The following is a 57671-nucleotide window of genomic DNA, read 5'->3' on the forward strand; positions in this document are numbered from 1 at the left end:
AATCACGTCGCCAGGCCGCAGATCGGCTTCGGCAGCGGGCTTGTCAGGGTTCACATCCACAATGAGCAGGCCTTCGTTCTTTTCTATCTTGAGGTCACGACGTTCCTCGTCCGTAAGCGGGCGAACAGAAATGCCAAGCAGGCCTTCGTTTTTCTGTTTTTGATCCTTGTCGTTCTGCTCGGCAGACTGCGTGGTTTTACGCTCGCCAAGGGTCACTGTGAGCTCGGTGGTCTTGCCGTCGCGCAACACCGTTATGGCAGCCTTGCTGCCGGGGGCTTTGTCGGCAATCACCCGCAGCAGGGCCGCTGCGTCTTCGATTTCCTTGTTGTCCACGGCAACAATGATGTCGCCGTCCTTCATCCCCGCCTTGGAGGCGGGTTCGCCTTCCATCACGCTGCCCACAAGCGCGCCCTTGGCGTCCTTGAGGCCCAGCGCCTTGGCGGTGTTTTCTTCAACATCCTGAATGCCCACGCCAATCCAGCCTCGGCTGATCTTTTTGCCCGACTTGATCTGGTCGACAATCTTGGCAGCCATGTTGCTGGGGATGGCAAAGCCAAGGCCCTGCCCGCTGGCAAGAATGGCCGTGTTGATGCCTATGACCTGCCCGGCCATGTTCAGCAGCGGGCCACCGCTGTTGCCGGGGTTGATCGAGGCATCGGTCTGCAGGAAGTTGTCAAAGGGCCCGGCGTGTATATTGCGGTTTTTGGCCGAAAGAATACCCGCCGTCACCGTATGATCAAGGCCAAAGGGGTTGCCAATGGCCAGCAGCCACTCGCCCACCTTGAGTTCGTCTGAATTGCCGAACGCAAGGAAAGGCAGTGCTTTTTTTGTTTCAATCTTCAGCAGGGCAAGGTCGGTCTCTTCATCAGCGCCAACCAGCTTGGCCGTTACCGGCTCGCTTTTACCGTTGCTTTGATCAAGGGTTACGCGGATGACATCCGCATCGGCAACAACATGATTGTTGGTAACAATATAGCCGTCAGCGGAGACAATAAAGCCCGACCCCAGAGACTTTTGCTTCTGCAGGGGGCGCTTGCCGCCGCGCTTGCCGCCGAATTGATCAAAAAACTTGTCGAACCCTGGCGGCATATTGCGGAACATTTCCCCCATGAGATCGTCCTGGCTGTTGCCGCTGGCTTTTCGCTCCGTGCCGATGTTTACAACCGCTGGGCCGCATTTGGCCGCAAGGTCTGTGAACTCGGGCAGGTTGGCTGCCTGGGCAAGCTGCGATGCCGCAAAAAAAGTTACGGCAAGCATGGCTGCAAGACATTTTTTTATCATCATGGAAAAGCTCCTGGTTACTTATTTTTCAGAGCCTTTTGCAAAGCCTGTGCCATGATGTTCATTCCAGCGCCAGAGGAAGAGCTGCCCGAGGTCGCATGCTGTTTCCAGGCCTTGTCTTCCGCCGGGGCGTAGGCCTGCTCGCCTTCAGGCGCAAGGCTGATGCGCCGGGCGGTGGTGTCCAAATTTTGTACAGTCAGGGTTACGGCGTCGCCCTTGTCCAGTTTGCTGTACAGCTTGCCCTGCTTGGAGTTTTTGATCACTCCGGCGGGCAGCAGGCCCGTGATGCCGGGGGCCAGCGTAATAAACAGGCCATAGGGGGTGCGGCTTTCCACCGTGCCGTTTACCGTAGAGCCCACGGCAAACTGCTGGGCGGCTTCCTTCCAGGGGTCGCCTTCGGCATCACGCAGGCTCAGCGAAATACGGTGGCTTTCAAGGTTGATTTCCTTGATTTTTACCGAAACCATCTCGCCGGGGGCAAGCACGTCTTCGGCCTTGGCCACGCGCTTGGTCCACGACATTTCAGAGATATGTACCAGGCCTTCGATGCCGGGCAAAAGCTCCACAAAAGCGCCAAAGGGCGCGAGGCGCACAACCTTGCCGGTGACAACCGTACCGGCTTCAAGCCGCTCGGTAACGTCCTGCCATGGGTCGCCCTCGACCTGCTTGCGCGAAAGCGAAATGCGCACGTGGCCCTTGCTGTCCTTGCTGATGGAGATAACCTTGGCGCGTACTACATCGCCGAGCGAGACCGCTTCGTCGGGGGCACCGACGCGCGACCACGAAAGCTCGGAAAGGTGGATCATGCCTTCAACAGAGGGTGCAAGTTCCATAAATGCGCCAAAGGTCGCAAAGCGCGAAATTTTGCCTTCGACGGTGTCGCCGGGCTTGAGGCTTTCAAGCAACGCGTCAAGTTGTTCGGCGCGTTCGCGCTCAACAATGGCCCGGTGCGAAACCACGACGTTTCTGCCACGGTTTTCAACCCGGATAACCAAAAACTGCATGCTGCGGCCCACAAGCGCTGCGGCATCCTCAGACGCGGCAACGCCGATCTGGCTGCCGGGGCAGAATGCGGACTTGCCAAGCACGTCAACCGTGTAGCCGCCCTTGCACACCGCCGTTACGCGGCCATCGACCGGAACCGCCGCATCGCGGGCTTCTTCAAGTGCGGCAATACCGTTGCCGCCCATGGAGCGGGAAAGGCGGATCTCTTGCGAAGAAACGCCGGTAACCCAGGCTTCGAGGCTATCGCCGGGCTTGACGCTTTCATTGCCCTCAGCGTCAAGAATGTCCTTGCGGTCAATGATGCCGTCAACCTTGATGCCTACGTCCACAAAAACGCTGTCGCCTGTGATGGCAATTACAGTTCCGGTCACTTTTTGGCCGGGCTGCAGGCGGCTAGATGCGGTTTCGTGGGCCGCCAGCATGGCGGCAAAATCCTCAGCGCCTTCCTCCGACATGGAGGTTGCGATCTTGTCCTCGGTCATAGTTTTCCTGCTCCTTACAAGCTGGGCTTATTGCTCAAGTCGGCTATATTACGCCATCCGCACGAGGAAAACAATTGTCTTTTTTCCTCCGGTTTTTTCAATCCGGGCGCAAACTGGCAGCTGAATCAATTTTATACAGGTGGATATTTTTTGAGCATGTTTTACCTGCCCCGGCATGCCAGGCTGGGTGCAACCTGCCCTCGCTGCCAACATTTGTTATACGTGCAAACTATCTGTTATATGACCAGTAGTTAACAAATTTTAGCTATTATATTGTGCGATCAAACAGCATTGATTGCATGCAACTAGTTAAAAAAATATTTTGATTGCATCATTATCCCATGCAGTGGTATGTCTAAGTCAGTGGACTCTTTTATGGAGCATGCAGTTATTGATAGAATGAACAAACAGTTTTTATAAAGCAACATTTGCAAAATGTTGCTTTTTGCAAGATTATCTGCATGAAATTTATGATTGACGCTTTTATACTTAGTGCGGTGCGGAAAATCAATGATGTTCACTGCGTTGTTATTGATGAGCAAAGAAAACCAGTTTCTTTGTCGATGGATACTCCCACCATGAAGTGTCCGGCAGTAGTCATGGTAATGTTTTGATGATGCAGCAGAAGTTGTAAGACCAGACTTCTAGTAGGCCAACAGCCAGGATAGCAGCTATGAAGTATTTGAAAATTTTGTATGTTCAGGTTCTCATTGCCATATTCATAGGCATTCTTTTGGGGCATTTTTATCCTGATCTGGCCGTCAAGATGCAGCCCTTGGGCAAGGGCTTTATCAACCTTATTAAAATGATTATCGCGCCGCTGATCTTCTCGACGGTGGTGACCGGCATTGCCGGCATGAAAGACCTCAAGGCTGTCGGCAAAACGGGCGGCATTGCTCTAGTCTATTTTACGGTTATTACCCTTACAGCTCTTGCCATCGGTCTTGTGGTGGTAAATCTGGCACAGCCCGGCGTGGGCATGAATGTTGACGTCAGCACCTTTAACGCCGCCGACAAAAACATTGCCGCCCAGTACGCTGGCAAGGCCAAAGACAACAATATTGTCAGCTTTTTCCTTAATATTATCCCCAATACCTTTGTTTCAGCCTTTACCAGCGGCGAGATACTTCAGGTGTTGCTGGTGGCCATGCTGTTTGCCTTTGCCCTGAACTACAGCGGCGAAAAGGGCAAGCTTTGCTTTGACCTGATCAAGAGCCTCTCCGAAGTGCTGTTCAAGGTCATCGGCATTATCATGCATGTGGCCCCCATCGGCGCTTTTGGCGCAATGGCCTTTACCATCGGCAAGGAGGGTATCGGCTCTGTGCTTGTGCTGGGCGAGCTTATCGTCTGCTTCTACATTACAAGCATTCTCTTTGTGGTGTTTGTGCTTGGGGTAATCGCTTTCAGCTGCGGCTTCAACATCTTCAAGTTTGTTCGCTACATTCGTGAAGAACTGTTTATCGTGCTCGGCACATCTTCTTCTGAATCGGTGCTGCCAAACATGCTGCGCAAGATGGAAAAGGCTGGCTGCAACAAAAGCGTGGTGGATCTGGTTATACCGGCCGGGTATTCATTCAATCTTGACGGCACGGCCATTTACCTGACCATGGCGGCCATATTTCTGGCCCAGGCAACCAACACGCCCATGCCGCTCGGTGATCAGCTTGTACTGCTGGGTATTTTGCTTATTTCATCCAAGGGCGCGGCAGCAGTGACGGGCGGCGGGTTTATCGTTCTCGCCGGCACGTTAAGCTCGGTGGGCAACATACCCCCCGAGAGCATAGCGGTTATCTTTGGCATTGACCGCTTTATGTCAGAGGCCCGCGCGCTCACCAACCTTGTGGGCAACGGCGTTGCCACCATTTTTGTCTCCAAGGTGACCGGCAACCTGGATGTGGACCAGCTGCACGATGTGCTGGACCGCAAAAAATCCGTAGGCCAGCCCGTGCCCATCATATAGGCCCTCAGTCCGCGCCCGGCTGCCGTGTTGGCTGGCGGCGGGCGCAGGAATATCTGGGCATCCTGCATCAGGCAATGCATCAAATCGTCTGCCGGAGTTGAACGGCAGGCGATTTTTCTTTATTCTCACGCCGACACCCTGTACGCTTTGCATGCGCCGCGCTTGTCCGGCCATGCATGCACTGCATACAACCCCCTACCCGGCGGAACTATGAATATCAGCGATTTTGAAGCCTGTTGGGCAGAGAGACAGCCAGATCGGACCGATATGGCAGATTTTTGGACCCGCCGCGCAGAGTCGTTCAATGCGCATGCGGGCGAGGCAGACTCCAGCGTGTATCGGCAGCGCCTGGTGGAAAAACTGGCTGCCAGAGCTCATATTGGCAAGGCGGATGCGGTGCTTGACGTTGGCTGCGGCCCCGGCAGGCATGCCCTTTCCTTTGCCAGGCTGGCTGGAACGGTTGAAGGCTGCGACATTGCGCCCGGCATGATAACGTGTGCACAGCAAAATGCCCTTGACGAAAACCTGCCCAACGCGAGCTTCAGGGTACTTGACTGGGCCGGAGCAGATATGGAGCGGCTGGGCTGGAAAAAACGGTTCAGGCTTGTTTTTGCCTCGCGCACGCCTGCGGTATACAACCGCTCTACCCTTGAAAAAATGACCGAGGCCTCATCCGGTTACTGCTGCCTGCTGACGCAGGTTACCAGCGACAACTCAGTACGGCGCGAGCTGGCGCCGCTTGTGGATGATGCATCGCATGAGGAATTTACCCGCCGGGGGCTGTACTGCGCCTTTAATCTTTTGTGGCTGGAGGGGTATTACCCCGAGGTGGAATATCAGGAACGCTCGTGGGATTCGGAATGTCCGCTGGAAGAAGCCATTTTGATGTACACCCGGCACTTTAACAGCCGTGGCCAGCTCTCCGGGGAGCAACAGGCTGCGTTGGCCCGCAGGTTGAGCGAACTCAGCACCAATGGAATGGTTAAGGAGAAAGGCAGCTCGCGGGTTGCCCTGTTGTTCTGGAATGCCCGCCCCTGAAAAAAACGCCTTGATGGTTGCTAGTCGCTGACAGCCGGTGCGGCAGAGCCATCGAGCGGCGCGGGGCCTCAGGCTTTTTCAACCAGCCAGGTGCGGATAGGAAGGGCCTTTTCTGTCCAATGCGTCTTGTAGTCCATCTTTGGGCCGTCCAGAGGCCCCATGTCGTAGCGTTGCACGCCCTCCTCGCACAGCCAGCGTATCTTTTCTACCTGCATGAGATTGCCCAGTGAAAGCGCCTGCCAGTCCTGGGTGTAGCTGAACTGCTGCCCACGATAGATCTGGCCTGCCAGTCCGCCAAAGATAAAGCCGACATCCTTGTCGTCGCGCCGGGCAAATATCACCCGCGCCCCTTTTTCCGGGGCCAGCCGTTCAAGCAGATTGGCGTAAAAATCGCATATCACAGGTTCGGCCATGCCGCAGTGATCCAATCCCTTCCAGCTGGTGCGCTCGATGGCGATCATGCGGGCATAGGTTTGTCTGGCATGGTCTGCGGTGGTGGGCAGCACCCGTTCAAAACTGATGCCCTGCTCCGCCGCTTTTTTGGCCGCGCGCTTGAGGTTGCGCCGCAGGTTGGCGGATCTGCGCGAAAGAAAACCGTCCAGTCCGCCCTCAAGTGAGGCCGCGCCCTGTATACCGGCCTTTACCAGGTGCGCCTGAAGCGGCATGCCGGTTTTGTTCAGCAGGTTCTGCACATACTCAAGCCCGGGCCCAAGACCGCCGATCAAAACCTTGGGAAAGCGCGGCGCATACGTTTGCGCAAAAAAATGCATGACTTCGGCAAAGAGCCTGGGCGCGGCATCGCCCAGCAGCGGGCAGCCAAAAAACCACGAGGGTTCAAGGGGCGTGATGAAGATTTCTTCTTCTGAAACAAGGCCTTCGGCAAAGGCAATAACGCTGCCCTCCGCTTCGGCTACCAGCAGTCGCCGTTTGGGGCCAAACGCGTCGTGAAAGGCCAGCTGCCACGAGGGCATGCAGCAAAAGGGGTCTGTCTGGTCGCAACGCAGCGCCGCTGTTTGCCATGCGGCGTACTGGTCTGGCTGGGCATTATGGGGCAAGGAAATAAACTGCATGCGAACAATCCAATATGATAGACGCGTATGCTGGCTCTACCTCAAAGACGGGGGCATACGCGGAGGCAAGGCCGTTGCAACGCCATGATAACCCCATCCGCAATAAGGCCCGCCAGCACCCAGCGCAAATTACGCGGACTTTGCAAGGGCTGCAAGGCGTTTGCGCACCGCATGCACGGTAAGGTCAGCGTGCTGCAGTGTCAACGGGCCGTTGAGCATGCCCCTCCGTATTGCTCAGGCTGTTGCGTGGTTGCGCTATGGCTGGAAGGATAAAAAAACAAGTCGCTCATGCTTCCGTATGTATCTATGGAGGCATGAGCGACTCATATTTGCAGCACATTGAAGTTAATCATGTGCATAATATCTGGTAGCAAGGGAGGGATTTGAACCCCCGACACTGCGGGTATGAACCGCATGCTCTGACCAACTGAGCTACCTTGCCATGTTGCGCCTCGTTAGCGCGACGATCTATTTATAAAATTTGTAGCCCCTTGGCAAGTATTTTTTTAGTTCACCATAAAATAGTAGATGAACGGGGCAATCAGCAGCCGGTAGATGGCAAAGGGCACCAGCGTAAGACGCCCCATCAGGGCTATGAACACCTTGACCGCCAGCAGCGCCGCCAGAAAAGAGCCAATCATGCCCACTGCAAAAAAGGGAATATCGGCGGCGCTGAACAGATGCCAGCTCTTCAGCATGTCGTAGCCTGTGGCGGCAATCATGATGGGCACGGCGGCGATAAACGAATATTCCGCCGCCAGCGAGCGCTTGGATCCCAAAAGCATGGCGCCCATGATTGTCGAGGCGGAACGCGAAAAACCGGGCCACAGCGCAAGGCACTGAAAGCAGCCGATACCCAGGGCCAGCCTGGGGGTCATATCGTCAAGCGTAATGTACGAAGGCTTGAATTTGCGGCGCTCCACAAAAATCATCACCACCGCGCCCACCACCAGAGCGCCCAGCACCGTTACCGGGCGGAACAGGTAGGTCTTGATGGTCGAATGCAGCAACAGCCCCAGCACGCTGGCGGGCAGCGACGTGAGGATGAGCAGCATTATGCCCCGCGCGCCCGCAAAACGCACGTAGGGCTCGGGCCGCACCAGACCCCAAAAGCGCTTCCAGTACAGTACTACAACAGCCAGGATGGCGCCGAGCTGAATGACCACTTCAAACGTGGCGGCTCTTTCACCGGAAAAATTGAGCAGATCGCCGACCAGAATCAGGTGGCCGGAGGAGGAAACGGGCAGAAATTCCGTTAATCCTTCAACGATGCTGAGAATCAGCGCTGTAAACAAGTTGTCCATAAAACCCTCTGGCGCGCTATGCTGTCGCCGACTGAGGAATGTGTAGCCCTTCGTCGGGCATGGCATTGCCAAAAGACGGCACAACGGCTATGGGTGAACAAAAAGGATAACTCCATGACAACCATCATGCCCCAAGGCGAACTTGTGCGTAAGGCTGCCGCCTACCTGGCCGAACAGCGGGCTTTGAACCCCTGCAAGAGCCTGGCTACTCTTCTGGACGAAGCTGGTATGCGTTTTAACCTTACCCCGCTTGATGCGGCCGCTCTTGAGCGTTTGTTCCGCGCGGAGCAGGCGCAGGCCAACTGATCTGCCAATTCTGTCTGTTTTCAGGTTCTACTTGAGGTACGGGCAGGCGTCGCACCCCGCCCAAAAACGAGATGCGACGCCACCCAGAGCTATTATGCTATTTCGCTGCCGTCAGGCACATCGCGGTCTACTGCCAGCAGGCCAAGTGCGTTGTCCGTACCCGCTGTAAGCACCATGCCGTGCGAGACCAGACCGCGAATTTTGCGCGGCGCAAGGTTGAGCACAGCGCATACCTTTTTGCCCACAATATCTTCAGGCGCGTAATGCTCCGCCAGGCCGGAAAGTATCTGGCGAGGCTCGCCTTCGCCAAAATCAATTTCCAGCCGCAGGATGCGGTCTGCATTGGGGTGCTTTTCCGCCGTCTTTACCGTGCCAACCCGCAGATCAAGGGCTTTGAACTGCTCAAATTCCACATTGGGTTTGACAATGGATGCCGCCTGTCCATCTGCGGCAACGACGCTAGCGGTTTCGCTGGGCGCTGATTTTTCCTGCGCCTTGCACTGAGCGCTGTCCTGGGCTTTGTCCTGATTTTTCTTTTGCGCCTTTTGTTCCTTGGTCTGGCCCTTGACCTCCTGCGCGCCTTCTTTTTTTACTTCAATGCGCGGAAACAGGTTGGAGCCTTCGGCCACCTGCGTGCCGGGTTCAAGACCTTCAAAGTGGGCTATTTCATCTTCAATATTCGGCACGGGCGGCATGGTTTCGTGCACCTGCTGGCCAAGCTGGGTCAGCATCTTGCCCGAGGCAACAGGCATCACGGGCCAGAGGCACAGCGCGGTTTTGCGCATGGCGGCAAGCATGACGTACATGACGGTTGCGAGGCGCTCCATGTTGCCCTGCTTGTACAGCGTCCAGGGTGCCTGGGTGTCGACGTACTTGTTCAGGGCGCGTACCAGCTCCCACAGTGATTCCAGCCCCTGGGCAAACTGTACGTTGCCAAAAAGCTGCACAAAATTGCGCATGGAGTTGGCGCACAGCTCGGCAATGGCCTTGTCGTCGTCCTGCAGCGGCTTGGGCATGGGCACGCGGCTGCCAAAATACTTTGCTGTCATGGAAAGCACGCGGCTAAACAGGTTGCCAAGGTCATTGGCAAGGTCGGCATTGATGCGACCCACAAGGGCCTCTTCGCTAAAGCTCGCGTCAGAGCCAAAGTGCATCTCGCGCAGCAAAAAATAGCGGAAGGCGTCCGGCCCAAAGCGCTGGGCCATGTCACTGGGCTCAACAACATTGCCCAATGATTTTGACATCTTGGTGTCGCGCACAAGCCAGTAGCCATGCACGTTCAGGTGCTCGTACAGGGGAAGCCCCGCTGATTTGAGCATGGTGGACCAAAAAACGGCGTGGGGTTTGAGGATGTCCTTGGCCACGAGGTGCTCGCCCGGCCAGAATTTTTTAAAGTCGCCTCCGTCAGGCCAGTTCAGCGCGCTTATATAGTTGAGCAGCGCGTCAAACCACACATAGCACACGTAATCCTTGTCAAAGGGCAGTTCGATGCCCCAGGTCAGACGCGACTTGGGCCGCGAGATGCACAGATCCTCCAGCGCGCCCGATTCGAGCATGGCCAGCACTTCGCTGCGGTAGCGCTCGGGCCGGATAAACGACGGGTTGGCCTCGATATGCTCCTTGAGCCAGGGCAGGTACTTGGACATGCGAAAAAAGTAGTTTTTTTCGCTGATAAATTCCGGCTTGGTCAGGTGCTGGGGGCAAAGGCCGTTTTCCAGCTCTTTTTCGGTGTAAAAGCGCTCGCAGCCGTAGCAGTAATGCCCGCCAAACTCGCCAAAGTAGATGTCGCCAGCGTCATAGACCTTTTGCAAAAAGCTTTGCACGGCCTTGATGTGCTGCGGGTCGGTGGTGCGCACAAAGCGGTCGTTGTCCACATCAAGCTGGGGCCACAGGGCGCGGAACCGGGCGCTGATGGCGTCCACAAATTCCTTGGGGGTCTTGCCTTCTTTTTCCGCAGCCTGAACGATCTTGTCGCCGTGTTCGTCCGTGCCGGTGAGAAACATGGTTTCTTCACCTATCAGCTTGTGATAGCGGGCCATGGTGTCGGCAACCACTGTGGTGTAGGCATGCCCCAGATGGGGCTTGGCATTAACGTAGTAAATGGGCGTTGTGATAAAGAAGCTGTTCACTCAAGGCTCCGTAAGCTTTTTGACTATTCGTTGTCAGGGCGCTGCGACGGCTTGCGGCGGCGTTTACGACGGCTTTTGCCCGGCTCGGCCTGCGCCTCCCCCCTCTCGCCCGCATCGGCCGACGCGGGGGCCTCTGCCTGGGCCTCGTGCTCGTCCTGACGGAATTCATCCATAAAATCAAGAGAATCAAGGGTGTCCGGCGTAGCGGAAACCACCAGCAGGCTGTCGTTGACCGGCCCTTTGGGCGGCTGTTTTTGCTGCACGCTCTGAGGCGCTTCAGGCCGGTGCGGCGAGAGCGCCTGCCATTCGTCGAGGCTCAGTTCGAGTTCCTCGTTGTTTTCGGTCAGCACAGAAAGGGAATTGCGAAACATGTTGGCCCGCAAAACCTTTATGGGGCCCTTGTCCGTCTGGTATTTTTTGCCCAGACGCGGGCACATGCGGTGAAAATGGTCGTAGTTGTCCTGCTCGTACGAGAGGCAGCAAAGCAGACGGCCGCAGATGCCCGATATCTTGGCGGGGTTCAAAAAGAGGTTCTGCTCTTTGGCCATGCGGATGGTAACGGGCGCAAACTTGCGCAGGTACCGCCTGCAGCAGCAGACCATGCCGCAGTTGCCCACAGCGCCCACCATCTGCGTTTCGTGGCGCACGCCGATCTGGCGCAGTTCGATGCGCGCGCGGTATTCGCGCACGAGGTCTTTGACCAGATCGCGAAAATCAATGCGCGAGGGGGCGGTAAAATAAAAGATGAGCTTGCTGCGGTCAAAAAAGACTTCCACGTCCACAAGCTTCATATCAAGGTCGCGGTCGCGGATGCACTGGCGGCAAAACTCCTGCGCATCGCGCGCCAGCTGTTCGTTGGCTTCACCCCGGTGGATGTCCTCGGAGCTTGCGTGGCGCAGAATGGCGGGCAGATCCTGCCCCATCTGTCCGGGCAGTTCTTCTGCCGGGCCAGAAACTATCTCGGCCAGGGTCTGGCCCGGTTCGGCCTCAATAAGAACATGATCTCCCCGTTTGAAACCGGGAAGGCCGGAATAATAGCTTGTCTGTCCAAGCGTTCTGAAACGAAGGCCATATATGGGCATAAGTTGTCGCTTCGCCAAAGGTCGTAGAAAATGAGTTCTGAAAAGGTTCTTTTCCGTCATTACAGCCGTGCTGTCAACTGGGCTGCGGGCCCGGCCACGGCTGAGCATCGGAGTTCGTTCGTCCGCAGCTTGCCAAGCAGGGTTGCCTGATTTACATTTTCCAGCATACGGGAGTAATTGCCATGATACAACGTCAAACGGCCATTAATCTGTTGGCCGAGCATAATACGCCGCCTTCGCTGATGCAGCATGCCCTGGCCTCCGAGGCCATATTGAGCGCCCTTGCCAACCGCTTTGGCGAGAATGTGGAAGTGTGGGGCCTCACAGGCCTGCTGCACGACCTCGACTACCCCGCTACGGCGGAAACCCCTTCCCGGCACGGCCTCGATACGGCCGAGATGCTGGCTGGCCAGCTGCCGGACGAGGCCCTTGCAGCCATACGCGCCCATAATGCGGAAATGAACGGCGCAAATGGCCCGGCCACCCGCTTTGATTACGCCCTGCGCTGCGGCGAAACTGTCACCGGGCTTATCTCTGCCGCCGCGCTCATGCGCCCCACCGGCATGGAAGGCATGGAAGTAAAAAGCATAAAGAAAAAGATGAAGGACAAGGCCTTTGCCGCCAGCGTATGCCGCGACAATATTCGCCAGTGCGCCGAGGCCGGGCTTGAACTTGACGACTTTTTGGCCCTGGCTATCGAGGCCATGCGCAGCCATTCCGCCGAACTCGGTTTAAACAAATAACCAGAGGTTCGCCATGCAAGATTGTTCGCTGCAAACGGAAATCCGCACGCTTGGCCCCTGCAAGCTTGATTCTGTACTGCCCTACCGTACCTGGGCGGACAACAAGACCGTGCAGATTGTAGTTGATGAAGAACTGTCCGACGAAGTTGGCGCACCCGTCAGTGTATGCCTTGAGGCGGCGGGCCCGCGCAAAAAGCTTTATTTCGACACCACGCGCGCCAAGTGCGCCATCGTGACCTGCGGCGGCCTGTGCCCCGGCATCAACGACGTCATACGCGCCATAGTGATGGAGGCCTTTCATGCCTACAATGTGCCTTCCATTCTGGGCATCCCCTACGGGCTTGAGGGGTTTATTCCCAAATACGGGCATGTCCCCTTTGAACTGACGCCCTCAAGCGTGGCCGATATTCACCGTTTTGGCGGCACCATGCTTGGCTCGTCGCGCGGGCCTCAGTCTGCCGAAGAAATTGTCGACACCCTTGAGCGCAGCAACGTCAACGCGCTTTTTGTCATTGGCGGCGACGGCACCATGAAGGCGGCCCTGACCATCAGCGGCGAGGTGCAGGCGCGCGGGCTCAAGATTGCCATTATCGGCATACCCAAAACCATTGATAACGACATCAACTTTATCCCCCAGTCTTTTGGTTTTGAAACAGCCGCATTCAAGGCTACGGAAGCCATAGAATGCGCCCATACAGAGGCCTGCGGCGTGCCCAACGGCATCGGTCTGGTCAAGCTGATGGGGCGCGAGTCGGGCTTTATTGCCGCGCGGGCCGCGCTGGCCCTTAAAGAAGTAAACTTTGTGCTTATCCCGGAGGCCCCCTTTGCCCTGGAGGGCGAGGGCGGCCTGCTGCCAGCGCTGGAGGACAGGCTGCGCTCGCGCGGTCATGCCGTCATTGTCGCCGCCGAGGGCGCAGGCCAGCACCTTATGGAAAGCCATGCGGACAAAGACGCGTCCGGCAACCCGGTGCTCGGCGACGTATCCGACCTGCTGCGCAAAAACATCAGCTCGTACCTTGGCAAGCGGGGTATTGATCACTCCATAAAGTACATTGACCCGAGTTACATCATCCGCTCCATCCCGGCCAACGCCAACGACAAGGTCTACTGCGGATTTTTGGGCCAGTACGCCGTGCACGCCGCCATGGCCGGCCGCACCGACATGGTTGTGGGCAAAATTCAGGATCGCTACGTACACCTGCCGCTGGAGCTTGTGACCCGCAAGCGCCGCAAGCTCAACATCTATTCCGACCTGTGGCGGGCCGTGCTTGAGTCTACCGGTCAGGGGATGCTGCAGGGCATGCTGCCCCCGGAATAACCGGCACATGAAGCACCTCAGACAGGTAAAGGCCTCTGCCGGGTCAGGCAAGACCTACGAACTGACGCGCTGTTTTTTGCAAAGGCTCGTGCAGAGCGGCCCGCCCCTCAGCGCGGCGGCATCCTCGGCCTGCGTGCTTTCGCCGGGGGGCGGCTGCGGCTGGGGCGATATACTGGCCATCACGTTTACCAATGCGGCAGCGGCAGAAATGCGCGACCGCGTTATACGCCAGCTCAAAAGCACGGCTCTGGGACATCCCATGGGCGGGCTGCCGCTTTCGCCAGATCAGGCCGCCCGCTGGGTGGATGTGATCATGCGCGACATGGGCGCTCTGAACATCCGCACCATCGACAGCCTGCTGCACCTCATTGTGCGGGCCGCAGCCCTTGAGCTTGATCTGCACCCCGACTTTCAGCCGGTCTTTGCCACCGACGAAGTACTGACCCCCTACCTTGACGTGCTGCTTGAACGCGCATGGCAGGGCGACGAAACCATGCGTTCGCTGCTGCGCGCGGTGTACCGGGCCATGGCCTGGCGCGAGAACAGCACGGGCTTTCTTGCGGGCGAAAAGCTGCTCAACCAGCTGCGCGGCCTGCTGGACGACGTGCTGCTTGGACGCTTTGACGATGTTTCACCCCCCGACGCCCTGCGCAAAAGGCTTGATGAGGTGGAGGGCCGGGCCGTCAGCCATGCCAAGGCCTTCTACGCCCTTGCGGTCGCCAGCGGATTGAATTTTAACAAAAATGGCCTTGCCGCCGTGGAGGCCATTGCCGCCGGTTTGTGCAAGGAATCCAAACTCCTGAGCAAGGACAGCGCGTCCGACCTGTTTTTAAAAAAGCCCGTGGTCAGCGACGAGGTGCAAAAAGCCTACGAGGCTTTTTCGCACGCGGCCTGCTCGCTGGTTGAGACCGCACCGCTGCTGCGTCAGGCGCTGGGGCTTGGCCCGTTACTGCTGCTGGCCCAGACGCTGGTTCAGGCCTTTGTGCACAACCAGCAGCAGGAGGGCAGCCTGCCGGGCCTGTTGATTCCGCATATGGCGCGGCAGGTGCTTGAGAGCGAGCACGGCGTGCCGGAAGCCCTGTGCCGCATGGGGTCGCGGCTGACGCATTTTCTGGTGGATGAGTTTCAGGACACCAGCCGCGAGCAGTGGCAGGCCCTGCGCCCACTGGTGCAAGAAGCCCTCTCGCGCGGCGGCTCGCTCACCTGGGTGGGCGACGTCAAGCAGTCCATCTACGGCTGGCGTGGCGGCGAGCCGGAGCTTTTTGACGGCGTTTTTGACGACGGCGGGCTTACGGCCCTTGCGCCCGACGGCCAGCGCGACAATCTGCCCTACAACTGGCGCAGCCGCCGCGAAATTGTGCTCCACAACAACAGTATTTTTGGCCCGCTGGCCCGGCCCGACACCGCCGCCAGAGTCATGGCCGCCCTTTTGCCCGGCTCTACCCCGCCAGATATCTGCGCGCAGGCAGCGCAAGGCCTGGTGCGGGCCTTTGCGGGCACGGAACAGCAGTGCCCCGACAACGCCCACGAGGGCGGGCTTGTGCATGTGGAGACCATCCTTTCCGTTGACGCCGACGCCCTGGGCGAGGACGTGCTTGACCGCCTGTGCGCCCTGCTGCACGACGATATAGAGCCGTGCCATCCATGGGCCGATGTGCTCGTACTTGTGCGCAGCAACGACAAGGCCACGCTTGTGGCCGACCGGCTCATACGCGAAAATATCCCCGTGATTACAGAAAACAGCCTGCGGCTGGCCGCTCACCCTCTGGTGTTGCAGACCGTGGCCCTGCTGTCTTTTCTTGATAACCCTGAAGACGACATCGCCTTTATGAGCCTTGTGTGCGGCAGCATCTTTTGCCAGCATCCGGAGGCGGCCGCGCTGGACGAGGAAGACATTGCGGGCTGGTGCGCAACGTCGGGGCGCGGCCCGCTGTTTCAGCGGTTCAAAAAGCGCTGGCCCGAAATATGGCAGCGGTTGCTTGCGCCCTTCCACGGCCAGTCCGGCCTGATGACGCCCTACGACATGACGCTTGAGTGGTATGCCAGGCTCGATGTTGAAAGCCGCTTCCCCGAGGCGGAGACTTTTTTGCGGCGCTTTATGGAAGTGCTGTACAGCGCGGAGGAAAAAGGCCTCGCCACCCTGCCCACGTTTCTTGAGCACTGGCGGGCCAAAAGCGGCGAAGAAAAAGTGCCCATGCCGGAAACCATGGACGCAGTGCGCGTTATGACCATCCACAAATCCAAGGGGCTTGAGGCCCCCGTGGTCGTTGTGCCCTGGACGGACCTGCGCGCCCGCATGGGGCAGTCCACCGTAATGGTTGAGCGCGAGGGCCTGCGCATGGCTGTGGGCAACAAAAAACACCTTGGCGCGCCCTATCATGAAGAAATGGCCCGTCAGTGCCGCGAAAACGTCCACCTGCTCTATGTGGCCTTTACCCGTGCACGGGATGCGCTCTATGTGCTGCGCACAAGCACCATCGGCGGGCGTGGCTCCACCAGCGACGCCCTTGAGCTGCTGATGGCCGAGGCCGGGTACACGGCTCCCTACACTGTGGGCGATGCCCCGGCGCCGCATGACGCGTCCCCGGCGACTCCCGACCCCGCACTGCGGGCTTTTGCCGCAGCCGCTCAGCCCGTGTCGCAGGGGCAGACTGGCACGGCGCAAGAGGCAGTTACTGCGGCTGCTGCCATTGCCGACGAAGCTGCGGGCTTTTTTGACCCGGCCTGGCGGCCCATGCAGTGGCTGCCGCGCCTCAAGATTTTTCGTAATCCTCTGGCTGGGTTCAGCTTCAGGGCTGACGACCGGGGCAGCTTTTTGCACCTGTGTCTTGAGCACCTGCACATTACGGGCGACCCGCAGGCTGACGCCCTTGCGGCGCTTAATTTCGGTCTGGGGCATTTTTCGCTGCCTGTGCCGGATGACGCCGCCCTGCGCGACAATGCTGCTGCGGCCCTGCAATGGTTTGCCTCGCAGCCGCAGGCCGCGCGCTGGCTGCATACCGGCTGGCCCGAGCATTCGCTTATGGATGCCGAGGGGCAGCTGCTGCGGGTGGATTTGCTGGTGCACGAACCGTGGGGTCCGCTGGTGCTCGATTACAAAAGCGGCCAGCCCGAGGCCGGGCATGTGGAACAGCTGCAAAACTACCTTTCCTGCCTTGAGGCGGGAGGCTGCTGCACGCAGGGCAGCGCGCGCGGTCTGCTGGTATACCTTGATTTACGGCGGTTTCAGCTGGTGGACGCGCAGAAAGTCTCGGCCCTGGCCGAGCGCTGCAGCGACCTTTTGCCCGCCATGGAGACTCTGGCATGAGCGCATCGCCCTTTCTTGTTTTTCCATGGCAGCGCCCCTTTCTGCCTGATCTCAAGGACTTTCTGTCCAGCGCGAGCAACGGGCAGCCCGGCACGGTCCTGCTCATTGTGCCGCACAACCGCCCCTGGCGGTATCTTGCCCGGCTGTATGCCGAAGAAGGTTTTAAGGGGCTGCTGCCAAGGGTGATGACCCTTGCGGATGTTGTTTCGGCCTGGCGCTCGCAAACCAGCGCAACACCCCTGCACACGGCCAATGTGCTCGACAGGGTCGCCCTGCTGCACGAGTGCGTGGTTGAGCTTGCGCAGCAGGATCAAGGCCTTGCCGCACGCTTTGCCAGCATGAAGATGGAGCATTTTTTACCCTGGGGCCTGCGACTTGCCAACCTGCTGGAAGAAATGCTGGGCCAACGAGTGGCGGCTGTGGACCTTACCCATGTGGAGCAGGAGGTGTCCGGCCCTGCCGCCGCCCTGCTGGGTGCGTTGGGGCGCATTGGCCGGGCTTACGTGGCTGCCCTGCAGGCCCGTCAGTGGACAACGCCGGGGTTTGACGCCTTTACCGTGACGGAAGACGGCGTGGAACTTCCCCGGTTTTTTGCGCCGGAGCAGAACCGCCCGGTGATCATGGCGGGTTTTTCGCTGCTCACCAGCAGTGAGGAGGCCTTGCTGCACAGGCTCTGGCAGGCGGGTGGGCAGGTGTGCCTGCACGCAGACCCGGCGCTGGCGCTGGGCACAGCTCCGCACTGGTCGTGCGAAGCGCAGGCCGCATGGCTGCGCCGCTGGAAGGCCACGGCGCGGCTGGCCGTGGAACACTCTGCGGATGAAGCCGCGCGCAAACCCCGGATATCCTTTTTTGCGGGCTATGACTGCCATTCTCAACTTAAAGCTTTGCATGAAGAATTGACGATCAATGGCGGAACAACCGCTCAGGATTACAGACAAAAAAACTTGTCTACAGCGGTAGTTCTGACAGACAGCGCCCTGCTGATGCCCGTGCTGCACCACCTGCCCGACAAGGACGTCAACGTGTCCATGGGCTATCCACTGGAGCGCTCGCCCCTCAACCGGCTGCTTGAAGCGCTGTTGCAGCTGCAGGAAAGCAGAACGGAAGACGGGCGATACTACTGGCGCAACCTGCTGCAGTGCCTGCGCCACCCCTACCTGAACCTGCTGCGGGCCGACGACGGCAGCGGGACGCCCATGTATCTGCGGGAACTCCTGCGCCGTATGGAAAACACGATCCGTAGCGGCTCGCGTTTTGTGGATATGGACGACCTTGCCCAGCAGTGCGCCCCCGGCACGCATCCAGCGCTCGGGCAGCTGTTTGCGGCCGTGGTCGACGTGCTCATCCACCAGCCGGGCGAGGCCGAAACTACCGAGTCCATGGCCCGATGCCTGCAGAATATCTGCGACTTTTTGCTGCGCAACGGCGGCGACATGTGGCGGCATTTTCCGCTTGATGCCGAGGCCATGTACCGGCTCGCCCGGCACGCGGCCCCGGTGCTGCGGCAAAACTGTCTGGCGCAGACGCCCTTTCCGCCCAGCGTGCTGCACGGCATTGTGCGCGAGGTGTTGCAGCAGGAGCGCGTGCCCTTTGAGGCCGAACCGCTCACAGGCCTGCAGGTGCTCGGCATGCTTGAGACGCGGCTGCTGCATTTTGACCGGGTGCTCATTGTCGACGCCACGGACGACAAACTGCCCGGCAATCCCGCCCAGGATCCCCTGCTGCCCGATTCGCTGCGGCAGGTGCTGGGTCTGCCCGATGCCCGCAGCCGCGAGCGGGCCACAGCCCACACGCTTTACCGGCTTTGCGCCGGTGCGCGCGAGGTGCGCTTTTTCTGGCAGGAGGGCATCAGCCGCTCCGCCCTGTTTGACGGCAAAAAAAGCCGCAGCCGTTTTGTGGAGCAACTGCTGTGGGAGGAAGAACAGCGCCGGGGGCATCTGCTTGCGCCGGGGCAGGAGCCGTTGGGCATTGCCCGCTGCGTCGTGCGCAGCACTCCCGCCGCGCCCAAAAGCCTGCCCCGCACGGCGGCCTTGCACAACGCCATGCTCGAGCTGCTGCAAAAGCCTCTCTCGGCAACGCGTCTGGACGTTTACCAGCAGTGCCCCCTACGCTTTGCCTGGCAGTACCTGTGCAGGCTGCAACCGCCGCAGGAGGTCAACGAGGGCGACGACCCTGCGGCTGTGGGCACATGCATTCATGAAACGCTGCGGGCGCTTTACGAGCCATACCTCAATAAGGAGGTGCGCCGGGGCGACATAAGCCGCGAGACGCTGCTGGCGCGTTTTCACGAGTCGCTCGAAAAGGCCGACCTGCGCCGCATTTTGCCGCCGGATAGCTGCCTCATGCTTGAAGAAGCCGCGCCGGTACGCCTGCAGCGCTTTCTTGAAAACCAGCCGGACAGCACCTTTGTGGCGGCTTTGGAAGAAGAACTCAACGTCACGCTGGCGCTGGCTGGCGGCGAGTATTCCTTTACAGGCATCATGGACCGCATTGACCGGCGCGACGGTTTTGCGCACATCCTCGACTACAAGACGGGCAGCCTCAAAAAGCATGATGGCAGTTTGTGGGGCGACATACTGTTTTTCCGGCGGGTGGAGGGCCTGTTTGCGGCCCTGCGCACGGGGCAAGCGCCTGACAGCCAGACGCTTGAAGACATGGAGACCCTGTTTGACGAGCTGCGCCCCCGGCTGCCAAGCCTCCAGCTGCCCTGCTATGTCTGCATGGCCGCCGACGGCAGGTTTGGCCCCGTAGGCGACGCCGCCCTGGTGGAACTGCGCGACGCGGGCCGCGAATACCCGCTGTTTGGCGGTCTGGTTGACGAAGACCTTGCGGATGCCGTCGCCTACTGCCATGCTGCGCTTTCCCTTGTACTGCGGCACATGCAGCTCGCGCCGGCCTTTACCGCCCGGCCAGACCGCCATTGCGACTGGTGCCCGTATGCCTCGCTTTGCGCTGGGTAACATGCCGCAATAAATATAATAAAGATGACTGTTGCGTCTTGTGACATTACCAGATATGCTTCCTGCCAAACATGGGTGTACCCTTTAAATCTCAAGGTTCAACCGGTGCGCCTTTTTACGGACAGGACGGAGGTCTTGCAATGTCTTTTCCCGCACTCAAAATAGGTAATCTCACGGCTAAAGTTCCTGTGGTACAGGGCGGCATGGGCGTGGGGATTTCACTTTCCGGGCTGGCGTCGGCTGTTGCCAATCAGGGCGGCATCGGCGTTATCGCCGGGGCCATGATCGGCATGAGGGAGCCGGATGTGGCTACTGATCCTATTACCGCCAATCTGCGCGCCCTGCGCAATGAAATACTCAAAGCCCGCGAGCTCAGCAGCGGCATCATCGGCGTCAACCTTATGGTGGCGCTGACCACCTTCAGCCAGATGGTGCGTACAGCTATTGAAAACAAGGCTGACATCATCTTTTCCGGCGCGGGCCTTCCTCTCGACATGCCGCATCATCTGCTGCAGCTGTGCGAAGACAAGAAGGAAGAATTTAAAACCAAGCTGGTTCCCATTGTCTCTTCGGCCAGAGCGGCCACGGTAATTGCAAAAAAATGGGCTTCGCGTTTTGGTTACACGCCTGACGCCTTTGTGGTCGAGGGTCCCAAGGCTGGCGGCCACCTTGGCTTTAAGCCCGAAGAACTGCAGGACCCCAACCACGCGCTGGAGATTCTGGTTCCTCAGGTGGTTGATGCAGCCAAAGCCATGGAAGACAAGTGCGGCCGCGCCGTGCCTGTTATTGCCGCTGGCGGCGTCTACACCGGCGCCGACATCATGAAGTTTCTCGACCTTGGCGCTTCGGGCGTGCAGATGGGCACCCGTTTTGTGGCCACCCACGAGTGCGACGCCGACGACCGCTTCAAGCAGAGTTACCTTACGGCGCGTGATGAGGACATCACCATTATCAAAAGCCCGGTGGGCATGCCGGGCCGCGCTCTTGAAAACGAATTTATCACGGCCTCACGCGAAGGGAAGAAAAAACCCTTCAAGTGCGTGTTCCACTGCGTGCATACCTGCGAGCAGGAAAAAACGCCCTACTGCATCGCCCAGGCGCTTATCAACGCCATGAGGGGCAACCTTGAACGCGGCTTTGCGTTTTGCGGCGCCAACGTGGCCCGCGTAAACAAGATCATCTCTGTGCATGAACTGATGGACAGCCTGCAAAAAGAGTTTGACGAGGCCATGAACAACCTGAGCAAAAGCGTGCAGCAGATGCAGAACAGGCTGAACCTTAATTCAAAGTAATCGCCCTCCTCACTGTATGCAAAGCCGGGTCTGGAAATTCCAGATCCGGCTTTTTTTGTCTGCTGTACCAAAGCGCTATACGTGCTTGGGGTATTCTGTTTTTGACGACGCTCAGGCAAGCGAGGCAGGCGGGCCGGTCGCGCTTGCTGCTTGTAACGCGGTATCAGCTGGAAGGATGGCGGCCTTGCATCCGCGCCCGCAATCCGGGCAACGGCGCATCAGCTCTATGAGGTTTGCGGCAATATCAATGGAAGCACGGCCCGCATACCTTGCGGCTAGCGTTGCGCATTCCTGCGCGTCAATCGGCGAGGAGTGTTTAAAGCCTCGGCGCTCCATCTCTTCTACCAGCAGGGCATGGCGGGCAAAGACCATCTGCGGGTCAACCAGCCTGCCGCTGATAAAACCATCAATACTCTTGCCGCGCCGCAAGCTGCCCAACAGCATATGCAGTTCCACATGCTCGCCAAGCAGATGTTTGCGGCACATGCCCGCAGGGGGCGTCATCCACATACGCATATATCCTCCTGTGTTGGCAATTCTGCGCGCATGCCGCTGCTTTTTGCAAGGGGCGGTCTTGGGGCCTTGTCATCGTCGCAATGCGCCCAACCGTTCAATACTGCCCTTTTGCAGTACGAAACCACATCACAAAAATAGGCCCGAATCCGAAGATCCGGGCCTATTGTCTCAGCGTTTCAGCGACTAATTAAAAACTAGTCGTTAACCTGGCGGGAGTATTCGAGAGCTTTGGCCTGTTCGTCAAAGTTCTCAAAGCCCGAGTGATGCAGCGCATCCTCAACAGTTTCATCCCAATTCCATGTGGCGTAGATCACAGGCTTGTGGAAGGTGGAACGGAAGCTCTGCAGCTCGGAGCGGTAGAAGGCCTCCTTGGGCGTGTCGAGGTGCTCGCGGAACTGCTCGTGCCGACGCTGCAGCTCGCCTTCGTACCATTCCTGAATATCCTGCGGTTCCTTGTACTTTTTGAGGATATGACCGTAACCGGTCTTTTCCATCAGGTCGGCAAGGCGCTTGTGGTGCTGGGCGGCCAGCCACTTGCCGAGGTCGGCGGCAGTGAGGTTTTCCGCTTCCACGTTGGCGATGTCAAACACCGTGCGGTAGTACGTATCCGGCACGACCGAGGCAGAGGTAATGCCGGCAATGGCCACCAGACCGCGCAGGATGATGCTGTTGGAGACGCCCTGACCGCAAAAGCCCACCTTTTTGGCGTACTTCTGGCCAGTGAAGATGCTGACAAGAATGGCCCAGATAACCGCCGGATCTTCCTCGTCATAGATGTGGGACAGACGCGCGTTGTCGCGGTCAGTGGCCAGAACCATCTGGGTCATGTCGTTGGAACCGATGGAGAACCCGTCGAATTCCGAAATGAACTGCTTGGCCAGAATGGCGTTGGAAGGCAGCTCGGACATGAGGATGATCTTCAGGCCGTCCTGGCCGCTCTTGAGCTTGTGCACCTGTTCAAGGTAGCTGCGCATGGAGCGGGCTTCTTCCAGCGTGCGCACAAAGGGCAGCATCATGCGCAGGTTGGAGCCGCCGTACACGCCACGGGCGAGCTTGAACGCCTCAATTTCCCAGTCGTGAATATTGCGCGAAACACCGCGGTAGCCGAGCATCGGGTTGTCTTCGGTATGTTCGAAGAGGCTGCCGCCCAGCAGGTTACGGTATTCGTTGCTCTTGAAGTCGGTGGTACGGTACGTGATGGGCTTGCCGTAAAAGGCCATGGCAAACAGGGCCAGGTTCTGGGCCAGGGTCTGAACGTAGTGCTCCTTGCCGGTACGGAACCCACGGGACTTGATGATGCCGCGGATTTTGTCCGTCAGGTTGCGCAGGTCGTCCATTTCCTTTTTCAGGCCGGAACGGAGGCTCACTTCTTCACGCAGACGGTTGATATTTTCAAGCAGCTTGGTGACGGCGGGCAGTTCGCGGATGCGAAGTACCTGTTCGTCAACGCAGGCTTCTATTTCGGCAGTGCGCTTGGCTGATTCGGGGTCAGCCGGGTTCAGCAGGGCCAGAGCGTCGTCATAGCCCATGATGATGCGTACGTGGTCGGCCAGATCGTTGGAGGTCTTGAGCACTTCAATACGGCGGGAGGCCATTTCGAGGTGCTGGTCAACCTTGTGATCAAGCTCGCGCATCTTGCGGTGCTGCATCAGCACTTCTTCCGCATTGAGGCTCTTGTTGGAGTCGGCAAGGGCTTCAATTTCGGCAGCAAGACCGGTCACTTCACCAACGTATTCACGCAGGTTGAAGTTGAACACGATGAGGCCAGCGGCCATTTGCTCGCGCAGCACCTTGGAAAGGCGGTTTTCAAGCTCTTTCAGCTTGCTGCGAACGACATTTTCAAGCTCGCCGTTGTCAAATGCCTCAAGTGCCTGCGGGTGAATGCTGATGTTGCCCAGCATGAATTCCGCGCGCAACAGGCCCACTTCAAACTGCGCAAAGTTGCGCAGACGCGAGAGAAACAGCGCCTGGCCCACGTCGGCCAGCACAAGGCCGACCTTGGTTTTGGTGGCGGGCAGCTTGGAGAGGTCCATTTCGCCGCCCACAAGGTGCAGAGGCAAAAGACCGCGATAAATCTTGCCGCGCGTGCCGTCGACGGTCACCTCAACGCCGTCGAGCGCGCGCAGCACGTCGAGACGCTGAATGCCGATGACAGCAGCGATACCAAGCTCGCGCGAGGTAATGGCCGCGTGACTGGTGTCGCCGCCCACGTCGGCCATGATGGCCGAAGCCACGCGCATGCCGGGTACCATGTCAGGGTCGGTGCGCTCGGCTGCAAGCACGTCGCCCTTGGCGATCTTGTTGAGCTCAAGGGCGGAGCGCAAAAAGCGCACCGTGCCCTGGCCCGCGCCGCGTGAAGCGCCGTTGCCTTCCACCAGCACTTCGGCTTCGGCGGCGGCTTTGGCGTCCACCTCGCGGCGGCGCATGAAGATGGTGTGCGGGTGCAGCTCAAGATCGTCGTTCCAGCGGGTTTCAGGCCGCGCCTGAACGAACCAGAGCTTGTCGTTGGCGTCGATGCAGAACTCGGTGTCCATGATGATGCCGCCGTAAGCCTTGCTTACAGCGCGCACGCCCTGGGCCACACGCTCTGCCTGACTGAGCGAAAGCGCCCAACGCAGGGCCTCCAGCTCGGAGACCTCAACCTCGCGGGTGCCGCCGCGCTCGTCATAAATGATCTTCATGTCCTTGCAGCCCATCTGGCGGATGACAACTTCGCCACCGTCGTCGCGCTGGAAGACATAAAGCTTGTCAGGCGTAACCTTGCCGCCCACCACAGCCTCGCCGAGGCCGTAGCTGGCGTCGATGCTCACCAGCTCGCGGCGGTCAGTGCCGCGGCAGCCGGTAGCCGTATCAGCCGAAAAGGCCGTGCCCGAAATGACCGGGTTGATCATCTGCATCATGCAGACCGAAAGCGAGGTGTGCTCAATGGCCCACTCAAGCTTGGCGCTTTCGGCAATGCTTTCGTCGCCGGTTTCCTCGGCCTTGGCCAGAGCGTCAAGGATGGCCTCGCGCCGGTAGGTCATGGAACGCAGGTTGTAGGCCGAAGAGCAGTCCCAGTGGTAGGCTTCCACAACCTTTTCTTCACCCACCATATTGAGGTAGGTATCCTGAAGCCCGGCAAAAGCCTTTTTGCGAGAGTCTTCACCCGCAGCGGAAGAACGCACGGCCACGGGGGTCATGTCGTCTTCATTTTCGCGGCAGATGGCGCGGTACGCACCGCGCACGGCTTCGGCAACCTCGGTGGGAACGTCAACAGACAAAATGGCCGCCTGCACCATAACCGAGCGCTTGCGCAGCTGGTCGATGCCCTCGGGGGAGGTGGCAAAGCCTTCTACTATATTGTTTATAAAAGTGCGCAGCTTGGTGTGCGACTGCTCACCTTCCGCCAGCGCGGCCTGATGTATCTGCTTGCCGAGCTGACGTACGAACTTCTGCAAGAAGTCCGGATCCTGGTTGATTTCCGGGTCGTTCCAGTCAATGCGCCCGTATTCGCGGTCTACTACACTGCGTACCACGCGTCCGTTGACCTTTGTTTCATCCAGCAGATGATGAAAGGCAATGGACGAGATGGCGCGAAAGTGAGGTGCCTGAATCCCCTGAATCTGGCTGATCAGGGCTGTGTTGTAGTTCTTACCACCAACAAGCAACTCCGCTTCGGGACCAATCTGCACAATTTCGGCGCCATCAAGCACCAATTTTTTTTGAACTACCTCAGTCGCGTTGACCTTGGGTTTGTTCTGCGCAGGTTTGGCGGCGGGACTCTTAGACATGTCTTCCTCCGGTTTGGGAAACAGAAGCTTTACAACCTTGGAAATTGTATATCGCCATGAAGGAACTGTCCACAAATTCCAGCACAGTGGGAGCTAATTAGCTTACCCGTGCTCCGCAGTAAGGACAAAAGGCGATGTTATCCATAGGAATGGGCTGACCGCAGGCCTCGTTGCCGCACACGCGCGGCACAGGCCCAAGCTCCACAATAAGCTCACCTTCTCTGACCGAAACCATTTGCTTGTTTTCCTTAAAATCGGCGGTCTTGAGCACACGCTTCACCATGCCGTCCACAGGGGCCAGCACGGCCTTTTCCTGCTTCATGATCGACACGTTGAAGAGCTCCTCGCCAGCCTTGACCACATCACCAGGGTGTACATACATGACCCAAAGGTCGCCGTTGCTCGGCGCGGCCACATGGAACTTGTTGGCCGGGTCGGCCATGAGCGTGCTTTTGGCGCCATTGCCCGAAGGCTGCCGAACCTGAACCTCGCAGCTCATGAATTCAGAGTCGAGCACGTAGCGGCATATGGAAATTCCCGCATCGTTGGGAGTGGAAATGCTGAGCAGCAGCAGGTGGTGGGGCTTGCCGCTGCTGTCGTTAAAGTACAGATCCTGCCCTACTTTCAACCCCTCAAACCACACATGCAGGGGCAGGTTGTTGGGATCGCCAAACCTGGCCTTGAACTGGATGGTCTTGAGCGCGTCGGCCGGATGGTTGAGGTAAAGCACGAACTCTTCGTCGTTGGGCTTGCGCTTGAGTATGTCGGTGCAGGCCTTTTCCTCGGCGGCCAGGTTGACCTCTGCCAGCGATTCGAGAGGTGAGGCCTCGGTGCGGGCGGCCATGGCGCTTTTCCAGTCGGAGCCAAAGGCGCTCTGATAGACCCAGTCGGCCGGGAAACCGAGCGGCAGTCTGCCAAACTTGCCCTGCAGCAGGTTGCGGAAGGCGTCGTTGCAGTCCTGATAGATGTTCAGGCGTGCGCGGCGCATCTCGTCCGTAAGGTCTTTTTCGGGGGTACGGGTAACCTGTCCCAGCACCTCAAGCAGGTAGCGCACTTCGTCTTCGCCACCCCGCTTCCACGCGCCGGTAACCGCCAGAAATGCCGTGTTCCAGGTGATCTGCGAGCCGGGGGTAACGTCGTGATAGCGCACGATCTGGCGCGTTCCTTCAAGGAACTTGAGCATGTAGGGCAGCAGGTGGATGTAGCCCTGCTTCATCGCTCCTTCCTGTGAGGATGAAGTGGCCCCGCCGGGCATGCCGTGACGCGTCACGTCGTAGTCTATGCCCTGGAAGTACGGCGCGCAGTAGCGGTCGTAATAGGGCATGATCTGCTTGCAGACAAAGTTGGCGTCGCGGATGGCGTTTTTGTCGAGGTTGCACTTGAGGCCCAGCTCGTCTTCGATATAGGCCATGGTGGCAAGCACGTCGCCCTGCCCGTACGAACGCACGGCAGAACCCAGACCCACGTCGATGATGTGCGCTCCGGCCTTGGCCGCAGCGCCGCATGAGGGCACAAACAGACCGTCGGTATAATGCCTGTGGTAGTGCAGCACCAGTTCGGGCCAGGCTTTGCGCAGGGCCGTGACCAGCTCGTTCATGAAGCGCGGCGGGCAAACGCCGGCCATGTCCTTGAGGCCGAGGATGATGTTGCGCGAGGCTTCCTTGTTGTTGGTGCCCATGATGTCGGCCACCATGTGCAGCATGGCCTCGGTAACGCCAAGGTAGTGCTTTACGTCGAAGCCCTTGGCCCACGACATGGAGATGGCGGGCTCAAAGAGTACATCCTTGCGGTTCATGACCACTTCGGCAATGGGGCGCATGTTTTCCACATGGTTCAAAAAGTCGAAACAACGCACGACCTGATAGTGGTCGCAGATCATCTCGCCAGTCTTGAGCATAAGGTTGCGCGGCTGCGGCGTGTACCCGAGCACGTTGGTGGAGCGCACCAGCAGCTGCTTGAGGGTTTTGGGCGCAAAGCGGTTCCATTCCTTGGCTTCGGTAAAGGGGTAGGTCATATTGGCCAGCATGGCCACGTGAAAGTGCGCCCCGCCGCCGTTTTCAAGCGAGAAAAAGCCCGCATTGTCAAGGTAGGGGCCAATGAGCCTGTCTTCGGCCAGGCGCAGCCTGTTGCCGGAGTTTGACTGCGTGAAGTCGCGGGTGGTTGTGTCGGTAAAGTGCACAAAACCAGAATCGCGAATATAGTCGAGCGTGGCCTTGCGGTCGCCCTGCGGATACGGCGAGGGCTGACGGCGCACAGCCGTGGTTATGGCCGGCAGTACCGGCTCAAAGGGGCCAAGACAGGGGGTGCTGCTTGAGCGGTATTCACCCAGCTGCACATAGGGGTTGAAGCCCTTGGCCGAAATCTCGGCCACCAGCTTGGCAAGGCGCTCGCCCTCGGGCGCAAGATCGGTATAGACCATGAGCTCGGGATGCGCGGCGATAAAGTTGGTGTTGATGTTGCCCTGCCTGAACAGGGGGTGCTTGATCACCTGACGGAAGAAAGGAATGGTGGTCTTGATGCCGCCGATCACATATTCGCTCAGGGCGCGGTCCGTGATGCCAAGCACTTTTTCCCAGTCGGTTGCGTACGATATGAGCAGCGCGCCCGCCGAGTCGTAGTTGGCGGGGAATTCGTACCCTGCGCTGATGTTTGAGTCGAGACGCACGCCGGGGCCGCCAGGCGACACGTAGCGCGAGATAAGACCGGAATTGGGAGCAAAGTTGTCCTGCGGATTTTCGCAGTTGATGCGCACCTGCATGGCCCAGTACGAGGGACGCTGGCTTTCTTCGCGGTAGCGCAGCTCAGCGCCAAAGGCCACGGCAATCTGCTCTTCCACAAGGTCAATGCCGTAACGACATTCGGTAATGCCGTGCTCGACCTGCAGACGGGTGTTTACTTCAATAAGATAAGGCGTGCCGTCAGGCGTAACCAAAAATTCTACCGTGGCGAGCGAATGGTAGCCCACGGCGCGCACCAGGCGGCGGGAATAATCCTTGAGCCGCTCGCGCAGGTTTTTGGTCATGCCCTGCCAGGGCGAAGGCGTGACTTCGATGAGCTTCTGGTGATTGCGCTGCACGGTGCAATCGCGTTCGTCAAAGGCAAACACGTTGCCGTACATGTCGGCAATAACCTGAATCTCGATGTGGCGCACATCGGCAAGAAACTTTTCAACAAACAGGCGCGGGTTGCCAAACGATGCCTGGGCCATGGTAGAAGCCTTGAAAAAGGCGTCTTCGAGGTCGGCCTCGTTATGGATGGCAAAAATACCGCGTCCGCCCCCGCCGCCCTCAGCCTTGAGCATGATAGGCAGCCCGATTTCGTTGATAAGCTTGCGGGCGGTAGGAATATCCACGGCTCCTTCAGAGCCGGGCACAACAGGGATGCCCAATTTGCGGGCCACTTCGCGAGCCTGAACCTTGTTGCCCAACAGGTTCATGGCCTCGGCGGTCGCGCCGATAAAGGTAATACCCGCCTCTTTGCAGCGTTGCGGAAAGCGCGTGTCCTCGGAAGCAAAACCCCAGCCAGGGTGAATGCCGACAACGCCACGTTGTTTGGCCTTGTCAATAATGCGGTCAAGATCCAGATACGCGCGGGGGTCTGTCCCGAGCAGCATCAGTTCCTGCGCCGTTGAGGCCGCAGGGGCCGTTTTGTCCACATCAGTCGCAGTCATTGCCGCTACCGCGTCAAAACGTTCGCGGATAGAGCGACAAATACGACGGGCCGGTATACCGCGGTTTGCAACCAGTATAACCTTGCCCTTCAAAAAATCCTGTACTTCCGAGAATGTCTTGTTGGCCATGCCTTTCAGCCCTTTTCTACCGGTGTATTTCTGCCCATGCACCGGCGTTAGACGGCGAAAACACGCTGACGTGCTTCGCATTGGGCGGCGATGCCCCCATGCCTGACCTGCAGAACTGACCGCAATCGCACATCATTTCCGCGCAGGGTTTAGCCGGAGACTACCGCAAAAGAATTCCTCAAGCCGTCCGTTGATGTTAAGACACAGGCCGCCTGACGTTCCTAAACCCGCCAGCCAGCCGCGCACGATGCGTTCATCGTCACGCAGCTCCACGTTCTCGCCGCGCCAGAGCAAGAGAGACTCCGCGCGTGATCTCCACCCCTCAGGAAAAGAGTGGCAACCAATATATGCCGAAAATATGCGTTTTACAAGGGTTTGCCATAGCTCTTCCGCCGTAGAATGGCCAAAATTGGTCGATTCGTGCAGATTTTTGAGGCATGTTGCTTCGAGGGCCGCGTCCGCGCGCATCTGCTCTGCTGGCGGAGCCCAGCAAACATTGATGCCTATGCCCGCCAGCAGCACGCCGCCCCGCTCTTCGAGCAAAATGCCTGCCACTTTTCGGGGTTTGTTGTCGTTGCCGCACACAACAAGGTCGTTGGGCCATTTGAGCTTGATGCGCCAGCCGTCCACGGCCAGTGCCTCGGCCAGCAGCGCGCCCACAGCAGGAGCCGCCGCCGAGCCGTCAAAGGGGGCGGTCAGGGGCAGCCGCAAGGCCGCGTACAGGTTGCCCGCAGGCGAATGCCACTGCCGTCTGAGCTGCCCGCGCCCTGCTGTCTGGCTGCAGACCTGCACGCTGTCCCAGGGTTCAAGCCAGCCGCGAGCCGCAAGGTTGACTGCAGTGTCAAGACACGAGCCAACCTGACCGAAGCGCCAGATGCGCGGTGTAAAATTTTTGTCCGCATCCTCGGCGGCGCTTCCCTCATGCCGGTGGCTATGGTATACTATGGACATGGAACTTTACCTCGTCGGCGGCGCAGTCCGCGACCTCTTGCTTGGGCGCGGGCCCACGGAACTGGACTATGCCTTTGCCGGGAGCATGGATGCTTTTATGGCCGCGCATGCAGACGCCATGTGCGTGGGAAAAAGCGTCAATGTCTGCCTGTGGCACGGGCGCGAATGCATGCCCCTGCGCGGCGGAACCCTTGCATCAGACCTTGCGGCCAGAGATCTCACCATAAATGCCGTGGCCCTCGACAGCTCAGGGCGGCTGCACATGCATCCCGCCGCGGTGGAAGACCTGCGCAACAGCATGCTGCGCCCGGCATCACCCAGCGCCTTTGCCGACGACCCTACCCGTATTTTCAGGCTGGCGCGGTTTGCCGCGCGCTGGCCCGACTGGCGCATAGCCCGCGAGGCTTTTACCCAGATGCGTGCCGTCAGCAGACAGCAGCTTGCGTCCATACCGCCCGAGAGAGTCGCGCGAGAAATGCTCAAAGCCCTGGCCGCTCCCCGTCCGGCGCGTTTTTTTCGCGTGCTGGCGCAGGGGGGCTGTCTTGAGCCCTGGTTTGAAGAGCACGAGCGCGCCCGGCACATTCCCGCCGGGCCCCCGCAGTGGCATGCCAACAGCGTGCTTGGGCACAGCCTGAGGTTGATGGACGAGCTTGCAGGCGATGTCCTGGCGGTGTGGATGGCCCTGTGTCATGACCTTGGAAAAATCGGCACAGACCCGGCCCTGCTGCCGCACCACTACGGGCATGAGGCACGGGGTGTGCCCTTTGTGCAGGCGCTGGCAAAACGTCTGCGTTTGCCCGCTGTCTACGCCAAAGCCGGAACCCTGGCTGCGGAAGAACACATGAAGGCGGGCATGTTCAGCGCGTTGCGGGCGGGCACACGTCGCGATCTGCTCTGGCGGGTAAATCAGCTGGGGCTTACGCAGCCCTTTTGGAAGCTTGCGGATGCTGACAGCAGTTCCGCCGTCAGCGCCCTAGCCTATCCCAGCCTTGAGGCCATTACAAACATACGCCTTCCGGAAGAATGGCGCAACCGGGGCGAAGATTCGGCCCGCAAGCTGCGTGAGCTGCAGTGCGCGGCTCTGGCAACGCTACGCAAAAAACAGGCCGTCTGACCCCAATGCCCTCCGCAATCTGCCGGCATTTTTGCGGCGTCACGCCAATGCTGCCGCCGCAGCCTGCATAAATACGGCGCTTGCCGCATCCATCCGTTCGCCGTGATCAAGCCCGCACAAATGGGCCATGCCGTGCGCCAGCAAACGCAGGGCATGCTCTGCGGGCTCCTGTCCGTACAGCAGGCATTCCCTGCGCAGCGTGTCCAGTGAAAACAAAAGTGAACCAGGGGCGTCGCAGCCACCCGGAAAAGAAAGCACATTGGTCGGGCCAGAGCAGCCCAGGCAACGCCTGTTTGCCGCGCTGATGGCGGCGTCATCCAGCAGGTGCAGTTCAACGGCCGACGGCGTGCTGGGCACGCTGGCCTTGCCGCATGCCGCCAGCATGGCTGCAAGGGCCGCCGCAAGCTGCCTTTTGTCCAGGGGCAAAAGCCACGCTGCTGCATAACGTCTGAAAATACAGACCCTTGCCTGCAAGTTAACCGGTTCGCCAGCGTGCATGGCCTCTATGCCTGCCCCTTATCTTCATTACTTGCAGCAGGATGTACAGGGGCGTCTGTTTTGCCGTTGGCCTTGGTTTCAGGCAAAGCTTTAAGATCTTGCGCGTGCGGGGTTTTATCACCGCACGGTTTGTCGCCGCAGGCCTTGTTATGCCCTGCGGGGGTCAGTACGGTTGCGCCCTGCGTGCCTGCGGCAGACGCGGCTGTAGTGCCGTTTTTGCCGTTGGCCTTGGCGGCGTCGATGCGGGCATCGGGGTAGGCAATACGCTGATGGAAAATACCCGTGAGAATGCGCTGGAAGTTTTCGCTCAGGAAGTGCAGATCCTTGAATGTCAGCTCGGACTCGTCCAGCTGGCCCTCAGAGAATATGCCCTTGATAATGGTGTCGATGTGCGTCTTGATGCGCGCGGGGGTAGGATCATTAAGGGTGCGGCTTGAAGCCTCCACCGAGTCGGCCAGCATGAGAATGGCGGCCTCCTTGGTTTGCGGGCGCGGCCCCACATAGCTGAAATCGGATTCGCGCGGCTTTTCGCCCAGGTTGATAGCCTTCTGGTAAAAAAAGCGTATGAGCCGCGTGCCATGGTGCTGGCTGATGATGTCGGCAATATCCTGTCCCAGCTTGTAGCGCTCGGCCAGTTCCGTACCTTTTTTGACGTGCGAAAGCAGAATGAGCGCGCTCATGGAGGGGGCAAGCTTGTCGTGCTTGTTGGGGCCGCCAAACTGGTTTTCAATAAAGTATTCGGGGTACGATAGCTTGCCCACGTCGTGATACAGGGCCGCCACCTTGCACAGCAGGCTATTGGCCCCTATGGCCTTGGCCCCGGCCTCCACCATGTTGGCCACCACAAGCGAGTGATGATAGGTGCCGGGCACTGTGACCATCAGCTCCTGCATGAGGGGCTGCTCGAGACTCATGAGCTCCATAAGGCGGAAGCGCGTGCTGTAGCCGAAAGAAATTTCAAGCACCGGGCTGACGGCAAACAGCAGTATGAGCGAAAGCACGCTGTTGATAAACACGGCCAGCAGCTGCATGGGCATGACGCCGGGAGCGCTGTGGGCCAGCAAAGTTGCGCCAAACCAGATGATGGACTGGCCGATGGTAAGCGGCACAATGCTCCAGACCACATCCTGTCGGCTCTGCGCATTGGTCACAAGCCACGTGGCCAGCATGCCGCCGAGAAAATGCAGCAAAAACAGTGAAAACTGCGCCTGAAACATGAGCATGGTAAAGAACGACAGCAATAGCGCCATGGTGCAGTAGCGCCGGGCCGCAAAAACCATGGCCACCAGACCTACCGCACCGGCTACCGGGTAGCCCACCGCCAGCGTATTAAGAAACGTAAGGCTGTCGTTGCGCATCCCCAGTACGTATACGGCCTTTGCCCCAACGCTGAAAAGCAGCAACAGCAGCGAGATAAGCAGCATGTCCTTGCAGCGCAGGGGAGTGCCGGGCTTGCCGCTGGGCGCGACAAAAAAACCGATGGAAAACACAAGCGAGCACAAGAACGCGCCTGCGGCGATGTCCCAGCGCATGGGGTCAGAGGCAGATTTGTACAGGGTCTGCAGTTTGATCTGCTGTTCGCGGCTGACGCGTTCGCCCTTGCGCAGGACAATCTCGCCCTTCTGTATCTGGTAGTACACAGGCTCAACCATGGACATGACGGCACTGCTGCGTTTTTGGGTCGATTCCCTGTTCAGCGTCAGCGACGAAGGCATGGTGGCGGAAAGCAGAATATTGATGGCCCGCCGCGATTGCGGGTTGAGAGTGGATACCTGCCGGATCTGGGCAGAAATTTCTGCCAGGTACGACTGCACGTCGGGCAGGTTGGTCACATCCGGGCGCAGCATTTCCGTGCTGGTATCCAGGTTGCGCACGATCACGCCTGAACGCTCTACACGGGCAGAGCGTATGTCGCCCACCAGACCCTCGGCCATGTGGTCGCGTATCTGGGGCAGCAGCACCTTGAGCAGATAGGTCTGGGCCTCGGGCTGCGCCAGTTCGGGCAAAATTTCATCGGCAACGGTGGGCGTCAGTTCTTCCACCAGTCGGTGCAGCGGCCCCTCGTGCCCGGCATGATAATCAATGCCGTTGTTGAGGCTGCGCATTATCTCCACAATACGGTTCTGAAACGCCGCAAAGGGTTCAAGGCTCAGATCGTAGACAGGCGGCTGCAGCAGCTGCACCTGTTTGCGCCTGGCCTTGGTGGCCTGCACGTCTTCCACCAGAATGTCGCGGTCGGCAATAACGTCCGACTCCGCAACCTGTCCCGCCACATAAACACGTGGCACGGCCTCAAAGTTGGCCCCTGCCAGCAAACCGATAAACAGCAGGGTAACCACCAGTACAGTAAGACCCAGACCGCAATGGTGTCGGGCGCGCAGCATTTGGATGAGTGCGAAGATGCTAGCTGGACGAGCCGTTTTTTTCTGCATTATCATAGGCGTTTACAATGGCTCCCACCAATGGATGACGCACAACGTCGGCCTTGGTGAAGTGGTGCACGGCGATGGTTGGGACTTTGGCAAGAATCTGCAGCGCATGGATCAGGCCGGAACGCGGGCGCTGCCCCCCGGGCTGCATGGGCAGATCGATCTGGGTGGTGTCGCCCGTCACGACCATGCGCGAACCAAACCCCATGCGGGTAAGAAACATCTTCATCTGTTCCTGCGTGGTGTTCTGCGCTTCGTCGAGGATGATAAAGGCATCGTTGAGCGTGCGGCCGCGCATAAAGGCCAGCGGCGCAACCTCAATGGAACCCACCTCAAGCATGGAGGCCACCTTGGGCTGGGGCATCATGTCATGCAGGGCGTCGTACAGAGGGCGAAGATAGGGGTTGACCTTGTCGGCCAGGTCGCCGGGCAAAAAGCCCAGCCGCTCGCCAGCCTCCACAGCCGGGCGGGTCAGCACGATGCGCTTGACCCTGTGCTGCTGAAACATGGAAAGCGCCATGGCGACGGCAAGGTATGTTTTGCCAGTGCCCGCAGGGCCCACGGCAAAAACAAGCTCGTTGCGCCGCAGCAGGTCAAGATAGGTGCGCTGGGCGACATTGCGGGCGCTAACGGTTTTGCGCGGGGTGTTGACGAATACGGCATCCTTGAAAATTTGTTCAAGGTTCAGGCCGGGATCGGCCCGCAGCATTTCATAGCTCCGGGCAATGTCCTGCTGGCTCAGGCTCAGGCCGCCGCGCAAAAGTTCGTACAGCTGCACAAACACGTTGCACAGCAGCTGACGCACGTCCATGTCGGGGCTTTCGATAAGAATGCTGGCGCCGCGGCTGCCTATAGAGGCCCCGCTGGCCGCAGCCAGCAGCTCAAGGTGCGCATTGTGCGGACCAAACAGCTGGTTGGCCAACGCAGGATCGTCGAATTCGACGGTCTCAAGCATGGAGGAATGTACTGCCATAGCCGCTCTCTAGCCTATTTCAGTTTGCCTGTCTATTGCAGGCTTCGACTGCCGGATGTTTTTCAACATGACGGGGTAACAGGTGCGCGGCTGACATGGCATATCATTGTGGCCTGAAATATGCATATTCATGTAAAAACATGCAGAACAGCCCCAATTCCACACGATTTAGGGCAAAAAATGCCGAGGAGTCACCATGAGCAGCGTATCGGGCGTCAGCAGCTATACAAGCGCACTGTACCAGTGGCAAAACCAGAAGCTGGGCACCTCTACCTCTGACAGCTCATCGTCTTCGGGTTCCAGCAGTTCTTCAAGCTCCCTGAGCCAGCTGCTCAGCGGCAACACGATGTCCAACCAGCTTTCCAGCATGGTTGAGCTGACCAAATACGCCATGAACGCCATGGGGCTCAAGAGCGACAGCCGCGTTACCTTCAGCCAGATTACCAAGTATCGCGAGCAGTTGAATACGGAATTCAACACCGCCGTTTCGGAGGGGTTGGCCAAACTGGGCGTCAGCGATCCTTCAGGCGTTACTTTCACTCTGGCAGCTGACGGTTCACTTACCGCCGCCAGCGCCAATGCCAACGATCAGGCCAACGTGCAGGCCTGGCTGAAAAAAAATACGACCATCGCCAAGGATTTGCGCACGGCCCTGACCACAGCGGGCATAAGCTCGAGCACTGCGGTCTCCATGACTGTGGACAGCACCGGCAAGCTGACGGCAGCCAGCAGCACCGACAGCTCGACCAAAGCCGCCATCCAGGCCGTACTGGACAAATCCACTCTTGGCAAAACACTGAGCACGGGCATGCAAAGCCTCGCTGTGAGCAGCGACGCCAAGTTTACCCTGCAAAGCAATGAGGACGGCAGCGTAACCGTGCAGAGCAGCGATGCCGCCACCAAGGCCGCAGTGCAGAGTTTTTTTGACAACAACTCCGCTCTGGTCAAAAAATTCAATCAGATTCAGGCGCTTTCGGGACTGGATGACGCCCGCAAGGCCATGCAGGTCTCGCCGTCCGACCTGCGCAAGCGCATTGAGGTGGAATCCATGGCCGCATGGTGGTCTGGCTCCGGCAACTCGTCCAGCTCTTTTGGCACATATGCTGACGGCAGCCTTTCCATGCTCTCGGGGCTCAACCTCAACGTTTGAGAACCCCGGAAAATTTGGCCGCAAGGCAAAAGAACAGCGGAGCTTTCGGCACTACCGGAAACTCCGCTGTTCTTGCAGTCTGCAAATTATGGACAGTTACAGCTTTTTGGCCAGCAGCTCGTTGACCAGGGCAGGATTGGCCTTGCCCTTGGTGGCGCGCATGATCTGGCCCACAAAAAAGCTGATGAGCTTGGTCTTGCCGCCCCGGTAGGCCTCAACCTCGGCGGGGTTGGCGGCAATAACCTCGTCCACTGCAGCCTCGAGCGCCGATGAGTCGGAAATCTGCGCAAGGCCTTTTTCTTTAACATAAGCTTCGGGCATGGCGCCCTGTTCAAAAAGATCGCCAAAGATATCGTTGGCGATCTTTGCGCTGATGGCGCCGCCGTCAACCAGGCGCACCAGTTCGGCCAGGGCTTCGGGCTTCATGGCCCAGGCGGAGGGGTCGGCCGCGTTCAGCCCCCGGGCATTGCACTCGCGCAGCAGCGGGCCAAGGACAAAATTGGCCACCTTTTTGGGATCGGCTTTAGCGGCGGCGGCTTCAAAAAAGTCTGCCAGCCCCCTGCTCTGCACCAGTACCTCAGCCTCTGCCTCGGGCAGACCGGCCATGGCCACAAAGCGGGCAACCCGGAGATGGGGCAGCTCGGGCAGTTCTGCCCGCCAGCGGTCCAGTTCTTCCTGCGTGATGTCTACGGGCAGGATGTCCGGGTCGGGAAAATAACGGTAGTCGTGAGCTTCTTCCTTGCTGCGCATGGAGGCCGTGGCGTTTTTAACGGCGTCGTACAGGCGTGTTTCCTGCACAACCTTGTCGCCGTCGTCGAGCACGTCCTGCTGGCGTGAAATTTCATATTCAATGGCGCGCTGCACATTGCGGAAGGAGTTGAGGTTTTTCAGCTCGGTACGGGTGCCAAAGGGTTCTGTGCCCGCAAGGCGCAGTGAAACGTTGGCGTCGCACCTGAAGCTGCCCTCTTCCATATTGCCGTCGCACACGCCAAGGTAGGTCACAATGCTGTACAGGGCCTTGAGGTAGGCCACTGCCTCGGCTGCGGAGCGCATGTCCGGCTCGGAAACAATTTCCACCAGCGGCGTACCCGCGCGGTTGAGGTCGACGTAGCTCAGGTTTTCGCCCTGGACGTGAATATTTTTGCCCGCGTCGTTTTCCATATGGATGCGGGTAATGCCCACGCGCCGGGTGCGACCGTCCACGCTTATTTCAAGGTGCCCGTGCTCGCAGATGGGCAGCTCGAACTGCGATATCTGGTAGCCTGCGGGCAGGTCGGGGTAAAAATAGTTTTTGCGGGCAAAGATGGAGCGGGTATTGATGGCGCAGTTGGTGGCCAGACCGACCATGGCCGCATAATGCACAGCCTGCCTGTTGGGCACGGGCAAGGCGCCGGGCATGCCTGAGCACACTTCGCAGACATTGGCGTTGGCGGGTTGCCCGAATGTGGTGGGGCAGGAACAGAACAGTTTGGAGGCCGTGGCCAGTTGCACATGCACTTCAAGGCCAATCACGGCTTCATAGGCGGCCATAGGTCAAATTACTCCCTCAAGCGGGGTCAGCCCCGTAGTTGCGCGGCAAAAGCGCCGCTATGCGTTAACGCGCCCGGTAACCCAAACATCCGGCAGCGGATGCTGCCCTTGAGACGCCTTGGCGTCAATGGGGGATGCTGGCATCAAAATATTTACCAACCCCGTACTCTCCCCTGCGGAAAAACCGCTGCGGGTCGGGGCCGATGATCTGCATTTCCCTGTTTTTGGACTGCACATCAAGGGCGATGCGCATCTCCTTGGTGCAACCGGTGGAAAAGGTCGAATCCTTGCCCGACCACTGCGGCGGAACCTTGCGCCCAAGCAGGGCAAAGCTTTCCTCGATGTCTTCAACGGTCTGAAACCGCCACACGTCGATATAGCCGCTGCGCTGCACCTGCTCCCACATATACATGAGGTCGTCGCCGTCCATGCCTTCAATGAAGTGTTCGGCGGGGTTGATTATCAGGATATTATCCATTTTTTTACGCAAATTGTCTATAAAGGCGCGCACAAGTTCCGTGGCTGTCGAGGTTTCGCCCGGTATGCTGCCGATGACGCAGCTGTAAAACATCACCGTGCGGCCCTGTTGCCTGGCCTCGCGCATGCCTTCTATGATGCTGGCGGACTGGGCGGCAATGTCGCTCTCGCTGAACTTGTGGGCGCACTCGGCATGGCGGCGCAGCTTGATGTGAAAGCCATGGTCGTCATGCCAGTAGCAGACCACGTCGCGGGTGTACTGGTGGCTGCTGCCCATGAGCACGTCCGCCACGCGCCAGCCCTTGCCCAGGATAAGGTCAGCCTCTTTCCACGCGCGTGAAAAGGTCACGGAAACCCGGTACAGATTGAGGCGCTCTCTCGTACCGTCGCCGATTACCACAAGCCGGTGCTCGCGCAGCTGGCGCAGCAGCTCGTTTTTGCTTAAGCGCGGCTCGTGCAGAACCTTGCCCTCGCCAAGCATGCGCGTTATGGCGGGGTCAAGCTCCATGTCTTCCAACGTTGGCGAGTAAAAAAAGAAGCCCGACTTTACGGCAAAAATAACCTTGTGCCCCATGCGTATGAGGCTGTTGGCCACAGACAGGTCAAAAACAGTGCCGCCGTCGGCATCGCACAAAAAAAGCACCGTGCCGGATTTGACCGCGCTGGCTTCAAAAAACTGCCGCAAATGGGCGCAGGCTTCCCGCGTCATGTCCATGGCAAGGCGCACGCTCTCGACGCTGGGCGGCGCGTCTATCCAGGGGCGGGACATGGCCGAGAGACACAGCAGCCGCGACAGCTCCACATAGTTGAGCATTCGTCTTGCCGTGGCTATGGAGTCGGCCATGGTCACTTCAGGCATGGCGGCAAGGTTGTCGCGCACGGGCGCTTCGCCGAGCATTTCCAGCTGCCGTCGGGTGGAGATGCGGCGCAGATGCCGCCAGGGGTCGTCCAGCTGGTTGCCCTGCGCAAGCACAAGGTCGGTCATTCGTTTGACCAACCGCGACGGTATAAGGGTATGTTGGGCAATATACTGGTTGAAGCGAAAACGGCAAAACTGCAAAATCCGCCTGCGTTTTTCGCCTTCAGGGGTAAAGGATCGCACCAGGCGCATAATGATGCGCCACGAACGGTTGTACTGGTTGCGCAGTTCTTTGGGCGGGGTTGGCCTGCACAGCAGCTTGAAGGTGTCGTCCGAGCACGGCAGGTACACCTGATTGCGTGCAAGGCTCACCATAAAGGACATCTGCTCCTGACTGGCGACAATATCCGGGTTCATGCCGTAGGCGATATTGTTGTCCATCAGCATGCTGTAGAGCCATGCGTCAAAACGGACATTTTCACCAAGCCTGAAATCGCTCACCTTGTCGACGCTGATGGCGCTGCTCATGCGTTTTCTCCGCATCTTGGGCAATCCGCGCCTTGCAAGGCAAAGCCACGTGAGCGCAGCCGTTCAAAAAAGGTGGTTCCCTTGCCAAGAAAGTGCACGGCGTTGGGCAGCCCGGCAACCGTCACAATGTCGCCCCGTTCGAGTTGCTGCCCTTCCTGCCCGTCAACAGTGATGAAGCAGTCGGTGGAACCCTGCAAAATCTGGAACGTGCACTCGGTATTGCCCGGAAACACCATGGGCGAAATACTGTTGAGAAAAGGGCAGACGGGCGTAATGGCCAGGGCGTTCATGGAGGGATGCAGCAGCGAGCCGCCCGCAGAAACACTGTAGCCCGAGCTGCCCACAGGCGTGGCCACAATAATGCCGTCGCCCCGCAGGGAACCCAGACGCTCGCCCGCAATATAGACGTCAAAAAGCACCAGGCGCGATAATGAACCGCGGCTCAAAACCACATCGTTGACGGCGCAACCGCTGGCGATTATTTCACCGTGGCGGGTCAGCGACCAGTCAAGGGCCATGCACGAGCGCACAGGTTCCGTACCGGTAAGGCATTCTTCAAGTTTTTCACGCCACTGCTCTGGCTGTGCGTCGGTCAAAAAGCCGATGCGCCCAAAGTTGATGCCCAGAACCGGCACCTTACGGCCCACAAGCCGGCGCGCCACGCCAAGCATGGTGCCGTCGCCGCCCAGAACGACCACAAAATCAAGCGGGGCGACGGCGTAGGCGGGAGAATCTGTGCCTGCGCAGACCACGCCCGTAACTTCATGGCCCTGTTGGCGCAGCCACAGGGCAGCCTCCCCGGCAAGGGCGGCGGCCTTTTCATGCCGGGCCTTGTAAACCAAAAGAATGTGTCGGCAGGTTGCGTTTTGCATACCTTTGCAAGTTACGTTATCAAGTCTGTTACCGCAAGCCTGTGGGCGCTTGTCAGTTGCGTGGGTTTGACATAAATACAAAGGCTTCGACATCACGCTTCGGCAGTTGTGAGCAGCATGCACGATACAGCCCTTGAAATTATTGAACAGCACGCCAGCCACGGGGCACGCCTGAGAGAGGAGTTCTTTCTTTCCCAAGGGGCCTGTCTGCGGCAGGCGGCATTGCGCGCGGCGGCCTGCCTGGCTACAGGCGGCAAAATACTGCTTTGCGGCAATGGCGGCAGCAGCGCTCTTGCGCAGCACCTTGCCGCAGAGTTTGTCAACAGGTTTTTTATGGACAGGCCCGCCCTGCCCGCTCTGGCTCTGTCAGCCGACGCCACCTCGCTTACGGCCATAGGCAGCGACCTGGATTTCAGCCAGATTTTTTCGCGTCAGGTAGAAGCCCTGGGGCGTCCCGGCGACATGCTGCTGGCCATTAGCGCCAGCGGCCATACCGCCAACATCACGGCCGCCATTACGGCGGCAAGGCATGCCGGGCTGCTTGTCCTGTGCCTGTGCGCCCCTGCAAGCGACATGGCCCGCCATTGCGATTTTGTTATCGAAACACCACAGGCGCAGCCCGAATTTGTTCAGGAGCTGCACCTTGCAGCCGGACACCTTTTTTGCCGGCTGACGGACTATTATCTTTTTGAAAATGCTGTCGCGCTGACCCCCTATCTGCAAAGCGGACACACAACCGAGGTTTGACCATGCCCATCTACGAGTATTCTTGCCAAAAATGCGGACGGGATTTTGAAGAACTGGTATTTGACGAAACCCCGCCCACCTGCCCGTATTGCGGCTCCAATGACACGCAAAAGTTCATGTCGTGCTGCGCCCGGCGCAGAAACGGCGCGGAAGGCGGCGAGTATGCGGCGTCAACCGGCGGTGGCGGCGGCTGCTCGGGATGTTCCGGCGGCAACTGCGCAAGCTGCGGGCATTAGGCGGTAGGCATGCGCAAGTCTTTAGTCATCGCCACACGCGGCAGCCAGCTGGCACTCTGGCAGGCAGAACACGTAAAAAACCGACTGCAGGCCCTGAACCCGGAACTGATCGTTGACCTGGTCGTCATCAAAACCAAGGGCGACATCATTCAGGATGTGCCCCTGGCGCAGGTGGGCGGCAAGGGGCTGTTTGTCAAGGAAATTGAAGAAACCCTGCTCGACAACCGCGCCGACCTTGCCGTGCACAGCATCAAGGACGTGCCCATGGAGCTGCCGCAAGGGCTTATACTTGGCTGCATTCCCAGGCGCGAGACCCCGACGGACTGCATGCTTTCGTGCAAGTACGCCACTCTTGACGAGTTGCCGCAGGGCGCGTGCGTGGGCACAAGCAGCCTGCGCCGTCAGGCCCAGCTGCTGGCCCTGCGCCCCGACCTGCGCATTGAAAGCCTGCGCGGCAATGTCGACACTCGCCTGCGCAAGCTGCACGAAGGCGTGTACGACGCCATTATGCTTGCCTCGGCCGGTATGAACCGCCTCGGGCTGCGCGCGCCCTGCATGCACGCCCTGGACCCGCACACATTTTTGCCCGCAGTGGGCCAGGGCGCCATTGGCATTGAATGCCGCGAGGACGACTACGAGCTCTTTACCCTGATGGCCGAGATAGAAGACACGCCCACCCGCGTGTGCGTCGAGGCAGAACGCGGCTTTCTTGCGGGGCTTGAGGGCGGCTGTCAGGTTCCCATTGCCGGTCACGCCCGGCTTGAAAACGACGATACCCTTGTTCTTGAAGGTCTGGTGGCGGAGGTTGACGGCAGCCGGATACTGCGCGAGGCGCAGCGCGGTCACACCTCACAGGCCCGTCAGGTAGGTCTTGAACTGGCCGACAAACTTCTTGCCAGAGGCGGCCGCGCCATTCTGGAAAAACTTTACCAACAATAGATCCCTTATGCCAACTATCGCTCCCCTGCCCGCGTCACGTCTGCACGCCACGTTTGATCCTGCCCGCATCCCCTGGGATTCGAGCAAGGATATTCCACTGCCGCGTAACGGGCGACAGAATCCCTTTCAGCCTCGGGCCATGCAAGCTCTTGACCTTGCCCTGCAGATTCAGACCGAGGGCTACAACATTTACCTTTCTGGCGAGCCAGACCTTGGCCGCAGCCACATGCTGCTGAACTACCTTGGCCCGCAGGCCAAAAAGGCCAAAACGCCCGACGATCTCGTCTACGTGCACAATTTTTCAGACCCTGACAGACCCTGTCTTTTTGCCCTGCCCACCGGCATGGGTAAAAAGTTCAAGCAACACCTTAAAGAACTGATTGAGCACATCCGCGATGATCTGCCCCGCCGTTTTGAGGCCAGTACCTTTGTAAAGCGCCGCGCCAAGCTGATGGACAACTTTCAGAACGCCCGCATGGGCCTGCTGCGCAAAATGAATTCCGTGGCCGTGGACAAGGGTTTTAACCTTGATATGGACGAGAGCGGCGGTCTTACCCTGCACCCGCTGGTGGAAGGCAAGCGCCTGAGCGAAGAAGAATTCGACAAGCTTGACACGACCCTGCGCCTCAGCCTCAAAAGCCGGGGCGACAACCTTGTGCAGGCCATGTCGGGCTTTATGCGCCAGCTGAACAAGGCGGAAGAGAGCTTTCAGGACGACGAGCGCGGGCTTGAACAGGACGCCATGAACCAGGTGCTCTCCTCATCCTTTACGCAGCTTGAACAGCGTATGCTCAAGGCCTGCCCGGTCAAGGGACTCGACGCCTATTTTGCGGCTCTGCGCGAAGATATCCTCAAGAATACCGATGCGTTTTTGCAGCGCGACGGCGGCGCTGGCCCCATGGGCGACATGCACGGCGGGCCTTCGGCCGATGCGGTGCTGTACCGGTACGAGGTCAACCTGCTGGTGGACAACAGCGGCCTCGACGGCGCGCCCATTGTGGTCGAAGACCACCCCACGGCCGTCAACCTGCTGGGCTGCGTCGAGCGCGAATCTGAAATGGGCGCGCTGGTCACAGACTTTACGCTGATCCGCGCGGGCAGCATCCACAAGGCCAACGGAGGCTTTCTGGTACTGCACATCGAGGATCTGCTGCAGCACCCCAACGCCTGGGAAGGCCTGCTCCGCGCCCTGCGCTCCAACATGGCCCGGATTGAAGACTTTGGTGAAGGGCCGGATACGCCCATCCGCACCAAGGGCATCAATCCCGAACCCTTGCCCCTGAACCTCAAGGTAGTGCTGATCGGCGACGAAGAACTGTACGAAGGCCTGCTCGTCAACGACGACCGCTTTGCAAAGCTCTTTCGCATCAAGGCCCACATGGCCGACTCGACCGAGCGCGGCGCTGCCACCATACGGGCCTACCTTGGGCACATTGCCACCATCATCAAGGAGACAGACCTGCCCTGTTTTGACCGCACGGCCCTGGCCTGGCTCATCGACCTTGGCTCGCACATCTGCGAAGACCAGCGCCGTCTTTCGCTGCGTTTTCCCGAGCTGCGCGAGCTTATGATTGAAGCGGCGGCGCTGGCCCGCATGCAAAAGCAGGAATACATCAGCGCCCCTGTGCTCGAAGAGGCCTATGCCGCGCGCGTCTACCGGGCCAACCTGGTGGAAGAAATCTACATGGAGGAATACGACCGCGACATGATCAAGGTGCAGACCTCTGGTCAGGCTATCGGTCAGGTCAACGGTCTTTCGGTAACATGGCACGGCGACTTTGAATTTGGCCTGCCGCACCGCATCTCCTGTACAGTGGGCGTCGGTCACGAGGGCATCATCGACCTTGAGCGCGAGGCCGAGCTTGGCGGCCCCATCCACACCAAGGCCATGATGATATTAAAGAGTTACCTGACCGATCTTTTTGCGCGAAAAAAGCCGCTGGTGCTCTCGGGCTCGCTCTACTTCGAGCAGAGTTACGCGGGCATCGAGGGCGACAGCGCTTCTGGCGCGGAGCTTGTGGCGTTGCTCTCGGCCATTGCAGATGTGCCGGTGCGTCTTGATCTGGCCTTTACCGGCGCGGTAAGCCAAACCGGACAGATAATGGCCGTGGGCGGCGTTACCCGCAAAATCGAGGGCTTTTACAACGTCTGCGCGCGGCAGGGTCTCACCGGCACGCAGGGAGTGATCATTCCCTACGACAATGTCGATCACCTCATGCTTGCGCCCAGCGTAATAAAGGCGGTTGAAAACAAACAGTTTGCCATCTACCCTGTACGCCGCATAGAGGAGGCCCTTGCACTGCTGACGGGTATCGCTGTGGGCCGCAGGCTCAAAAACAACGGCTTTACAAGGGGCAGCCTGTACGACAAGGTGGATACAAGGCTTGAACAGTTGGGTGTGTATGCGCAAAGAGCTTTCAGGCGCAGCAAAAAAACCAAGGACGCCTAGCGGGGCTGCGACTGTTCAAAAGACAAACGCGTAACCGCTGCAGTATAATAACCCCACACATATCTTGACTTTTGCCATCGGATGTGTAATGGGGTCAACGCATGGAAGTTCCTTATGCCTCACTCTAACCCAGCAAAAGCCGTGATGAACAAAAACAAGAAAGAAGCGTTGCTGCAGGCCGCCAAAGACCTTTTTGGCGAATGCGGGTATGTGGAAACCACCTTCAAGAAAATCTCTGACAAAGCCGGCGTTGCCCTTGGTCTGCTTACGCACCATTATGGCAACAAGGAAAAACTGTTTCTCGCTTCCGGGCTGGATGTTCTTGAACGCTTTCTTGTAAAGCTGCGCGCCGCCACGGCCGAGGCCACATGCGGTTATGACGGCGTAATGCGTTTTTGCAAGGCATACCTCGATTTTTCTATCGACAAGGATTCCAACTTGTTGGTGCTTGTGCGCTGCTCGCCCTACAGCGACATGAAGACCAAGACCGACCGCGACATCATGGATTCCATGTTTTCGCAGGTGCACAGCGAGCTTGAGCGCGTCATGGCCAAGGGCGTGGAAGACGGCAGCATTAAAAAGCTGGACAGCACGAGCACCTCGCAGGTGATCATCTCGTTGATGGTCGGTTCAAACCGTACCCGCGTGCTTACCCCCTATGCCGTGCCCACCCTTTATGAAGACGTGCTTGAGTTTATTTCGCGTTCCATCAAGGCATAGCAACTTGTTTTCCGTATAAGCCACGGCCGCCGGTTGAACAGACCGGCGGCTTTTTTTACACCCTGCGCGCGGCGCGAGGGCGTTCAACTGCGGTATGCCCTGCGCGGGCTCTCTTTGGGGCTTTGCGGGGCTCACCGGGCAATAAGGCTTGCCGACTCCCTGCGCTTTGCAGTAAATACGAAATGTTCAGGGTACATTATCCGCGAGTGATCAGTCCAATCCGCCGCTCTTTCGCGCGGATTGCCGGGAGCTCTGGGCAGACATGCCATGGCGCTCGTAGACTCAACCCTTTTTGAGGAGACGGTTTTATGCAAAGGCTTGCGAGCATCCCTCTGTGCTTCTTTCTTGCTGCGGGCTTGTTGGTCTCTGGCTGCACCAGCCAATATGGTGATCAAAAGACCAAGGTCAACTATTATCCTCAGTGCTATCAGCCTGTTAATCAGCTGCGGCAAGACGAAAACAGCACAGGCAAAAGCACGGCGGCTGGCGCCGTGGGCGGTGCGTTGCTGGGTGCGCTCATAGGCGGCCTGGCCACAGGCAAGGCCAGCGGGGCTGTCGCCGGAGCCGTGGCGGGCGGCGCTGCGGGCGCTGTTGCGGGCAACGTATACGGCAAATCCAAGGCGCAGGATCGTGATGCCGCCTATCTGCATCAGTACAGCCAGCAGCTCGGCAGCGAAACTGCCAGCATGAACCGCTCCACTGCCGCCGCCAAGGTTGCGGCCAAGTGCTACGACGAACAGTTCAAGCTTGCCGCCAACCAGTTCAAGGCCGGTCAGATATCGCGCATCGAATTTCAGGACAGGTACAACGAAATTCGCAGCGGTCTTGAAGAAACCTCGTTTATCCTCAACAATACGGCCACAACCATGGCCAAAAAAGACAGCGAATATCAGCAGGCCCTTGCCGAGCCCTATACATCGGCGCAGCCCGCAACGACCACGACCTCCAGCTCATCCGGCGCGGCCAAGTTCAAAAAGGGCGCTGCAGCCCAAAAGAGCACGCCCGCACCGGCTGCCAGCGCTTCGCGCACGCCGGAACAAAACAAGGTGGCCACCCAGGCTGCGGAATGGAAGTCCTCGCGCGAAGATCTTGAAAATACCCGCCATGACGTCAACTCGCGCATGTCCAGCTACGAAGAAACCGTCAACAACCTGCTTGGATAACTATGCCGCCGCGTTGCCGCCATTTGTCGTGGCGGCAACGCGGTATTTTACTGCGCCGCATACCGCGCGGAGCCATATATGAACGAAAATCAACAATCCGCACCGCCTGAAAACACGCCCAAGGCCCCAGAGGCCGGATCCGCCGTTGCTGCAGGCGTAATCGCCCTGCCCTGGTACCGCCGACCGCTGTTCTGGGGTGTTGCGCTGTTTCTGGGGCTTTTGCTGCTTGCAGCATGGCTGTTCTGGAAAGAATGGCAGGAGGCCGAAGCCTCAAAGGCGGCAGTGGCCGCACAGACGGAACAGTGGCGCGAGCACAACGCGGCGCTGGAGTCGTTCATGCAGCAGCTGCGCGCCCTGCTGACCAAGGACCCCTGCGAGGTCAAGCAGGGACTGGGCCTCATGACCCCGCCTGCCGGGGTAATGTGGCCGCCGCTGGCGGCGGGCGCAACCGGCGCTGACAGGCAGGGGGCCGGGCCGGTCGACGCCCCGGCGGCTCCTGCGCAGGACAATGCGGCTGGCAAAACGCAGACGCCCCCTGCCCCGGTGCAAAAGCAGACTCCCCGCAATGTTTCCGAGCTGATGGAGCAGGCGACAGTGCTTGTGCTGGCCCTGCGTGAAGAAGGCCTTTCCATGGGTTCCGGCTTTTTTGTGGCTCCCGGTTACGTGGTCACCAATGCCCATGTGGTGGGCAATGCCGCCAAGGCCGTGGTGATCAACAAGGCCATCGGCAGGCCGCTTGCCGCCGTCGTGCGTCTGGTCACTCACGATAACGGGCAGGACTTTGCCGTGCTGGGCGTTGACGGGGCCTCGGGCATTGTGCCGCTCAAGCTGGCGGCGAGCGTAAGCCGTACCGAGCATGTGAGCGCTTGGGGCTTTCCCGGTGCCGTGACCAACGATGATCCCAAGTTTGCCGCCCTGCTCAAGGGCGACGAGGCGGCCGCCCCCGAAGTGGTGTACACCGAGGGTGTGGTGAGCGTCATACTTGAGCGCACTCCCCCTCTCATTGTGCATACGGCCACAGTTTCGCAGGGCAACAGCGGCGGACCGCTGGTCAACGACAAGGGCGACGTGGTGGGCATCAATACCTTTATCAAACTGGACGACGCGTCGTACCGCCAGTCGAGCCTTGCCATCGTAAGCTCCAGCCTGTCGGCTTTTTTGCGCGGGGCGGGTGTTCCCATTACCATGGCCAAGGCCAGTGACGCAGCCGGAGGCAAGCCATGAGCACCCGCATTGCCGTTAGTTTGCGCGGCCAGATGCGCGCGCTTGCCAGCCAGGGCATCTTTGCCACCGATTGTTATGAACAGCTTAAATCCATACTGCTGCAAAAGTTTGGGCCGGAGCATGCGGCCCTGCTGGCCGAGCCGCAGCACAACGCCGAGGGCAACAGCGTTGACTGGTACGCCGAGGGCAACGGCCCAGCCGTACCGCTAAGCGATCTTGCGGAACCTGAGGCGCAGGCCCTGCGCGCCCGCGCTGGGGCGCTGGCTGCGGATATTGCCGGTCTTGCAAATGACCTGACAGTGGATGCGCAGGCGCGCCAGGCCATTTCGGGCCAATTGCTGCGTCTTGCGTTGCAGCACCCGACGGACGAAGATATCTGGTCTGTGGACGGCAAGCCTGTGCTGATCAACTGGGGGTTTGCCCCTGGCAGCGTGGGCGCTCAGCCGCAGGATCTCACCCGGCTTGGCGGAGTACTGCCGCCGCCCCCTCCGCCAGCACCCGTACCCGCTGCCGTGCCTGTCGCTGCGCCGCCGCGCAGCGGTTGCCTGCCGTGGCTGCTGCCGCTGCTGCTTTTGCTGCTGTTGCTCTGGCTGCTGGGCGCTGCCCTTGGGCTGTTGCCCTCGCCCCTGCCTGCCGGCTGCATGCCCGTTGACCGGGCTGCCCTGGAGGCCGAAAAACAAAAATCAGCCGCCAATGAAGACCAGCTGGCCTTGCTGTGGCGTCAGCTGCAGGAGAAGGCCGCGCTCTGCAAACCGGTGACCCCGCCGGTTACGCCCCCTGTGGCCCCCAAGGTTGAACCCAAGGTGGAAGAACCCAAGCAGCCCGACCCCGAAGTGGTCGAGCCCTTCCTTGGTGAAACCCCGGTTGAACCGCCCAAGGTGGCCGAAGCCCCCAAACCGAAGCCGCAGCCCAAACCCAAGCCGGAACCGGTGCAGCCGCCCAAAGAAGAACCCAAGCAGGTAGAACCGCCCAAGCCCGCGCCCAAAAAGAATGACAACCTTGCCATTCCTGAAGACGCGGCCAAAAAGAACGACCTGAGTTTTCTTGAAGGCTGCTGGACCAGCGAGACCGGCCTGTATTCGCACCCCTCCAACGAGCCTATCATTGCAGAGTATTGCTTTGACAAGAGCGGCCGTGGCCGCCGCCTGGTGCGCGAACGCAACGGGCAGGTGTGCAGCGGCTCCGCCTCGGCGCGTTTTCAGGGCAATCAGCTGCAGTTTGATTCCAGCCAGGCACGCTGCCCGCGCGGCGGAACCTATGTTCCGCAAAAAGTCGAGTGCAACGGCCAGGAAAACACCACCCAGTGCAAGGGCAGAGAGCTTGGCGGGGCCAATCTCAGGTGGGACGCCCGCTTTAAAAGGAAATAATGATGGATGTCATACCCCGTTACCTTTCGCCGGTCAGCATCATCCCTGGCGGCTGCCCGCAGTTTCTTGACTTCGCCATGCCTGAAGAGGCCGTTAAGCGGCTCAGGCGGTATTTTCGTGAAGAAAAGAAAAAAGAAACCGACGAGCAGACGCGCTATACCCACTATCTGCGCTGCCTGACTGAAACGGAAAACGGCTTTATCGACCAGCTGAGCGGCCTGCCCTGCGACGAAGACTACAGCGTTGAGGCCCGGCGCGCGCTCGACGCATGGGAAGGCCACTGGCTGCCCATCCCCTTTTTGCGCACGCTCGACCAGCCCTGGCCCGACGGTGGCAAACGCTTTGAATGCGGCCCCTCCAACTGGGCGCGGGCGCGGGTTATGCGCTCTGAGCGTCACCCTGGCCAGCTGCGGGTGGTGCTGATGTTTGACACCAACGTGGAGGACCGCCCCGCCGAGGGCGAGCAGTACCACGCGCTATCACCGCAGGATGTGACAGCCCACGGGCACTTCATGCTTGCGCACCTCGTGCGCGACAATTCGTGGTTTCTCAATGCCGCCTGGGTGGACGAGTGGCTCTACGGCCTGTACGACGGCTGGAAACAGTCGCAGCACCGAGGGCGCGGCGCGTGGCACGACGGCTACCCCTATGTGCTTGAGCATCTGGCCTACTACCTCACATGGCTTGACGTGGTGCGCCTTGCGCTCAACGACCTTGCCGCCCAGGTCATCAACCCGGACCGGGACACCCCTGTGGACGTCGATCTGGTGCTCGACATCGGCAATTCGCGCACTACGGGCATCCTGGTTGAAACCCTGCCCCAGCGCATCACCAACCTCAACGACAGCTATCTGCTTGAGCTGCGCGACCTGAGCCAGCCGGAGCACATCTATTCCGACCCCTTTGAGACGCGTGTGGAGTTTGTGGACGCCGCCTTTGGCAACGATGCGCTCTCGCGCCGCTCTGGTCGGCAAACGCCTGCCTTTGCCTGGCCCTCGGCCGTGCGTATCGGGCCTGAGGCGGCCCGCCTTGCCACCCAGGCCGTGTGCGCCGAGGGTACAACCGGCATGTCCAGCCCCAAGCGCTACCTGTGGGACGAGCGCCCCTGGCAGCAAAGCTGGCGGTACAATACCGGCGGCAAGTCCGAGCCCATGGTCAGCCGGGGGCTGTTTCCGCGTCAGCTCAACCCGCAGGGCACGCCGCTTTCGTGCTTTGACGACCCCATGTTCAAAAAAAGCCCGGCCCTGCAAAAGCAACAGGCCGAACCCATTTTTGAATCGCTGTTCACACGCTCGTCGCTCATGCTCTTTATGCTGGGTGAAATACTGACCCAGGCGCTTGTAACCATCAATTCGCCCGCCACCCGCGCCCGGCGTGAGCTGCCCAACCTGCCCCGCAGGCTCAGGCGGCTTATCTTTACCGTGCCTACGGCCATGCCGGTGGCGGAGAAGCGCATCTTTCGCCGCTGGGTTACCTGGGCCGTGCGCGTGGTGTGGGATGCCCTGGGCTGGAGCCAGTGGTACTCGCCCCGCCAGCAAAACCGGGCCGTCACGGGCGACTACCGCCTGAGCCCGCAGGTGCGCTGCGACTGGGACGAAGCCAGCTGCTCGCAGCTTGTGCTGCTGTACAACGAGCTGGCCGTCAAACAGCACGGCGACGCCCATCATCTCTTCCGCCTGATGGGCAAACCGCGCGAGGCCTGCGACAGGCATCCCTGCATCCGCATGGCTTCCATCGACATCGGCGGGGGCACTACCGACCTTTCCATCACCACCTTCGAGCTTGCCAGCGGCGAGGGCGATACCGCCCGCATCAAGCCGCATACGGAGTTCCGCGACGGCTTCAATATTGCGGGCGACGAGGTGCTGCGCGAGGTTGTGGCCAACCACGTTATTCCGGCCATTGGCCAGGCGCTGGCCCGCGAGGGTCTTGCCGAGCCTCGCTCGCTGCTGGGGCAGCTTTTTGGGCGCGATTCCATAGGCATGTCGCAGGAGGACCGCAACACCCGCGTGCGGCTTGTGCGGCAGATTGCCGTGCCCGTGGCGCTGGGCCTGCTGGGCACCTGCGAAAACCCCGACCTGCGCGGCGCAAACTTCAACTGCGCCCTGCGCGATTTTTTTGAACCCGACCCCCTGGCCGACGCGGCAGCAGCCGAGGCAGCCGCAGAACCCGTGCGGGAGGCCGCCGCAGGCTTCAGCCCCGTAGCGCTGGCCCCGCGTCCGCAACCGGCCACCCTGCGCGATGTGGCAGGCATGGTGCGGCGCTCGGCTGCATTCATCCAGAACTTTAACATTCTGGATGTGCCCATTGCGGTCAACCAGGCTGCAGTGGAAGAAACCATTCGCAGCACGCTCGGGTCAACGCTTTCCGCCCTATGCGAAGTGGTGCACATGTACGACTGCGACGTGCTGCTGCTCACCGGGCGGCCCAGCTCGTGGAACGGCGTCATCGCCACCGTGCTTGCCAAGCTGCCCGTGCCGCCTGACAGAATCATCCCCATGCGGCGCTACCATGCCGGGTCGTGGTACCCCTTTGCCGACGCGCAGGGGCGCATTACCGACCCCAAAACCACGGTTGTGGTGGGGGCCATCCTGTGCGCCCTGGCCGACGGGCATCTGGAAGGGTTTTCTTTCGATTCCGGCGCGCTCAAGCTGACATCCACCGCCCGTTACATCGGCGAGATGGACATCAACAGCCAGCTTAAACGCCCCAAGGTCTGGTTTACCGTAGATGTTGAAAGCAAGGACGGCACGGATAAGACACGCCAGGTGGCCTTTAGCGGGCCGCTGTCCATCGGGTACCGGCAGCTGGATGCCGAGCGCTGGCCCACAACCCGCTATCATCTGCTGACATTCGCCACTGAGGAGGCCCGCTCGCGCGCATCGGGCCGTCTTCCCTACAAGGTCGAGGTAAGCCTGAGTGTTGCCGATGCCCTGGACGAGGACGATATCCGCAGCGAGACGGACAAGGACAAACGCAGCGAGGGCGAGTTCCGCATTGATTCCATTGTGGATTACCAGGACCGCAGCGTTGACAGGCGCGATCTCGAAATTCGCCTGCAGACCCTGAAACTGGATGAAGGTTACTGGCTGGATACGGGCATTGTCACCGACGCCGGATAATTGAGGATGGTTATGCAGCAGGATATGGATCTCGCGCGGCGATGCCGCGAACTGGCCGATACGTCGCGCTCCGCAGGGGCGTGGCTTCAGGACAATGCCGAGCTTGTCGGCAACGAGCGCGCAGCCCTGCAAAAGGATCTGCGCCACGCGGCCCGCTTTTTTGGCAAGTGCGAGCAGGCGGCCCGCCGCAAGATGTGCGTGGGCGTCTTTGGCCCCAGCCAGTCGGGCAAGTCCTATCTGATTTCGGCCCTTGCCAGCGATGCCAACAAGGTGCTTCTGGCCGATTTTTGCGGCCAGACATTCAATTTTATCAAGGATATCAATCCAGAAGGCGGCAAGGAATCCACGGGGCTTGTCACCCGCTTTACCACCACGCCGCCCGAGGGCGTCAGCGAAGCCTACCCCATCCGCCTGCGCCTGCTGTCCGAGACAGACGTGGCCCGCGTGCTTGCCAACACCTATTACGCGGACTGCGACCACAAGGACGCCCCCAACGCCGAGGCCCTTGCCAAAGAGCTTGAGCGTCTGGAAGGCCGCGCCCAGTCCGGGCCAGTCCCCGGCGGCCTGACTGTGGATGATGTGGAAGAACTGCGCGATTATGTTAATAAAAACTTTATCTCGCGCCCACGGGTGCAGATGCTTCAGAACGGCTACTGGGTGCGGGCCATGGAGCTTGCGCCCAGACTTGAGCTTGAGGACCGCGCGCACCTTGTGGGCCTGATCTGGGACAGCGTGCCCGAATTTACGGCTGTGTACGAGCAGCTTGGCTCCGCCCTGCGTCAGCTGGGCAACCCCGCAGAGGCCAGCTGCGCCATTGACGCCCTCATCCCGCGCAGCAACAGCATTATTGATGTGGCCCGGCTGCAGGGCCTCAACGAGCCGCCCTCCGACATGCTGACCATTGTGGGCGTTCAGGGCCGCAAGGCTGATCTGCCACGTGCGCTTGTTACGGCGCTTACGGCCGAAATAACCATTTATATGCGGGAAAAGCCGGACGATTTTTTTGACCACACCGACCTGCTCGATTTTCCCGGTTACCGCGCACGGTACAAGTTCAGTGATTTGCGCGCCGCCCTGGACAGCCGCAAGGACATGCTCAAGGAACTTTTTTTGCGCGGCAAGGTGGCCTATCTTTTTGAGCGCTACCGCGAGGAAAAAGAACTCACCAGCATGCTGCTGTGCATCGGCCCCAGCACGCAGGAGGTGCAGGACCTGCCGCAGGCCGTGTACGAATGGATATGCTCCACCCACGGCGAGACGCCCGAGATGCGCGCCAGCAAAGCGCCTGCGCTCTTTTTTGTGCTGACCAAGATGGATATGGAGTTTGAAAAAAAGGCCGGTTCGCCCTCTGTGGAAACGCGCTGGACAACGCGTCTTGAGTCCTCGCTGGTCAACTTTTTTGGCCAGGTGCACGACTGGCCGCAAAACTGGGACGGCGTGCATCCCTTCAACAACGTTTTTTTGCTGCGCAACCCCAACTTTTTGTGCGAAGCTATTTTTGACTACGACGGTAGAAGCGAAACCGGCGTTCGGCAGGAGCAGCAAACCTTTGTGGAAGAGGTGCACCAGTCGTTTTTGCATTCCCCCCTGGTGCAAAAGCACGTGGCCAATCCCGAACGGGCCTGGCAGGCTGCCATGACCCTCAACGACGGCGGCGTGAGCCTGCTGCGCCAATGCCTGCGCCCCCTCTGCAATCCAGAGCTCAAACGGCAGCAGATCAGCGGCAGCCTTACAGAAAAATGCGACCGCGTGCGCACAGGCCTTGCGCCCTTTTACCGCAGCGACGACAGGGAAGAACTGCGCAGGCAAAAGGAACAGCTCTCGCGCCTGCTGGTTTCGCAAATGGCCAGAGTTGCGGAAAAACAGCTGTTTGGCGAGTTTTTGCGCAGGCTGCAGGTGCGCGACTTTGACCTGTACGAAATCTGCCTCAATGCCCGCCAGACCCCGGACGACGGTCAGACGGCAGCGCCAGCGCAGGTTGTGGGCGCGCGCGTGTCGGCAAGCGACATTCTGGGCGATATTTTTGGCGACGACGCGCCAGCGGCTCCGGCCAGCAGCGACGCGCAGGATGATCAGGCCAGGGACAGCGCTCAGGTTTTTGCCGGGCTTGTCATGGACCACTGGACAGAACGCCTGCGCGACCTCTGCAACGACGCCGAAGTCAGAAACCTGATGGGCCTGCCCGCCAAAGATCTTGACCAGTTTTGTCATGAACTTGCGCAAGCGGCGGCACGCTGCAAGCTGCGCGAAAATCTGGAAGCCGAGCTGCGCCGTACCTCGGCATTCAGCAACATGGCCCGCGAAAGGCTGATGTGGAAGCAGGTCAGCCTTGCGGCAGACGCCGTCAACGCTTTTGTCGACTGGTGGAGCTTTGACCCCCGCTTTAAGGATCAGGCGCAACGCACCGTGATGTTTGGCGGCAAAAGCGTGCCCCTGTTCAACCCGCCGCAGGAAATAAAGGGCGAGCCGCGCATTGGCGAGGAGGAATCTCCTTATGACCGTCTGTGGTATACCGACTGGCTGCGCGCCATGGCCTACAGCGTGATGGCCAATGTGGATTTTGACGGCCAGCAGAGCGTCAACCCCGAACAGAACAACCGCCTGCGCGAAATTTTGCAGGCATTTAAAGGATAGCGCATGCGTGCCAGCATTTCAGCCGATACGGGGCGCGGCCCCGGCAACGGCATCATCGAGATTTTTGACGCGGGCGATGTGACAGACCCCAGTTTTACCCTGCTGCGCGCCTCTGACGGCAAGTGTCTTGGCCCTCGCGGCTGGCAGGAGAGCGAATCGCCCCTGGCCCCCGAAGCATGGGACAACGACGGCGGCAGCCTGCGTCTGGCCGTGGGGTCTGCCGTGGTGGACGAGGTGGACAACCTCGACGCCTACCGCATCAGCCTGCGGGGCGTGGGCAGTTGCGCTCTGTCTGTCAAATCGCTCGTTTATTCGCACATTGCGGGTGGAGACGGCATGGGCGCTGCAACCGCTGCGCCCGCCCCCCAGCCTGAGCCTCAGCCAACAGCACCGCAGCCTGAGCCGGAACCTGTGCTCGAATCCCCAGAGCCGCCTTTGGCCTTTGACGTGCCGTCTCAGCCCTCCCCCCAGGAGGCTCCGCTCGAGATGGCCAGCGGGCATGAGGGCAAATCCGGCGGCAAGGCGGGGATCGTAATCTTGCTTGTTCTTCTGGCCCTGGCCGCTGGCGTGGCTGCATGGTGGTTTTTGCTGCGTGAACCGGAAAAAGCCCCCCTGCCCACCCCGCCCGCGCAAAGCCAGGATGCGGACAAACCGCACACGACGGAGCAGGCGCAGCCCAAACCTGCGGATGCCGCCGCTCAGCAGGGCGCGGACGCAGCCAAACCCCAGCTCTCGCCGCTGGCATCCGCTCGCGAGCAGCTGCGTGGTCAGGCTTTGCCCGATGTGAGCCTGGCCATGGCCAAGCCCATGCGCAAGGCCGACGCCACGCCAGAAGAGAGCGACGCGGCATTTCTGCTGCTGGAAGACGCAGCGCAAAAGGGCGACGCCGAAGCCATGTACCTTGTGGGCCAGTTTTACGACCCTGCCGGTACGTTGCCGCGCGGCAGCATCCCCGCCGACCTTACCCAGACCAAGCGCTGGTATGATCAGGCGGCGCAAAAGGGGCAGCCCGACGCCAAGGCCGCTCTTGAAAAGCTGAAGGAGCACGCCCGCGCGCTGGATGCCAAGGGCGACGCGGAAGCGCATTCCCTGCTGCAAAACTGGCAGTAGGGCTCCGCGATAAACTGACCCAGGCCCAACGCGTTGCGAAGGGGTTCAAGGTCTACATCAGGTCTATAACGCCTATGGCGGGCAGGTACGTAGGTCGGCGCGCATGGCGGCAGGCCGCCTGGCAGCCGCCAGAGCAACTTTATCGGTAATTGCTCGCATCCGTGAGGAGTTTACTATGCATTGCACCCTGATACGCCGTTGCTGCCTCATGGCCCTGCTGGTGCTGGGCCTTGGCCTCTGCCTTGCTGGCAACGTGTCCACGGCATCCGCCGCGCCCCTGCTGCAGCAGGGCAAAAAAACGCTGTTCCAGCGTGTGGTCAGCCACCCCGGCGCAACCCTGCTGGCCGAGCCAAAGACGGACGCGGCAGTAGTGCGCAAAAACGTGGTGCCCTTTACGGTGATGTACGTTTATGACCGTAAGGACGGCTGGATCCAGGTCGGCGCATCCACCACCCAGCCCGAAGGATGGATGGAATCCGCCAAGTCAACGGACTGGAACCAGTCGCTCACCCTGCTGTTTACGCCGCGCACAGGCCGTGACCCGGTGCTGTTTTTCAAGACCGAGACCGGCCTCAACGAGCTGTGCTCCGCCCCGGATATGGAAAAACGCCTCGACGGGCTGGAGGCGCAGGCCGCCGCCCTGCGTCAGGGCAGCCAGCCAGTGCCGGAATCTTTGCCCATACTTGCCAGCGAGCCAGCTGACGCGCAGGGCGCTGTTTCAGAAAAGCGCTTTTATCTCATGCCCATACTGGACATGAAGGACCCCTTTGACGGCGTCAAGTTTTTGCGCGTGGCCTCCATCGACCCCGGCAACGGCAACAACAAGGACGGCAAAAACGGCCCGCCCAAGACTGGCATTGCCCTGGTCATAGACACCACCATTTCCATGAAGCCCTATATCGACCAGAGCCTCAACGTGGTACGGCAGATATACGACAAGATAGAAAAAGACCACATGGCCGACAACGTGGGCTTTGCCGTGGTGGCCTTTCGCAACAGCACCAAGGCGACGCCCGGTCTGGAATATACAGCGCAGGTCGTGAGCGATTTTGCCACTGCCAAAGACCGCAAAAGCCTTGAAGAAAAGCTTTCAAAGGTGCAGGAGGCCAAGGTCTCGAGCCACGATTTTAACGAAGATTCGCTCGCTGGCGTGTACAAGGCCATTGAGGGCCTTAACTGGAGCGATTATTCCTCGCGGTTGATTCTGCTCATTACCG

At 59.5% G+C, this 57671-nt stretch carries 38 protein-coding genes and 1 tRNA gene (2 of these 39 cut by a window edge); 22 read left to right on the plus strand and 17 right to left on the minus strand.

Annotation, left to right across the window (positions count from 1 at the left end; translation table 11 throughout):
- A protein-coding gene (locus DDIC_RS06690; RefSeq protein WP_136399724.1) for a DegQ family serine endoprotease crosses the window boundary here: on the minus strand, positions 1–1284 show its 5' portion. Its footprint begins 144 nt before the window's first position; 1284 of the gene's 1428 nt are visible here — the first part of the coding sequence; its start codon is at positions 1282–1284; its stop codon lies off the left edge, out of view.
- 14 nt (positions 1285–1298) lie between these two features.
- Complete coding sequence (locus DDIC_RS06695) at positions 1299–2768, minus strand: 30S ribosomal protein S1 (RefSeq protein ID WP_136399725.1); 1470 nt, start codon at positions 2766–2768, stop codon at positions 1299–1301.
- A 673-nt stretch (positions 2769–3441) separates the two neighbouring features.
- Between DDIC_RS06695 and DDIC_RS06700 the strand changes: the two genes are divergently transcribed.
- Positions 3442–4728, plus strand: a complete 1287-nt coding sequence (locus DDIC_RS06700) for a dicarboxylate/amino acid:cation symporter (RefSeq protein ID WP_136399726.1) — start codon at positions 3442–3444, stop codon at positions 4726–4728.
- A gap of 267 nt (positions 4729–4995) precedes the next feature.
- A complete protein-coding gene (locus tag DDIC_RS06705; protein WP_168732489.1) occupies positions 4996–5766 on the plus strand; it encodes a class I SAM-dependent methyltransferase in 771 nt (256 codons plus the stop codon).
- 68 nt (positions 5767–5834) lie between these two features.
- Here the strand turns inward: DDIC_RS06705 and DDIC_RS06710 are convergent, their stop codons facing one another.
- From DDIC_RS06710 to DDIC_RS06720, 3 genes are all read right to left on the minus strand, one after another.
- Entirely contained in the window at positions 5835–6836 is a 1002-nt protein-coding gene (locus DDIC_RS06710; RefSeq protein WP_136399728.1) for a GNAT family N-acetyltransferase, read from the minus strand.
- Positions 6837–7201: 365 nt separating this feature from the next.
- A tRNA-Met gene (locus DDIC_RS06715) sits at positions 7202–7278 on the minus strand.
- 64 nt (positions 7279–7342) lie between these two features.
- A complete protein-coding gene (locus DDIC_RS06720; protein WP_136399729.1) occupies positions 7343–8140 on the minus strand; it encodes an undecaprenyl-diphosphate phosphatase in 798 nt (265 codons plus the stop codon).
- Positions 8141–8254: 114 nt separating this feature from the next.
- Between DDIC_RS06720 and DDIC_RS06725 the strand changes: the two genes are divergently transcribed.
- Positions 8255–8446 (plus strand): hypothetical protein, encoded by a 192-nt coding sequence (locus DDIC_RS06725; RefSeq protein WP_136399730.1) that lies wholly within the window; start codon positions 8255–8257, stop codon positions 8444–8446.
- A 92-nt stretch (positions 8447–8538) separates the two neighbouring features.
- Here the strand turns inward: DDIC_RS06725 and metG are convergent, their stop codons facing one another.
- Together metG and DDIC_RS06735 are read right to left on the minus strand one after the other, a co-directional pair.
- Complete coding sequence (gene metG, locus DDIC_RS06730) at positions 8539–10575, minus strand: methionine--tRNA ligase (protein ID WP_136399731.1); 2037 nt, start codon at positions 10573–10575, stop codon at positions 8539–8541.
- A 23-nt stretch (positions 10576–10598) separates the two neighbouring features.
- Positions 10599–11657 (minus strand): PSP1 domain-containing protein, encoded by a 1059-nt coding sequence (locus DDIC_RS06735; protein WP_136399732.1) that lies wholly within the window; start codon positions 11655–11657, stop codon positions 10599–10601.
- A 182-nt stretch (positions 11658–11839) separates the two neighbouring features.
- Here DDIC_RS06735 and DDIC_RS06740 point away from each other — a divergent pair, with 182 nt between their 5' ends.
- The 5 genes from DDIC_RS06740 (at position 11840) to DDIC_RS06760 (ending at position 21277) form a co-directional block, all read left to right on the plus strand.
- Positions 11840–12400 carry an HD domain-containing protein gene (locus DDIC_RS06740; protein ID WP_136399733.1) on the plus strand — a complete coding sequence of 187 codons (561 nt, stop codon included), beginning with the start codon at positions 11840–11842 and terminating at the stop codon, positions 12398–12400.
- A 13-nt stretch (positions 12401–12413) separates the two neighbouring features.
- A complete protein-coding gene (locus tag DDIC_RS06745) occupies positions 12414–13718 on the plus strand; it encodes an ATP-dependent 6-phosphofructokinase (protein ID WP_136399734.1) in 1305 nt (434 codons plus the stop codon).
- A 7-nt stretch (positions 13719–13725) separates the two neighbouring features.
- Positions 13726–17025 carry a UvrD-helicase domain-containing protein gene (locus DDIC_RS06750; protein ID WP_136399735.1) on the plus strand — a complete coding sequence of 1100 codons (3300 nt, stop codon included), beginning with the start codon at positions 13726–13728 and terminating at the stop codon, positions 17023–17025.
- Positions 17022–19985, plus strand: coding sequence for a PD-(D/E)XK nuclease family protein (locus DDIC_RS06755; protein ID WP_136399736.1), 2964 nt, complete (start codon positions 17022–17024; stop codon positions 19983–19985). The genes DDIC_RS06750 and DDIC_RS06755 overlap by 4 nt, the downstream gene beginning before the upstream one ends.
- Before the next feature lie 140 nt (positions 19986–20125).
- Positions 20126–21277, plus strand: coding sequence for an NAD(P)H-dependent flavin oxidoreductase (locus DDIC_RS06760; RefSeq protein WP_136399737.1), 1152 nt, complete (start codon positions 20126–20128; stop codon positions 21275–21277).
- Positions 21278–21388: 111 nt separating this feature from the next.
- On the opposite strand, the gene DDIC_RS06765 is transcribed toward DDIC_RS06760, so the two are convergent.
- From DDIC_RS06765 to DDIC_RS06780, 4 genes are all read right to left on the minus strand, one after another.
- Positions 21389–21793, minus strand: a complete 405-nt coding sequence (locus tag DDIC_RS06765; RefSeq protein WP_136399738.1) for a pyrimidine dimer DNA glycosylase/endonuclease V — start codon at positions 21791–21793, stop codon at positions 21389–21391.
- Between the two features lie 194 nt (positions 21794–21987).
- Complete coding sequence (locus DDIC_RS06770) at positions 21988–25563, minus strand: PEP/pyruvate-binding domain-containing protein (protein ID WP_136399739.1); 3576 nt, start codon at positions 25561–25563, stop codon at positions 21988–21990.
- Between the two features lie 97 nt (positions 25564–25660).
- Entirely contained in the window at positions 25661–29362 is a 3702-nt protein-coding gene (locus tag DDIC_RS06775) for a pyruvate carboxylase (protein ID WP_136399740.1), read from the minus strand.
- Between the two features lie 132 nt (positions 29363–29494).
- Entirely contained in the window at positions 29495–30313 is an 819-nt protein-coding gene (locus DDIC_RS06780) for a biotin--[acetyl-CoA-carboxylase] ligase (protein WP_136399741.1), read from the minus strand.
- Here DDIC_RS06780 and DDIC_RS06785 point away from each other — a divergent pair.
- Entirely contained in the window at positions 30306–31427 is a 1122-nt protein-coding gene (locus tag DDIC_RS06785; RefSeq protein WP_247647583.1) for a polynucleotide adenylyltransferase, read from the plus strand. The genes DDIC_RS06780 and DDIC_RS06785 overlap by 8 nt on opposite strands.
- Before the next feature lie 39 nt (positions 31428–31466).
- On the opposite strand, the gene ybeY is transcribed toward DDIC_RS06785, so the two are convergent.
- From ybeY to DDIC_RS06800, 3 genes are read right to left on the minus strand one after another with little or no spacing between them, the layout of a single operon-like run.
- Positions 31467–31925, minus strand: coding sequence for an rRNA maturation RNase YbeY (gene ybeY, locus DDIC_RS06790; protein ID WP_136399742.1), 459 nt, complete (start codon positions 31923–31925; stop codon positions 31467–31469).
- A gap of 5 nt (positions 31926–31930) precedes the next feature.
- The gene (locus DDIC_RS06795; RefSeq protein WP_247647584.1) at positions 31931–34309 is read right to left on the minus strand and encodes an HD family phosphohydrolase; all 2379 of its coding nucleotides are present in this window, start codon (positions 34307–34309) and stop codon (positions 31931–31933) included.
- 19 nt (positions 34310–34328) lie between these two features.
- A complete protein-coding gene (locus DDIC_RS06800; RefSeq protein ID WP_136399744.1) occupies positions 34329–35327 on the minus strand; it encodes a PhoH family protein in 999 nt (332 codons plus the stop codon).
- A gap of 196 nt (positions 35328–35523) precedes the next feature.
- Here DDIC_RS06800 and DDIC_RS06805 point away from each other — a divergent pair, with 196 nt between their 5' ends.
- Positions 35524–36477 carry a hypothetical protein gene (locus tag DDIC_RS06805; RefSeq protein ID WP_136399745.1) on the plus strand — a complete coding sequence of 318 codons (954 nt, stop codon included), beginning with the start codon at positions 35524–35526 and terminating at the stop codon, positions 36475–36477.
- A gap of 96 nt (positions 36478–36573) precedes the next feature.
- Here the strand turns inward: DDIC_RS06805 and gatB are convergent, their stop codons facing one another.
- From gatB to DDIC_RS06820, 3 genes are all read right to left on the minus strand, one after another.
- Positions 36574–38007, minus strand: coding sequence for an Asp-tRNA(Asn)/Glu-tRNA(Gln) amidotransferase subunit GatB (gene gatB / locus DDIC_RS06810; RefSeq protein WP_136399746.1), 1434 nt, complete (start codon positions 38005–38007; stop codon positions 36574–36576).
- 124 nt (positions 38008–38131) lie between these two features.
- Positions 38132–39871 (minus strand): protein-glutamate O-methyltransferase family protein, encoded by a 1740-nt coding sequence (locus DDIC_RS06815; RefSeq protein WP_136399747.1) that lies wholly within the window; start codon positions 39869–39871, stop codon positions 38132–38134.
- Positions 39868–40743: an NAD(+)/NADH kinase gene (locus DDIC_RS06820; RefSeq protein WP_136399748.1), complete on the minus strand. Its 876-nt coding sequence runs from the start codon at positions 40741–40743 to the stop codon at positions 39868–39870. Before DDIC_RS06820 ends, DDIC_RS06815 begins: the two co-directional genes overlap by 4 nt.
- Positions 40744–40860: 117 nt before the next feature.
- On the opposite strand from DDIC_RS06820, the gene DDIC_RS06825 reads away from it, so the two are divergent.
- The 12 genes from DDIC_RS06825 to DDIC_RS06880 form a co-directional block, all read left to right on the plus strand.
- Entirely contained in the window at positions 40861–41490 is a 630-nt protein-coding gene (locus tag DDIC_RS06825) for an SIS domain-containing protein (RefSeq protein WP_136399749.1), read from the plus strand.
- A gap of 2 nt (positions 41491–41492) precedes the next feature.
- Positions 41493–41726, plus strand: a complete 234-nt coding sequence (locus DDIC_RS06830) for an FmdB family zinc ribbon protein (RefSeq protein WP_136399750.1) — start codon at positions 41493–41495, stop codon at positions 41724–41726.
- Positions 41727–41735: 9 nt separating this feature from the next.
- Positions 41736–42665 carry a hydroxymethylbilane synthase gene (gene hemC, locus DDIC_RS06835; RefSeq protein ID WP_136399751.1) on the plus strand — a complete coding sequence of 310 codons (930 nt, stop codon included), beginning with the start codon at positions 41736–41738 and terminating at the stop codon, positions 42663–42665.
- A 7-nt stretch (positions 42666–42672) separates the two neighbouring features.
- The gene (locus tag DDIC_RS06840; RefSeq protein ID WP_136399752.1) at positions 42673–45114 is read left to right on the plus strand and encodes a Lon protease family protein; all 2442 of its coding nucleotides are present in this window, start codon (positions 42673–42675) and stop codon (positions 45112–45114) included.
- A gap of 144 nt (positions 45115–45258) precedes the next feature.
- On the plus strand, positions 45259–45834 hold the full coding sequence (locus tag DDIC_RS06845; RefSeq protein ID WP_136401051.1) for a TetR/AcrR family transcriptional regulator: 576 nt from the start codon (positions 45259–45261) through the stop codon (positions 45832–45834).
- A 308-nt stretch (positions 45835–46142) separates the two neighbouring features.
- Entirely contained in the window at positions 46143–46997 is an 855-nt protein-coding gene (locus tag DDIC_RS06850) for a hypothetical protein (protein ID WP_136399753.1), read from the plus strand.
- Positions 46998–47075: 78 nt separating this feature from the next.
- Positions 47076–48221 (plus strand): S1 family peptidase, encoded by a 1146-nt coding sequence (locus DDIC_RS06855; RefSeq protein WP_136399754.1) that lies wholly within the window; start codon positions 47076–47078, stop codon positions 48219–48221.
- Complete coding sequence (locus DDIC_RS06860) at positions 48218–49588, plus strand: SrfA family protein (protein WP_136399755.1); 1371 nt, start codon at positions 48218–48220, stop codon at positions 49586–49588. The genes DDIC_RS06855 and DDIC_RS06860 overlap by 4 nt, the downstream gene beginning before the upstream one ends.
- Positions 49589–49590: 2 nt before the next feature.
- On the plus strand, positions 49591–52710 hold the full coding sequence (locus DDIC_RS06865) for a virulence factor SrfB (protein ID WP_136399756.1): 3120 nt from the start codon (positions 49591–49593) through the stop codon (positions 52708–52710).
- 12 nt (positions 52711–52722) lie between these two features.
- Positions 52723–55344 carry a virulence factor SrfC family protein gene (locus DDIC_RS06870; protein ID WP_247647405.1) on the plus strand — a complete coding sequence of 874 codons (2622 nt, stop codon included), beginning with the start codon at positions 52723–52725 and terminating at the stop codon, positions 55342–55344.
- Between the two features lie 3 nt (positions 55345–55347).
- Positions 55348–56454 (plus strand): sel1 repeat family protein, encoded by a 1107-nt coding sequence (locus tag DDIC_RS06875; protein WP_136399758.1) that lies wholly within the window; start codon positions 55348–55350, stop codon positions 56452–56454.
- A gap of 175 nt (positions 56455–56629) precedes the next feature.
- Positions 56630–57671: the 5' portion of a vWA domain-containing protein gene (locus DDIC_RS06880; protein WP_136399759.1), read on the plus strand. Its footprint extends 935 nt past the window's final position; the window shows 1042 of its 1977 coding nt (coding positions 1–1042); the start codon lies at positions 56630–56632; its stop codon lies off the right edge, out of view.

The organism is Desulfovibrio desulfuricans (genome assembly GCF_004801255.1).
Taxonomy (GTDB): Bacteria; Desulfobacterota; Desulfovibrionia; order Desulfovibrionales; family Desulfovibrionaceae; genus Desulfovibrio; species Desulfovibrio desulfuricans_C.

Coding starts and splice junctions, on each gene's coding strand:
- DDIC_RS06695 (WP_136399725.1), bottom strand. CDS start 2,768: ATGACCGAGGACAAGATCGCAACCTCCATGTCGGAGGAAGGCGCTGAG.
- DDIC_RS06700 (WP_136399726.1), top strand. CDS start 3,442: ATGAAGTATTTGAAAATTTTGTATGTTCAGGTTCTCATTGCCATATTC.
- DDIC_RS06705 (WP_168732489.1), top strand. CDS start 4,996: ATGGCAGATTTTTGGACCCGCCGCGCAGAGTCGTTCAATGCGCATGCG.
- DDIC_RS06710 (WP_136399728.1), bottom strand. CDS start 6,836: ATGCAGTTTATTTCCTTGCCCCATAATGCCCAGCCAGACCAGTACGCC.
- DDIC_RS06720 (WP_136399729.1), bottom strand. CDS start 8,140: ATGGACAACTTGTTTACAGCGCTGATTCTCAGCATCGTTGAAGGATTA.
- DDIC_RS06725 (WP_136399730.1), top strand. CDS start 8,255: ATGACAACCATCATGCCCCAAGGCGAACTTGTGCGTAAGGCTGCCGCC.
- DDIC_RS06735 (WP_136399732.1), bottom strand. CDS start 11,657: ATGCCCATATATGGCCTTCGTTTCAGAACGCTTGGACAGACAAGCTAT.
- DDIC_RS06740 (WP_136399733.1), top strand. CDS start 11,840: ATGATACAACGTCAAACGGCCATTAATCTGTTGGCCGAGCATAATACG.
- DDIC_RS06745 (WP_136399734.1), top strand. CDS start 12,414: ATGCAAGATTGTTCGCTGCAAACGGAAATCCGCACGCTTGGCCCCTGC.
- DDIC_RS06750 (WP_136399735.1), top strand. CDS start 13,726: ATGAAGCACCTCAGACAGGTAAAGGCCTCTGCCGGGTCAGGCAAGACC.
- DDIC_RS06755 (WP_136399736.1), top strand. CDS start 17,022: ATGAGCGCATCGCCCTTTCTTGTTTTTCCATGGCAGCGCCCCTTTCTG.
- DDIC_RS06760 (WP_136399737.1), top strand. CDS start 20,126: ATGTCTTTTCCCGCACTCAAAATAGGTAATCTCACGGCTAAAGTTCCT.
- DDIC_RS06765 (WP_136399738.1), bottom strand. CDS start 21,793: ATGCGTATGTGGATGACGCCCCCTGCGGGCATGTGCCGCAAACATCTG.
- DDIC_RS06770 (WP_136399739.1), bottom strand. CDS start 25,563: ATGTCTAAGAGTCCCGCCGCCAAACCTGCGCAGAACAAACCCAAGGTC.
- DDIC_RS06775 (WP_136399740.1), bottom strand. CDS start 29,362: ATGGCCAACAAGACATTCTCGGAAGTACAGGATTTTTTGAAGGGCAAG.
- DDIC_RS06785 (WP_247647583.1), top strand. CDS start 30,306: ATGGACATGGAACTTTACCTCGTCGGCGGCGCAGTCCGCGACCTCTTG.
- DDIC_RS06780 (WP_136399741.1), bottom strand. CDS start 30,313: ATGTCCATAGTATACCATAGCCACCGGCATGAGGGAAGCGCCGCCGAG.
- ybeY (WP_136399742.1), bottom strand. CDS start 31,925: ATGCACGCTGGCGAACCGGTTAACTTGCAGGCAAGGGTCTGTATTTTC.
- DDIC_RS06795 (WP_247647584.1), bottom strand. CDS start 34,309: ATGCTGCGCGCCCGACACCATTGCGGTCTGGGTCTTACTGTACTGGTG.
- DDIC_RS06800 (WP_136399744.1), bottom strand. CDS start 35,327: ATGGCAGTACATTCCTCCATGCTTGAGACCGTCGAATTCGACGATCCT.
- DDIC_RS06805 (WP_136399745.1), top strand. CDS start 35,524: ATGAGCAGCGTATCGGGCGTCAGCAGCTATACAAGCGCACTGTACCAG.
- gatB (WP_136399746.1), bottom strand. CDS start 38,007: ATGGCCGCCTATGAAGCCGTGATTGGCCTTGAAGTGCATGTGCAACTG.
- DDIC_RS06815 (WP_136399747.1), bottom strand. CDS start 39,871: ATGAGCAGCGCCATCAGCGTCGACAAGGTGAGCGATTTCAGGCTTGGT.
- DDIC_RS06820 (WP_136399748.1), bottom strand. CDS start 40,743: ATGCAAAACGCAACCTGCCGACACATTCTTTTGGTTTACAAGGCCCGG.
- DDIC_RS06825 (WP_136399749.1), top strand. CDS start 40,861: ATGCACGATACAGCCCTTGAAATTATTGAACAGCACGCCAGCCACGGG.
- DDIC_RS06830 (WP_136399750.1), top strand. CDS start 41,493: ATGCCCATCTACGAGTATTCTTGCCAAAAATGCGGACGGGATTTTGAA.
- hemC (WP_136399751.1), top strand. CDS start 41,736: ATGCGCAAGTCTTTAGTCATCGCCACACGCGGCAGCCAGCTGGCACTC.
- DDIC_RS06840 (WP_136399752.1), top strand. CDS start 42,673: ATGCCAACTATCGCTCCCCTGCCCGCGTCACGTCTGCACGCCACGTTT.
- DDIC_RS06845 (WP_136401051.1), top strand. CDS start 45,259: ATGAACAAAAACAAGAAAGAAGCGTTGCTGCAGGCCGCCAAAGACCTT.
- DDIC_RS06850 (WP_136399753.1), top strand. CDS start 46,143: ATGCAAAGGCTTGCGAGCATCCCTCTGTGCTTCTTTCTTGCTGCGGGC.
- DDIC_RS06855 (WP_136399754.1), top strand. CDS start 47,076: ATGAACGAAAATCAACAATCCGCACCGCCTGAAAACACGCCCAAGGCC.
- DDIC_RS06860 (WP_136399755.1), top strand. CDS start 48,218: ATGAGCACCCGCATTGCCGTTAGTTTGCGCGGCCAGATGCGCGCGCTT.
- DDIC_RS06865 (WP_136399756.1), top strand. CDS start 49,591: ATGGATGTCATACCCCGTTACCTTTCGCCGGTCAGCATCATCCCTGGC.
- DDIC_RS06870 (WP_247647405.1), top strand. CDS start 52,723: ATGCAGCAGGATATGGATCTCGCGCGGCGATGCCGCGAACTGGCCGAT.
- DDIC_RS06875 (WP_136399758.1), top strand. CDS start 55,348: ATGCGTGCCAGCATTTCAGCCGATACGGGGCGCGGCCCCGGCAACGGC.